Genomic DNA, 57,671 nt, shown 5'->3' on the forward strand with positions numbered 1-57,671 from the left:
ATAAAAAAGCGACACCACAGACTAATAAGAATAAATTATAGTTTTCGATCATAAGAGTCACGCACGAGAGTCAGTTGATTGTTATTTTTTTATAAAAGAAAGCCCACTATCGAGCCATACTGAGGATCGATGACTAATGACTTGTCGGTCTGTCTTTTATCATGACAACAAAACATGATGGTTTCCGCAAAAAATAGTTATCAAACGACGGTCTACGTTGTTTTTTAGTGAAAAAAAGCCTGCACAATATAGGCAGGCTTTTTATAATTTCAATATTTGTGACTCTTAAAACAAACAGAGTTTTAAAGTCTGAGCTGTTTCTGTACTTAGTGTTTAGCGCTCTACTTGGCTTACGTCACGTATTGCACCAGTATCGGCACTGGTAGTCATGGCTGCATAAGCACGTAATGCAGGAGTAACGTAACGCTCACGGCTTACAGGTTTCCAAGCATCACGACCACGAGCTTCCATAGCTTCACGGCGTTCTGCCAAAGCTTCATCGCTCACTTGGATGTTGATAGTACGGTTAGGAATGTCAATATGAATGGTATCACCTTCTTCTACCAGACCAATCGCACCACCTTCAGCAGCTTCAGGGCTGGCATGACCAATAGATAGGCCAGATGTACCGCCAGAGAAACGCCCATCAGTCAGTAGCGCACATTTTTTACCCAAACCTTTTGACTTCAGGTAAGTTGTTGGATAAAGCATCTCTTGCATACCTGGGCCACCTTTAGGGCCTTCGTAACGAATGATTACTACATCACCGGCAACGATTTGGTCATCCAAGATAGCTGCAACGGCATCATCTTGCGATTCAAATAGACGCGCGCGGCCAGTAAATACCAAAATACTGTCATCAACGCCAGCTGTTTTTACCACACAGCCACGCTCAGCAATGTTGCCATACAGTACTGCTAAGCCGCCATCTTGTGAATAAGCATGAGTAACGCTACGGATACAGCCTGATTCGCGATTAACATCGAGATTAGACCATTCTTTGGATTGTGAAAAGGCTTGTGTCGTACGAATACCACCAGGTGCAGCAACATATAGTGCTCGCGCTTCAGCATTGTCTGGATTCATGATATCCCATGTGTCGATGGCTTCTTTCATCGTTGCACTATGGATAGTTGGGAGGTCAGTGGTTAGTAAGCCTGCACGGTCAAGCTCAGCAAGCAATGCCATTACGCCACCAGCTCGGTGCACATCTTCCATATGATATTTCTGTGAAGCAGGTGCGACTTTAGAGAGGCAAGGCACGCCGCGGCTTAGACGATCGATATCGGCCATTTTAAAATCAACTTCCGCTTCATTGGCCGCTGCTAGCAAATGCAAGATAGTATTGGTTGATCCACCCATCGCGATATCTAAGCTCATGGCATTTTCAAAAGCCGCTTTGGTCGCGATAGAGCGTGGTAGCACTGAGTCATCATCTTGCTCATAACGGCGTTTGGCCAAAGAGACAATCGTACGACCAGCCTTTAAGAACAATTCACGGCGCATCGCATGAGTTGCTAGTAATGAGCCATTACCTGGCAATGATAGCCCTAATGCTTCGGTCAAACAGTTCATTGAGTTGGCAGTAAACATACCAGAGCAAGAGCCACAAGTGGGGCAGGCTGAGCTTTCGATGGCCAAGACATCTTCGTCACTGATATTATCGTCAGCAGCATCCATCATCGCATCGACTAAATCAAGCTTACGAATCGCATTACCTTTATTGTCAGTGGTATGTGTACCGTTGCCACCATCGTTATTGTGGCTTTGTGCGACAGTACTGGCAATGACTTTACCGGCTTCCATAGGTCCGCCAGAGACGAACACAACAGGAATGTTTAAGCGCATCGCTGCCATTAACATGCCTGGGGTGATTTTATCGCAGTTAGAAATACAGACTAAAGCATCTGCGCAGTGAGCATTGACCATGTACTCGACAGAATCGGCAATTAAGTCACGACTTGGTAGCGAATACAGCATACCGCTATGGCCCATCGCAATACCATCATCGACAGCAATAGTATTGAATTCTTTGGCCACGCCACCTGCCTGCTCAATCTCACGTGCGACCAGTTGACCTAAGTCTTTTAAATGCACGTGACCTGGTACGAACTGGGTAAATGAGTTGGCAATAGCAATAATAGGTTTGCCAAAGTCGCCATCAGTCATGCCAGTTGCACGCCATAGTGCGCGTGCACCTGCCATATTACGACCACCGGTAGAGGTTTTTGAGCGATAATCCATGTGATATTCCTTACAAATAGGCTAGGTTCGTTAAAATGTGCAGCATCAGCCGTGATGTCAATAGTGTGCTTTTTATACGGTTTGAGGACTAGTGAATAATACTAGGTCGCTACCATACCATTAGCTATGAATAGCTGAAAATAATTCGCTGCTTGTGATAAAAAATAGGACGGATAAGTACTACTCCAAACGTTCTAATATGGCTGTTTCAAACCAAGGTAGCTCGGCTTTATCTTTGTCCAGTTTGGCGATAATCGCTAAAGCATGAGTGGCCGGTAAAAGCTGATAGTCTGTACTGGTCTCAATCGTTAATATCGATTCCGTGCCATTGTGTTGTTCGTCGATACTAATTAAGGGTTGACGGTTGTTTTTATAGAGTACATCTATACGGCCAAAAAACTGCCAATCTTTAAATGCGGTAGTGAGCGCGTCTGTTGCCTCTTTAGTATAAATTTGCTGTGCGTCTTTGCCCGTATTGGTCCAATGCAGCCGTACAGCCAATTGCAATGTTTCACTGAATACGACCAGTGAGCCGACGACCTTTACCTGCCAAGGGTTAGCAAGCAGTGTGGCATCAATCCCGATGAGCTTAGCAGCTGCTTGAGCCGTCATCGGTGTGTTAAATTGCGCTAATAGAGCAGGTGTCAGTGGATGTGTTTGTTTGATACTGTCTTCTAAGCTGTCATAATGATACAGAAAAGGTAGCGGTAAATCTTGAGTGACGGTTTTTTTGCTGATTTTACAGTTATGAATTCGCCATGCAATGGTTTTGTCAGTCAGTACGTCTGCTAAAATAATACTGTTTGGCGCAAGCATTTGAGTCGCATTCTGCGTGCTTGTTTGTTCAGTATTACTAGCAGATATCATATCATCGGATGTGGTCGTTGATAGTGTGGTATCAAGATGTACATTAGCGTAATTGTTATTTGATTGAGAGGTCAAAGTAGGCGAGTCCATAAACATGGTGTTATTAAAATAGAGGGTTAATATAACATTTTAAGGGCATGGCTCGCCAATAAATTGCTTAATTGTTAACGTAATTTACTGGTATTATTTTTTATAGTGAGCATGGTAGTAACTTGTGCTTAGCCTATATTTCGTCCACTATATTACGCACGCTTCAATCTGTTTTAAACAATAAACAGGGCGTGTTGAACATTCAAATGTGGTGCTGGCAGTGACTATTTTTTAGACAATATGCAGTGAAATTTTTGATACCTAGTCATTCTAGGTTAAACAATTTCGCCATGTATTGGCAAAAAAGAGTACTGCCCTCCACTCGAGCATAGCTCTCGCCTTGCAAACGGGCAAAGCAGTGCTTTGCTGGATCCGTTCTCAAGGCTGATGCTAAAATCACCCCAAACGTCGTTACAAGCCTAGTTAAGGTCTCGACATTATCGTCGGCTTGCGCCTAGTTTGGTGCAATTTTAGCGATCAGCAGCCCTAATATTTGAATGTTCAACACGCCCTAGTAACGACAACATTACATTGAAAGGAATAATAATGACTGATATTAATCAACAAGCCACAGCGTACGATGACAACAATATTTTTGCCAAAATGCTAACCAGTGATATTCCGTGTCATAAAGTGTATGAGGATGATAAAACCCTAGCCTTTATGGATATCATGCCGCAAGCGGAAGGTCATGTATTGGTAATACCGAAACAAAAAGCTGTTGATTTGGCCGACCTTGAACCAGAGTATGCAGCTGCTGTTTTGATGACATCTCAAAAAGTCATGCAGGCGCAGCGCCAAGTGTTTGCGCGTGAAGGAATTATTCAAATGCAGCTAAATGGTGCGCAAGCAGGGCAAACAGTGTTCCATTATCATGTACATCTTATTCCTACCAATATCCATGAGCTAGGTCATCATGCTGCTGTAATGGCCGATCATGAGCAGTTGGCCAAACTTGCCCAACAACTAGCTTCTGCTATTACTGGTTAGTATTTAATACACCATATTCGTTATTAGTTGCTTTTAATAGCGATTATCAGCCCGGTATGAAAAAGGTCGCCTGCAAGCGGCCTTTTTTGTTATTTGGTAATAGTCAGGTAACAAATGTTAAAATAATGTTACATCTTAGGTCGAATATTAGGGTCATCACGATAAATATGCTACATATAACCGCATGTTGTTCCATTGTTATTTTAATAAACGTCAAAAATATTTTTTATACCTATATTGCAGGCGTTGTTTATTAATAAGCCATTATTTGCGTATTTGCTATTTATGATAATAAGCAGTTTTTTCTAGTTTTAGTGATTCTATTTGATGACTCGCTTTAACGGCTATCTTTAACGATTGTTATCTTAATAACGGAAACTCCTATCGTCTTAGGTCTCTTGTTAGAGACTGATTTTAAATAATAATTGAAAACCTATTTTGTGAGATCACTTTTATGAAAGATAAAACTGCTCGATCCACTATTTTACTGCCCGTATTTTTGCCAGCTGCTATCGTCATGATTTTATTGGTTGTTGGTACTGCCATTAACCCAGAAGCTGCAGGTGAGTTATTTAGTTCTGTACTAACCTTTACGACCGAGACTTTTGGTTGGTTTTACATGTTGGCGGTTGCCATATTTTTACTGTTTATCATTGTGTTGGCATTTTCATCATATGGCAATATCAAGCTTGGACCAGACCATGGAGAGGCTGAATATAAGTTTCTAGAATGGTTTGCCATGCTGTTTTCAGCAGGTTACGGTATTGCTTTACTATTTTATGGGGTAGCAGAACCGGTTATTCATTTTGCCAGCCCACCTTTATCTACGCCCGAAACCATTCATGCAGCGAAAGAGGCGATGCAAATTGCTTATTTTCATTGGGGCTTTCACATTTGGGCTATTTATGGTGTGGTAGGGTTGTCGCTTGCGTATTTCGCGTTTCGTCATGGACTACCCTTGTCTATGCGTTCCACATTGTATCCATTAATTGGTGAAAAAATTCATGGGCCGATTGGTCATACGGTTGATGTATTCGCTATTTTGGGTACGTTGTTTGGTATCGCCACCAGCTTAGGTTTGTCAGTATCGCAAATTAATGCCGGTCTTAACTATCTGCTACCCGATATTGTTCCAGTTAATACCACAGTACAGGTGATAGCCATTGCTGTCATTACAGCGGCTGCCTTAGTATCGGTGCTAGCAGGTATGGATAAAGGTGTTAAGCGGCTGTCGATACTCAATATGGTACTGGCCACATCACTGATGGTCTTTGTATTTATTGTTGGCCCTACCATTTTTATTTTAAATGCCTTTATGGAAAATACGGGCAGTTATCTGGGCAATATTGTTGAGCGTACCTTTAGTTTACAAGCTTACGAGAGTAGTGACTGGATCGGTAGTTGGACGCTGTTTATCTTTGCATGGACGATTGCTTGGGCTCCGTTTGTTGGGCTATTTATTGCCAAAATCAGCCGTGGTCGTACTATTCGTGAGTTTGTGCTAGGCGTTATGCTGGTACCTACCTTTTTCACATTCTTTTGGTTTGCTGTGTTCGGTGATACGGCTCTACATATGATTATGATGGATGGCTATACTTCGCTTATTAGTGAGGTACAAAACAACCAAGCCATCGCTTTGTTTAAATTATTTGAAAACTTGCCATTTACTCAGTTTGTGTCGTCGCTGACGATATTGCTCATCATCACGTTTTTTGTGACTTCATCAGATTCAGGATCATTGGTTATTGATTCACTCGCTGCTGGTGGCCGTAGCGATACACCATGGTGGCAGCGTACTTTTTGGGTAGTGACAGAAGGTGCTGTAGCGGCAGTGTTACTATTGGCAGGCGGTCTGACAGCATTGCAAACTGCTGCTATTGTCAGTGCGTTGCCTTTCGCTGTTATCATATTGATTTCTATCTTTGGTATGTGGCGTGCGTTACGGATTGAAGGTCATCGCGATCAAAGCTTAGATAACGACAACCGATTACCACCACATCTACTTAAGCCGTCAGCATGGCGTGACCGTATTGATTATATTACTGAGCAGCCAACTCGTGACAAGGTATTGATGTATATCAAAAATGTGGTTATGCCGTCGATGGTAGAAGTATCAGAAAAGTTTGCAGAAACGGGTTGGATTACTGATGTTAACTATGATGCGATAAACAACCGTGCCGTACTAGAATTACATCGTGGCGATGATGTCGAGTTTTGGTATGAGGTACGTCTATCTGAGCACGAAGCGCCTGATTATACCGAAGCGACTGCAGGAGAATTGCCACAAGAGCATCATCACCGTGCTGAGGTATATTTACGCCGCGGGGGTCAAACCTATGATTTGTATGGTTATAAAACAGAATCGGTTATCAATGACATCATAGATCAGTTTGAAAAGTATCTGCATTTCTTAAATGTATCGCCTGACAGTTTACCGTGGCGCATGCAAGAACACGATGAAGATATTACTTTAGAGCAGGGTAGTGTGTTTGATAAGTAATACGCTCAATGATGATAAATTAGTGTTTATTGATGCAAGTTATTCACGTGAATAGCTTGCAATACGCGTACGAACCCTTAGAATAACGGCTTGTTTTCCTCGTAAATCAAGCCGTTTTTTATGTCTATAGATTTTCCTATTCCACTCTCGTCTTTGCCAGTATCTGAGCATCCATTATTACAGCCGTTAAATATTGGTGGTCTTACGATTGAAAACCGTTTGATGGTTGCCCCTATGGCAGGCGTGACTGACAACCCATTTCGTAAATTGTGCAAATCATTTGGCGCAGGTCATGCGGTGAGCGAGATGATCATCGCCGATACCGCGCTATACGCTCGCAAAAAATCATTATACCGTGCCAATTTTGATGGTGAGATTGCCCCTATTTCAGCGCAAATAGCAGGAGCCGAGCCAGATAAGTTGGCGGAAGCGGCGCGTTATCAGATTGATAATGGCGCGCAAATAATCGATATCAATATGGGCTGCCCTGCCAAAAAAGTATGCCGCAAGCTGGCAGGATCTGCATTATTACAAGATGAAGACTTAGTCGCCTGTCTGTTAGATGCTGCTGTGAATGCGGTGGATGCACCAGTCACTCTGAAGACGCGACTGGGTTATGAAAATGGCCGCGAAAATATTTTACGAGTGGCCAAGCGGGCAGAGCAAGCCGGTATTGCTGCTATCGCTATACACGGGCGTACGCGAGAGGATATGTATACCGGAGAGGCGCGCTACGATCTGATACGTGAAGTCAAAGAAAGCATCAGTATCCCAGTCATTGCTAACGGTGATATCCATAGCCCGACAAAAGCACAGCGTGTGTACGAGCTGACTGGCTGTGATGCCGTTATGATTGGCCGCGCCGCTCAAGGTCAGCCATGGTTATTTCGTGATATCGGACATTTCTTACGGACTGGTGAGCATCTTGATGCGCCCGGTATCAGTGAAATAAAAGAAATTGTATTAACACATTTGCAAGAGTTATATGCCTTTTATGGTGAATACTCTGGCTGCCGCATCGCGCGCAAACATATCGCTTGGTATACGACAGGTATTCCAAAATCCAACGCTTTTAGGCAAGCCATGTATAGCGAAGAAAGTACTGCAGGGCAGTTTCAGGCCGTTGAAGATTTTTTAAAAGCCCATGAATGAATCACCAAAATTTTAAATCAGACAACCATGCCTTTATTGGCTTTTGAAATTCTAAAGCCCTCACCCTATCTGAATAAGACCGTAGTTTTATTATTCACTTTACCTTAATTCACTTTATCTTATGTTTTCTTGTTATTCTATAATCGAACGATCATAGGAATGGGACAAACAAAAAGGAATTTTTATGGCCAATCCATCAAAGACAGCAATCACTAGCGTTGTTAAAGACAAAATCATTATTATTACTGGTGCCTCAAGTGGTATCGGTGAGCGTACCGCCTTTTTGCTTAGTGAGTGCGGTGCACATGTTATTTTATTGGCACGTACCGAAGACAAGCTAAAAATGGTCAAAGATAAAATAGAAAGATTGGGGGGTAAGGCAAACTACTATGCGTGTGACCTCACTGATATGGTTGCCATTGAGGCTACAAGTCAAAAAATCCTAGCTGACTTTAAGCATATCGACATATTGGTAAATAATGCAGGTCGTTCGATTCGACGTTCAGTCCATGAGTCAGTCAATCGTTTTCATGATTTTGAGCGTACCATGGAAATCAATTATTTTGGGGCCGTCAAAATTATTTTAGGGTTTTTACCAACGATGATTGGACGTCAAACGGGTCAAATTGTCAATATTTCATCGATTGGTGTGTTGGCCAATAGCCCAAGATTTGCCGCTTATGTGGCTTCCAAATCTGCATTGGATGCTTTTAGCCGTTGTTTAGCAGCGGAAGTGAAAGGTGACAATATTAAAGTCACCAATATCTTTATGCCATTGGTTCGTACACCTATGATTGCTCCAACCAAGCTATATCGCTATATGCCAGCGTTGATGCCTGATGAAGCAGCAATGATGGTTGCAAGAGCTATCGTCGACAAGCCCAATAGTATTGCCAGTAACATGGGCAAGTTTGCCTCGGCCAGTTATTCTTTGATGCCTTCATTTAATGTGAGTATTCAGTCCATTGGTTATCGTATATTTCCTAGCTCGACTGCTGCTCGAACGAGGGATAGAAAACCCAACCTGGCACAGCGTATTTTTGCAAAAATACTCCCTGGTGAGCATCACTGACGTTGAGAGATATATGCTTTGAAATGAAGTAAAAATAGTTGGTAGGGTGCTTTTTTGATGTTTTAAAAAGTATGAGTGCTAAAGTGTGTATACCTGAGAAGCATTAACAATCACACAAATATAAATTGATGATTGACTCTCAAAGGGTCAAAAAAACCAAATAATATAATTTGAAGAGGTAAGGATGTTAGTTAAATTACTACGAGAAGGTCTAGGGCGAATTATCGCTGGTATAAGTGTCATGACGCAAGGTAAAGCCATGACTCGCACTGAGGAAGAGCAAGCTTTAGTTAATCAGGCTGGTGAAGGATTGTCTTTATATCAATTTCAATCTTGTCCTTTTTGCGTCAAAGTCCGCCGTCAAATTCACAAGTTGAATGTGCCTGTTGAGCTACGAGATGCAAAAAATAATGAGCAATTTCGCAATGAGCTTGCTGAAAACGGTGGACGGATAAAAGTGCCTTGTTTACGTATTCAAGAAAACGATGATGTCCAATGGATGTATGAATCTAATGATATCAATGCTTATTTGCAACAGCGTTTTGGCTAGGGCGTTCCTCCATTTTAAAAATGAGGACAGACCCTAGATTCTGTTAAAAGTTAGCACAACTTATACGATGAAACGGCTTCATTAAGACCTAAAGTATGGGCACTGAAAACATGAATATCGAAAACACGGGCTCCGAAAGTGATATCGTCAATCAAATAGAAATCATCTATGAAGATGAGCATCTGGTGGCGATTAATAAAGAAGCTGGGCTACTGGTGCATCGCAGCTGGCTGGATAGAGGCGAGACGCGCTTTGCCCTACAACTCACTCGTGATGCGGTGGGTTGTCATGTGTTTCCGGTGCATAGGTTGGATAGGCCTACATCGGGCGTGTTGTTGTTTGCCAAGAGCTCAGCTGTGGCACGTAGTCTGACCGAGGCGTTTACTGCACACCAAGTGACCAAGCAGTATTTAGCTGTGGTGCGCGGCTTTATGTCAGAGCAGGGTAGCGTTGATTATGCGTTGAGCTTTAAGCCCGATGCCATCGCTGATAAGTTTGCCAACTTGGACAAACCTGCTCAAGAAGCGGTTACCCACTGGCAGAGTTTGGCACAAATTGAGCTACCATTTGCGGTATCAAAAAAACACGCCACTAGCCGCTATAGTCTTATGCGTTTGACTCCTGAGACTGGACGTAAGCATCAGCTGCGTCGACATATGAGGCATTTATTCCATCACATTGTGGGTGATACCAGTCACGGTGATATACGTCATACGCGGTTTTTTCGTACTCAATATGACTGTACGCGCATGCTGCTACATGCTCAGACTTTAGCGCTCAGCCATCCGGTCACTGGCGAGCCGTTATTGCTAAAAGCGGGATTAGACGATCAATGGATGCGTATCCTGGAAGAGTTTGGTTGGGTCAATAGTATTGAGGATTGAGCAGCATAAAGTTGAGAGGTTATTTTCAATAACCTCTTTATCTTTTTTTCTGAAAAGCTCTAAGGCTTTCTATTTTGCATTTAATTGTTGAAACTTATTACAACCAACTTGAAGACCGTTATTACAAGATTTACCAAACCATTCTTTAGCAGTAGCATTATTCTGACGAACACCTTCGCCTTGATCGTACATCAGCCCAAGCATATATTGAGCATCAGCATCAGCATCAGCATCAGCATCAGCATCAGCATCGCCTTGGTTGGCTACTTTTTGATACCACTTAGCCGCTTTACTGTAATCTTGACGCACGCCTTGGCCGTTGTAATAAGCCAAGCCAAGGCTATATTGAGCCTTAGCATCAGCTTGATCAGCCAAATATTGGGTTTGGTTAAAATCAGCAGCCAGTGCCGACACGGATAATATCGCTGCTGTTAAAAAGAGGGTTGTCTTGCTGGTGAGCGAGGTATGCAGAAGGATCATGGTGAGTCTCAAGAAAGTTTCTTTAGAATATACATTTGTACGTTATCGCTATAATAGCAGATATATCGTCGAGCGTTCGGGCTGGCATCTTTTTAGGGTGTGTTCTCAATTTACATGAGGTTTATCTGATTGGGCCAAAAAAGTAGCAAACCGTCACAGTGGTATGATTAGGTAATTAAAATACTAAAGTAGTATCATGTGGGGATTATTTGCATAATGGATGGTAAAAAAGGGGAGTCATACCTTTTTATATGAATGTTTTTTATTAGGAAAGATCATGCTTCTTCGGTTTATTGCGCGTCATGGCACATTAATTATGCCCGTTTGCGCAATTTTTGGCTTTGTTTTTCCAGACGTATCCAATGTGGTATTGATATATTTACCTCAAATGCTGTTTTTCTTAATGTTTTTTACTTTACTCGGCATCGATCAATATGCACTGTTAAAGCGTATAGCGACAAGCTATGTGTGGGTTTTTGCTTTGTTACAAAGCGGAGGTATAAGTCTGGCTTTAATACTAATTGCCTATGCGCTTGGTGTGCGTGGCGATTGGCTGTTGGCGATTGCAGGGCTTGGTGCTACTGCCCCGTTATTTGGTAGTGGTGCATTGGTCAATGCGGTGGGGTTTGATGCACAGCTGGCGACGGCAAAAACTATCGCTGCTACGCTCATCATGCCATGTACATTATTAGGCGTATTGTGGCTATTGGGCGATAAAAATGCGCACATAGACATTGGCACTTATGTCAATCGTTTGTTGATTTATATTGTTATGCCAATAGTATTAGCTTTTGGGGTGCGTCGGTTCGTTTCACCTGCTGTTTTGTCGCGTTACTATCCCAAAATTGGGCAGTTTAATATTTTACTGCTGATGTTGTTTCCACTTGGACTGATGGCAGGGTTTCGTACCACCTTTGATCATAATCCGTGGCAAGCATTGTTGTTACTGGTGCTAAGTTTTGTATTGGCATTGGTGTTTTATTTTACGGCTTACATAATATATCGGCGTTTTGGCTATGAAAACGCCATCATCGCTGCGTTGGTGTGCGGTGGACGCAATGTATTGCTTGCTTACACCATAACGGCACCTTTTATGGGTGCGGTGTTTTTACCGTTACTGGGTGCTTTTCAATTACCAGCATTTTGCTTACCCTTACTGGGTAAATATATGGCAAAACGCCATACAACTCGATCTATAGGTTTAAAGTCAAGTTCATGAATCGCTTCGACTATTAACAGATGAGTTATCGTTTAGAGGATTTATATTTTGGGCATACCTATGGCGAACCAATCAAGTGCTTTTACTGGTTTGACACTCTAGTGAGGACTCGAACTGTAGGCTGTAGGTTAGTAGTATCAATAGGTTGAATTGTTCTGATAATCGTAGTGTACTTCAAGTGATACTTGTCGTGTAGATTGATGATGTATAATTATTGAATACTAAAGTGTTCTAGGGCGTGTCATCAATTAGCAGAGATATTTTAAAATAAGCTATACTAATTCTATATATAGCAAACTGAGCTCAACTATTATGACAAGACGACATGCCCTACGTGATGACCAATGGGAGAGAATTAAAGACATTCTACCTGGTAAACCAAGTGACGTTGGTGTTACTGCAAAGGATAACCGCTTGTTCGTAGAAGCGGTTCTGTACCGTTACAAGACCGGCATACCTTGGCGTGACCTACCTGAACGCTTTGGCGACTTCAGAGTGATTCATACTCGTTTTAGTCGCTGGTCAAAAAAAGGCGTATGGGAGCAGGTTTTTAATCAACTCTCTGAACAATCCGATGACGAATATGCCATGCTAGATGCCACGATTGTTAAAGCCCACCAGCACAGTGCTGGAAAAAAAGGGATCAAGCCATTGGACGCAGCAAAGGTGGACTGACCACTAAAATACATACTCGTACAGATGCATTAGGCAATCCTACTGGCTTTTATCTGACGGGTGGCGCAGCTCATGACCTGTGTGGCTCAGATGAACTGCTTGATGTCAGTATTAGCCAAACTTGGCTTGCCGATAGAGCTTACGATGCTGATGCCCGTGTTATTGAACCGATTAAAGCAGTACAAGGCCATGCAGTCATACCTTCAAAGTGTCATCGGCTGCAGCCAAGAGACTTGGACGAAGAGCTCTATAAAGCAAGGCATCTAATTGAAAACTTCTTTGCCAAGATCAAACAGTACCGTGCGATTGCCACTCGTTATGATAAGTTAGCCAGTCATTTCCTTAGTGCCATTCATCTGGTCTCTTGCGTGGTTTGGCTTAATTGATGACACGCCCTAATACCAAATAGCCTCCTTAGGTAAATATTTATAAAACTGTATTCTAGAATACAGATACTGACCTGCTATTTCTGTATTGCCAATCTGACTTCTATGATCGTTAGCAATGACACTAAACCCAGTTTTTTTATGCGCCATGATGACCTCTATTCGTCTATAACCTGCAAATCTTGAAGTAGTTACTCCAACATTAGGAAATTGGATGAATTTTTGAGTAGTCTGGCTATTACCTAGACCTAAACCATCTTTGTAATCTGTTGAGGACTGCGGAGTCAATAAGATATGACAGTCATCAGGGCGGTTTTTAATGAGTAATAGGCATCGTTCTTGAATGAAATCAAAAAGTAATTTATAAGCATCATGTTCACTGTGTTTGAGTAAAGTAGCTAGATGGACGAAAGTGTACCCTTTACCTTGGTAAGTTTCTGAATATACCCCTGACCATGTTAATCCTCTTGTGTCTTCGTAGAAGTTCATCAGCATTTTAACCATGCTATTTACCCATTCTAAGCAAGTATCACTTTGATGCTCGGTGTAAATCTCTATATAGGTATCTGGCATTTAAAACCCTTATGAAGTTATAGTTAGCGTAGAGTATACCCTAAGGGAGCCAGCTATTTCGCCCCTCAAATGGATTAGCAGACCACTTAAAACAGACCGCCATAATGGAACTACTTAAATTAGCTCTGGTTACTCGGTACGGAATTCTAACCAAACACTTGCCACAGTATCCAAAACAGTCCTGCCATAATGACAGCAATAACCAACAACCGTTTTGTCCAATAAGGTAGTAGTGGTTTTTTACATCCTAAATCATTTAGTTTGCCGTCTACGCCATCCTGTAGGTTTTTGAATGATTTACCTTTTTTATTGGCTTTGAGACGGTTTTTCACCAATTTATCAGATTCATCTTCGGTTTCGGGCTCTCTATCAAAGCTGATAGCTTGATGAGGTATGCCTTGCTTACTGGCGATAGTATTGAGTTTTTGCTGCTGTTTTACCTTTAGCTGCGTCTCATAGGCATCAATCCGTACCTTGGCTTCATCCATACTGATGTTTTCATCTTCAGCCAGTGTTTTGATGGCCATGACTATATTGTTTTTTTCGATCATCATAATGACCGCTTTTGGCAGTTTTGAGTTGACTGACTTTGCGCTAGGGTCGGGGTTAAACATGATTGTCCTTATTGCAACGTAAAAATTTAAAGATGATGTCTTGTTTATTATAACGGCTTTATAAACAGGGTCTGTTGAACATTTAAATATTCAAGCAAAAAAATACCGCAATCAAAATGATGATTGCGGTATTTTAGTATCTATCTGTATCAGCATTTCTGCCAATCTTTGATAAATTATAGATCTTTCCAGCGTTGGATAGACTTTTTAATCACTTCTTTCGCTTCTGCAACATCGTCCCAAGATTCAACCACAGTGCTACCTGGTTTTTTCAGGTCTTTGTAATGGCTGAAGTGGTACTCTAACTGGTTGATTAGCTGTTTTGGTAAATCAGCTAGGCTGTTGTAAGCGTTGCCTGTGTCACGGTCGTCAGCAGGTACGACGACGATTTTGTCATCTACTTCACCATCATCGACGAACTTCATCACACCGATTACTTTGGCTTTTAAGAAAATGCCAGTTGGTAATGGTTGCTCAGTAAGCAATAACACATCTAGCTCATCGCCATCTTCGTCAAGTGTTTGTGGGATAAAGCCATAGTTACAAGGCTTGGCAAAAATCTGTGGATCAATACGATCAAGCTCAAATACTGCTAGCTCGCGATTCCATTCGATTTTGTGACTGCTACCAGCTGGAATTTCTACTACTACGTTGATGATGCCGTTATCTACGTCGCCTGCGTCTAGAATTTTATTAAAATCAGCCATAAACTGCTCCAGTTTTCTTTTGTTTTGAATCTTTGAATAATATATAAGGGTTTGACTGCGCTATTATCATATAATCGCTGCGCCAATTGTACCGACAGCGATTATAGCAAGTTTGCTACAAATTTTCTCAAAATGCTTAAGTCTAAGCGGGCAAGATATTATGCAAAAAAAGATTATGCAAAAATGGACTCAAAGCATTTATTTTGGTGCGATCGCTCGTAACTCAATAATACCGGCATGACGCTTAGCAATATTATCAATCAATTTTTGTGTGACCTGTTCGTAGCTAAGTGATGGTGCAGCGTTTTCAGTCATATTGACGAAATCTGATAAGCGCAGCATTTGCATGCCAGCATAACCGCAAGGGTTAATCGCATTAAACGCCGCCAAGTCGCAATTGACGTTTAACGCGATACCATGATAACTAAAACCGTGCTTAATCTTAAAACCGAGTGATGCTATTTTCCCGAGCATGATTTTATCATCAACAGGTGTATCGTTGGTTTGCGTATCGGTATTACTATCTGGTGCAGAAGTATCCGCATATAAATAAACCCCAGGGGCGTCACGGCGTGCATGAGCGCTGATATTTTCACTCTTCGAGGCATCAGACTCTTGTAAGCACTCATTGATCACATCTTCGATGGCTTGTTCGGCATGAGACACTAAATGGCGCACACTCCAGCCCAAGCTGTGCAAATCAAACAACCAATAAACAACCAATTGTCCATGACCGTGCCAAGTGACTTGACCGCCACGATCTGTCTTGATGATAGGGGTGTCAGTACGTTGCAGTATGTGCTCTTCTTTACCTGCCTGCCCAAGAGTATAAACATCATTATGATCGACAATCCATAGCTCGTCAGGCGTCCGTAAGTCTTGTTCTTTTTTTAACGCAATGCGCTCAAGCGTGCGTTGTAACATCGCATCATGAGTCGGGTTATAGTCGGCTGTTGATAGGTATTTAGTGACAAGCGTTTCGTTGAGCGGTTGTGTGGTGTTTTCCATGAGAGTGGCAGTCTTATTGTTGTCTGATCTTTAGATATACATTATTAAGGTTTTGCAGGTGTTAATTTCTGGCATTAAGTGTAGCAGTTTTTGAGATTGGCACCCAAAGTTATATTTTGTGTCTGTGTAAACGATGCTTGTGTAAGTAATGTCTGTGCAAGCTGCCTCTCTATAAGTTGAGGCTTTATAATTTAGGTTTCTATAAATTGGGATTCTCTAACTTGAAAATCTATAAATTGTACCTGTGTAGAGTTTATAAATAACTGTGACGAGTAAAGGAGAGACATAAGCTAGGATGTGTCATATTACTTTTTTACGAACGTAGGAGTTACTGGAATCTGCTGTTCATTCGCTGTTCACTACGCTACATTAAAAGATAGTGAATTAGGGCGTGTCCTCATTTTAAAAATGGTGATAAAAATGAGATAAATTGCAGTCAAACAAGGAAAATAGCGCAGATAATATCGAGATATTAGTCAGCTATTTGACGCCGTTTGGCAAGATTTAGCCATTTTTAACCCATTTAGATAACTATCGATTGAATTGAGGACATGCCCTAGAATGATGCCAATACATATAACAAGGAAGAACAATGACAGGTAATAATAAAAAGGCTAGCGAGCCGACCTCAGTAGATATCAGTCCAGTAACACAAGACGCGTCTGAAGTGCTCAGTACTGCTCACACTATCGATGAGATGCAATCGCAGTTTGCACACTTGCAAGCACTTAGCCGGACGCAGCCAATAAATGATTGGGCAACACGCGAGACTCAGTTAGACAACTTAGAGGTCATGCTTAGCGATAACCAAATTGGTTTTACGGAAGCGATTAACGCAGACTTCGGCTATCGTAGCGAATCTGAGACGCAGTTTGCCGAGTTGTTCCCGAGCTTTACGGGTATTAGCCATGCCAAAAAACATGGCAAAAAATGGATGAAAACGCAGCGTGCGCCTATCTCAGCCTTGTATATGCCTGCACATAATGAGATCCAGCCGCAGCCATTAGGCGTGGTCGGTATCATGGTGCCTTGGAATTACCCGCTATTTTTGGCAGTAGGGCCGTTGATTGATGCATTAACGGCAGGTAATCGGGTGATGATTAAGATGAGTGAGGCAGCACCGCAATTTGCTCAAGCGTTTGCTGATGCAATCGCTCGCTATTTTTCGCCAGATATGGTTTGTGTGGTACTCGGCAAAGTTGATATTGCCGCGGCATTCAGCTCGCTACCCTTTGATCACCTGCTATATACTGGTTCTACAACAGTCGGCAAAAAAGTCATGGCAGCCGCTGCGCCTAACTTGACACCAGTCACGCTTGAGCTTGGTGGTAAGTCACCAGTAATGGTATTAGACGGTGCCAATTTAGAGACAGTGGTGAATCGTGTGATGATGGGTAAGACCTTAAACGCTGGTCAAACTTGTATTGCCCCTGATTATGTACTGATTCAGCGCAAGTATCATGAGCAGTTTATCAGTCTGGCAAAAGAGTGGATGGAAAAGCATTATCCTAATATCGAAAACAACCCAGATTATTCACGTATGATTAATGTCCAGCAGTTTAAACGCGTTAAAGACTACCTAGATGCATTATCAGGTGATGAGATACGTCAGCTGACTGCTGTTGAAGCCAATATCGAAACGCGTTTAATGCCGCCAATCATTGTGAGTGAACCTGCTCCTGATAGTGCAGTCATGCAAAATGAAATTTTTGCACCGATTTTGCCATTGATGCATTATGAGACGCTTGACGAGGCGATTCATTTTGTTAACGCGCGTCCACGTCCTTTGGCGCTGTATGTCTTTGGTGATAACCATAGAGGCATAGAAAAAGTACGTAATAATACGGTTTCAGGTGGTCTGTGTATTAATGAGGTTTTGATACACGTGGCTCAGCATGATTTACCGTTTGGTGGTGTTGGCGATTCTGGTACAGGTGCTTACCATGGCAAAGCAGGATTTGAGCGTTTAAGCCACATGAAGCCGGTGTTTGTACAATCTAAGTTGAATGGTCTGAATCTGTTGTTGCCGCCTTATGGTGGATTGTTTAAGAAGGCTATGGCAGTGTTTTTAAAGTAGCATTTTAAAGTAGCGTTCGTTAAGCTCTATAGATATAACACCGTATCAATTATTAATAGGACACCCCATGCGCCAATGGATTGCGTTAAGCCTACTCTGTATGAGTGCACTATTACTGCCTATATCGGCGTCAGCAGCTTGCGAGTCACCGATAAAATTTGGCGCGATTACATGGGAGAGCGGTCAGTTCACCTCTGGAGTGCTCAAGTATATTGCTGAAGAGGGTTATGGTTGTACCATCGAAGAAGTGCCAGGAGCAGGCCCCGCGCTTGAAACGGCGCTGTCACAGAATGACATTCAAGTCATTGGAGAGCAGTGGGTTGGACGATCTCCAATCATGGAACAAGCCATCGAACAAAATAAGGTGGCGGTCATCGGCGATACGCTCAAGGGCGGCGCAACCCAAGGTTGGTATGTCCCTAGCTACGTATTAGAAGAAAACCCAGGCCTACGCAGCTATCAAGATTTGCCTAAATACACTGAGCTGTTTACAGATCCTGAAAACCCTAGTAAGTCGCGTTTTATGAATTGTCCTTCTGGTTGGACGTGCGAAATCTTCAATACCCGTTTACTTAAGAACACGGGTTTAGACAATACCTTTAACAACGCCCACCCCGGAACAGGAGCCGCGCTTGATGCTGAGATTTCTTCTGCTTTTGAGCAGCATAAACCACTGTTATTCTACTATTGGCAGCCTACGGGGCTGATGGCAAAATACGACTTTGCGCCATTGGCGTTTCCTGCTCATAATGACGCCTGTTGGCAAGACTTGTTACGAGCAGATGGTACGATGGATTGTGTCACTGGGTTCCCTGTTTCTCCTTTAGGTATCGCGGTATCTACACCTTTTATTGAGTCTAATCCTGAACTGGCAGATGTCTTCAAAAAAATACAGTTTACCTCTGATGAGCTCAATGGCGCTATCTTAGAGATGAGCGAAAGTAAACGTAGCGGAGATGAGCAAGCATTGGTATTTTTGCGTGAGAACCCAAAGGTTTGGCAAGCGTGGCTATCTGATAAAGCTGCCACCAATCTTGCGGCCAAGTTAGGTATCAGCTTAACAGGTGCTCCTATCGACAGTACGGCTGTTACTAATAACATCACCAATGGTAATCAACATGGTCTCGCATCAAGTTTCCCCTCATGGTCACTGGAGACGCCGCTCAATAATACACTAGCAAGTGTGGTTCAAAATTACGGTGACGTCTTTCGCAGCATCAGTACGATGGCATTAACCTATTTATTGCTACCGATTGAGCGTCTATTAACGGTCATTCCACCATGGCTGATTATTGCACTTGTTACGGTGTTGGGCTGGTTTGGTGTGCGTAAGGTTTGGTTTGCGCTGGCATGTGGCGCAGGGTTGTTTCTCATTGGTGCTTTTGGACTATGGGGCGCGTTGATTGATACTTTTGCCTTGCTCATCGTATCAGTATTGGTCACAGTAGTGATTGGAATTCCTATTGGTATTGCGATGGCAGGCAGTCAGCTGCTGCGTAAGGTGGTTACACCGATACTAGATGTGATGCAGACCATGCCAAGCTTTGTCTACCTCATACCAGTGCTCATGCTATTTGGCATTGGTAAAGTGCCTGCATTGTTTGCCACCATTATTTATGCATTGCCGCCATTGATTCGTCTGACGACATTAGGCATTACGCAGGTCAAGCATGAGATGGTCGAGGCGGGACGCTCATTTGGTAGCACGCACTTGCAGCTACTCATTTGGATTAAGTTACCACAAGCACTGCCTAGTATCATGGCGGGTGTCAACCAAGCAGTCATGATGTCGCTATCCATGGTGGTGCTCGCTTCTATGATCGGCGCGCCGGGTCTTGGCGAAGATGTGTTGCAATCTATTCAAACCCTTAATATTGGTCAAGGCCTACAAGCAGGTATGGCTATTGTCATTGTTGCTATTATTATTGACCGTATTACTCAGGCATTTGGTCAAGGCAAGCGCGCCCGTCAAAAAACGATTGACGCGAGCAGACGCTCGATTGGTTAATGACTTGGTCGACTATAAAAAACTAAGCTGAAAAAGAAAGTAAGCTGACATTTGAATATGAATATTTGAATGGACTAACAATGAAGACACGCCTTAATAAAAAATACAAATAGCGAGAACGGCAATGAATCACATCCAGCTAGAAAATATCAGCAAAATCTATAATGCTAATACAACGCAAGCAAAGTCTGTGATGGCATTATTGGCTAAAGGTATGGACAGTGTTGCGGTTAAGGAGCAGACGGGCTATTCGGTTGGGCTGTATGATATTAATTTAAGCGTTAAAGCGGGCGAGCTGCATTGTATTATGGGGCTGTCAGGATCTGGTAAGTCAACATTGATACGACATATCAATCGCTTGATTGACCCAACCAGTGGCAAGATATGGGTTGATACGAGTATTGATGCGCAGACTACTATCACAGATGATGTGATCGCAGCTACTCCAAAGTCATCGGCTGCTATCAATGTATTAGCGCTGAATGATAAGGAGCTACAACATTATCGTCAGCAAACCGTTAGTATGGTCTTTCAGCACTTTGGCCTAGTGCCACACATGACAGTCATGCAAAACGTCGCGTATGGTTTACGTGTGCGAAAAATGAGCACCAAAGAGCGCCACGAAGTTGCACGATATTGGCTAAATGAAGTAGGACTTCCTAATCTAGAGCATAGCTATCCGGATGAGTTGTCAGGAGGGATGCAGCAGCGTGTGGGTCTAGCACGTGCTCTGGCAACTGACAATCCAATCTTACTGATGGATGAGGCGTTCTCTGCGCTTGATCCACTCATCCGTGCTCAATTGCAAGACCAGCTGCTTGAATTACAAGAGCGGCTGCATAAGACCATTGTCTTTATCACTCATGACATAGATGAAGCGGTCAAGGTGGGACAGCGTATCAGCATATTGAATGGTGGACGTTTAGTGCAAACAGGCACACCCAGTGATTTACGCAACAACCCAGCGGATGATTATGTTGCACAGTTCATGCACGCGAACGCATAAAGCGTGTTGAATAGTTACTGATAGATGGGCGTGATATTTTTATAGAAGATATGAGTAGGGCGTGTTGAACATTCAAATGTGGTGCTGGCAGTGACTATTTTTTAGACAATATGTAGTGAAATTTTTGATGCCTAGTCATTCTAGGTTAAACAATTTCGCTATATATTGGCAAAAAAGAGTACTGCCCCGAAGGGCTGATGCTAAAATCACCCCAAACGTTGTTGCAAACCTAGCTAAGGTCTCGACATTATCGGCGGCTTACGCCTAGTTTAGTGCAATTTTAGCGATCAGCAGCCCTAATATTTGAATGTTCAACACGCCCTAATCGTAGTAATTATGCTGCCATTAATCGTGAACTCTGAAATAAACCGTAAACTTCGTTATACTTAACGGCTTATTGAAGACTCCTCGTAAATGAGAACCTCTAAATCATGAATGAGAGTCTCTAATTTACTGTCCGCATATGATGTCGCTTTGCTGATTAGGTGACGTTTATTTCTTATTTTTGCGTTTTTTAAGGCCATAGCATGACCGTTACCTATGCACCTATTATTACTTCATTACTTGATAATGACTTATATAAATTTACGATGTTACAAGCCATGCTGCATCAGTTTCCACAAACGCATGGTGTCTATCGTTTTCGCTGTCGTAATAATGAAGATACTGTCTACCCACTGGCTGATATCAAAGAGCAATTAGAAAAACAGTTAGACAGTCTGTGCGAGCTGCGTTTTTTAGAAGATGAGTTAGAGTACTTACGCAGCTTACGCTTTATGCGTTCTGATTTCGTCGATTATCTGGAGCTGTTTAAGCTAAAACGTCGCTTTATCACTGTCAGTACCGATGATGAAGGACGCTTGTTTATCGATATTGAAGGGCCGATGATTCAGGCGATGTTTTTTGAAGTATTTGTCTTAGCTATTGTCAATGAGCTGTATTTTGATGCGTTATCAGATACCACTATCATCGAAGAAGGGCAGCGTAGGCTGGATGAAAAAGTCGAGTTATTACACCAATATGCCCTAGAACAGACAAAAGAAAGTGAAGATACGCCGCCGTTCATTGTCGCAGATTTTGGTACTCGTAGACGATTTAGTAAAAGTTGGCAAGCGCATGTGGTACAGACGTTACATCACGCGCAACCAAAAATTATCAGTGGTACATCCAACGTATATTTGGCTAAAACGTTAGGTATGACGCCAATTGGTACCATGGCACACGAGTTTATGCAGGCATTTCAAGCATTGGACGTGCGTTTGCGTGATTCACAAAAAGCCGCGCTTGAAGCGTGGGTGCATGAGTATCGTGGTGATTTGGGCATTGCGCTGACCGATGTCGTTGGCATGGATGCCTTCTTACGTGATTTTGATTTGTATTTTGCTAAGCTGTTTGATGGTCTGCGTCATGATAGTGGCGATCCTTATATCTGGGGTGATAAAGCGATTGCTCATTATGATAAGTTGAAGATAGACCCCAAGGCTAAGATACTTACTTTTAGTGATGGTTTGAATCTTGACAAAGCTTGGGAGCTGCATCAATACTTTAAGCATCGCATTAGAACCAGTTTTGGTATTGGTACCAATCTTACCAATGATATGGGTATTACACCGATTAATATTGTGCTGAAATTGGTTGAGTGTAACGGTCAGCCAGTCGCCAAATTGTCTGACAGCCCAGGCAAGACCATGATCAATAACGACACGTATCTTGCCTATCTACGCCAAGTCTTTGAAGTTGACGAACCGGAGTAAGTATTGCTTAGCTGTCTACTTCATCAGATTTAACGTCTTCAGCAAAGGCGGCATCTAATGCTTGTTGTACGGCATTGATGCGTGTCTCGCAGACGCGATACGCCGCAATCGACTCTTCAACCGTGGTCATCAGGTTGTCGATATCGGGCTCGTCTTGTTGCTGTAATTCAGCGGCATTGGTTTTTAGAATGTCATAAGCCGCCTTAAAGGTTTTTGGGGTGGCTTTTTTGCGTCGGCGAGTAGGGGTTGCCATGAGGTTTCCTAATTTTTAGAAGTAAGTATAGTTAAAGAAACATAAAACCGATACGATTGTATTATGGTGCTATTGGTACAAATTTTACTTGCTTGCTATATTCACAGAGGCTGCGAAAAATTTATCCCAGCAGCACTGTAGCGATTTAAACATACTTTGACTATAGATGGATAATCGTAAGGTGTTATTGTGTGGTTAAGTGGTGGTGTTTGATATTTCAGTCGCTTTTTGATCTGTATGGATATCAATAATCTGCGCTTTTGCTTTGCCATCTTTTAGGACAATATGCACAGTTTGTTCAGGGTACAGCTGGTTACTACTGGTTAGTATTTGTTTGTCTTTATTATCAGTCAGCATGGTATAGCCTTGTTTCAGCACGCGAGATGGTCGATGTAACAGCACAATGTCACGTAGATGCTCACTGTTGCGTTGTGCTTGTATTAAGGTCTGCTGAGCACTTTTTATAATGGCTTTTTGATAGTCTTGACTATAAGTCGATGCGATTACTAGTTGCTGATGCGCCGCGTCTTTGATTTTTTCTCGCAGATCATTTGTCAATCTGACGGCTTGCTTTACTTGGCGTTGGGCGCTTTGCTGAATATTGCGCCATGCATAATCGCTGTCTTTTCGCAGTGACGTGAGCTGTCCAATCGTTTGTGACTGTACTTGGCTTAACTGGCGTGCGGTTTGTTGCTCAGCGATGTTTAATTGCCGCTGTGCTGCTTGCTTGATTTGCGCTTGATACTGTAGCGTCTGAGAGACCAGTTGCGCCAAATGACTGCCAATCGCAGCGATGACTTTAGAGGGTGTGTCAAAGCTTGTGTGCGCGACCTCATCTAAGATAGTTTTGTCACGTTCATGCCCAATGCCTACCCAAACAGGAATAGGCTGCTCAGCCACTAAAGCAGCCAGCTCATAGTCGTTTAGATAAGCCAAGTCACCAACGGCACCGCCACCACGAATAATCACTAATAAATCTGGCAGGCGCTGATACGTGTCGTAAAACTGCTGCTGAGCATTGACGATGGCTTGGCGAATTTCGGCAGGCGCATGATTGCCTTGAAAAGTAGCGTTATGGTAATGGAAATGACAGGCATCTGTACTGGCTAGACGATCTGCATCTGCTTGAAAATCTCCCAATCCGGCAGCCTTTTCAGGCGCAATTACAAGCACGTGCTCGATATCGAATGGGACGGGAAGTTGCTGATTGAGGTGCAATAACCCTTCACCTGTTAAGCGATCGACCATTTCCGCATATTGCCGTGCCAAGTCGCCTAACGTGTAGCTAGGGTCAATGTCCTCAATGGTGAGCGAAAAACCATATTGCGCATGAAAACCTGCCGATACTTTTAGTAATACTGTCAAATCACGGTCAAGCGGCATGCCTGTTGCGCGCTCAAATTTCGCCAATACACGCGCCGCTTTAAAGCGCCAAAGGTTGCCACGGCAGCTGGCGATTACTTTGCCGTCTTCATCTTTTTCTGCGAGTTCAAAATAATAATGTCCGCCTTTGCTAGACAGGTTACGAATTTCTGCTTTTACCCATACTCGGTGATTAAAGGTTTGTTTGATTACCATATCAACCGCTGATAAATAATCGCTCAGACGCAAGACGGTATCTTCCAAATTACCTTCAAGGTCATTTTCTTGTTCAGCCAGTTCGGCTTCTAAAGTTGCCAAATCTTTAGCAGGCGTTATTACCTTAGATTGTTTAGAATGTGAGAGATTAGGTTTACGCATAATTAGAGGACCAAAGGTGATGAAAGCTGCAAGACTGACTGCCTATATTGCTTCGAATACAGTATTAAACCGAATACAGTTTAATTATATAGTCAGAGAACTACTAAATTTCTTTGACTATTTGATGATAGGTATAAAAAATTCGATATCGTAGTTTACCCCAAAAGCGCACATACAAAAAGAGAAGCCAGCAGTTCTGCGATAAGAATAATATATCAACTTTATCGCAGAACTGCTGGTTAAATGCTAACTGGTCATTATTTTTTGATCGATGCTAGGGCGTGTCCTAGTTTTATTGGCAACGGAAGTTAATCATGTATTCATAATCATCATCACGTGATAAATCTGGTGTGCCAGTGCCAAGTACTGAACCAACGACCGCACCAACTTGTCCAACCATGCGACCTGTACGTTCATTTAAGATACCATTATATGTTACCGTATCATCAACGATAATCACTTGCTTGCTTCGGCAAGTTTTTTGCGCATTGTCTAGCGCAATCTGCTGTGCATTCACTTTAGTATCGGCAATACCCGTGGTTTCATAAATAGAATCAGCACGCTGTATGACAGGTGCAGAAGGTGTGGTGCTTTGACAAGCGCTCAAGGCGATGACAGCGGCCATCGTTGCAGTTAAGGTTGCCGTTTTATTGAAAGTATTCATAAGTGGTTTTCAATCCCTGTCAGTCGAACATAAGTATCAATTTTAAGTAGACATTGTATGAGCATCACATCAAGCTAATGTACTACTCAATAACTAGTATGCTACTCAACAACTGTCATAAATTTAACCTATTCATCGTTTGTCTGTCTAGGCAGTTCTTGTTTGCTATATTACAGTGATATTACATACACCCCTTATCTTTTGATACGACAGATATCAAAACCTACTGAGATTACTGATACTTATAGGATGGCATTCATTTATCAATCGCTAGAATTTCAAAAAATCTATGTTTGTACACAGCAAATCACTTGAAATAAAAACCATATCTAGGATAATTGATCTATTCATTCTCAATTATTAAGTAATGTTATGCAATTGATTCCCGCTCCTGCTGGCGTGCTCGAAGTTGATGCACTATGGCAACAAGGCAACCCTAACGATCCGAATACTGATACAGTGGCTCTGCTTTGCCATCCCAATCCGCTATTTGACGGAACGATGAATAATAAAGTAGTCACGACCATGTACCGTTTTGCCCGTGACAATGGTATGCATGTGGTACGTTTCAACTTTCGCGGTGTAGGACAGTCAACGGGTGAGCATGATTATGCTGAAGGCGAGATAGTTGATGCAATGACCGTGCTACAATGGATCGCGGAACAGACCAACGTCCGAAAATTATGGCTTGGTGGTTTTTCTTTTGGCGGTTATGTGACAGCACGTGTGGCTGAGCAAGTGATCGAAGCCTCTCATGTATGGGGACTAAGCGATTTTGAAGTATCGAGAATCGCACTTATCGCGCCATCGATCGAAAAAAATGACAGCAGTGACCTGAGTTTACCAACTGACAAAACTTTTGAGATTTATGGCAATGCAGATGAAGTCATCGACCCTGACAATATGCAGGCATTCGCTGAACGATTGGGTATAGCTGTTAGCGTTGTAGATGGCGCTGGTCACTTTTTTCATGGACGTTTGTCAGAATTGAAAGGTTTGTTAGAAAAGCATAGCATTTAAGAATTTTACTTTACAGCATGTAAGGATTTTACTTGAATGTAGTCCTGTAAAATTTATCTATTATTTTAATATTTATTTAGGGTGTGTCATCAATTAGATCGTGAGGCTTAAAATGAGAAAAATTGTAGATAAACAAGGCAGAAATTGCCGTTAATATGAACATATTGACAAAATTTCTAACGATGTTTAGCAAAATTTAGCCATTTTAAGACCACTAAATGTATTCATGTGCTAATTGATGATACGCTCTAGCCTAATGATGAGTCGTATTATGAGTTTATCTCCATTACAACGTTACGAGCAAGCCGTCAGTACCGATGATTTTACTCGAGATGAGCAACAATTTCAGGCCATGAGTTATCTGGATGAGATGTATCATCAGCTCGTCAATACTGCGCCACCAAAGAAAGGGTTTTTTAGCTTTTTAAAGTCCAAGCCTACAGCACCAAAAGGCTTGTATATGTGGGGCGGGGTAGGTCGAGGTAAAACATGGATGATGGACATGTTTTATGATTCATTGACTCTTGATCGCAAGATGCGCCTGCATTTCCACCATTTTATGCAGCGCGTACATCAAGAGCTACACAAGCTAAAAGGTGAGAGCGACCCTTTAGAAAAAGTGGCAGATATTATCTATGAAGAGGCGACCATCATTTGTTTTGATGAATTTTTTGTGTCTAACGTTTCTGACGCCATGATTTTGGGTGATTTGTTCACCATGCTTTTCAACCGTGGTATTACGCTAGTCGCGACCTCGAATATCGAGCCGGCAGGACTGTATAAAGATGGCATACACCGCGACCGTTTTTTACCAGCGATTGCTGAAGTTGAAAGCCATACGGTGGTGATGAACATCGACTCTGGTATTGATTATCGTTTGCGTGTATTACAGCAGGCGGAGCTATACAAATCGCCGAGGACCAAAGCCAATCACCATTGGTTAGCTAACCGTTTTGCCAGTTTGTCTAATAACCAAAAAATCAGTAATGAGCCAATTACTATTAATGGACGAGAAATAAAAATCAATGCTCGTACCGAAGATATTCTATTTTGTGATTTCCGTCACTTGTGCATGGAGCCACGTTCAGCATCTGACTTTATCGAAATCGCTAAACAGTTCAGCACCGTATTGGTTAATGCTGTGCCTGCATTAGAGGATGATACTTACCGTGATCCAACGCGTCGCTTTATTTATCTAGTCGATGAATTTTATGATCGCCGCGTAAAACTCTTGGTACGCGCAGAGCAATCCATTTTGGAGTTGTATCAAGGACAGAAGCTGGCATTTGAGATTGAGCGTACACGTTCGCGCTTGCTTGAAATGCAGTCAGAAGATTATTTGCGAATGGAGCATCGTGTCGAAGTTGATCCAACATAAAAATAGCAGTTTTTGAATAAAAAATAATAACAAATAACCCCACTCTCAACTTCGAAAGTGATTGAAAAAAGAAGAGCACCTCACTAATCTATTGTTTTCGACCAAGAATACAATGGAGTTGTGAGATGCCCATAGACGAATTTATCATCAATATCTATTTAATGGTAGAGCAATATTACAAAATAGTCGTCACCAAACCCTTGCGAAGTGCAGGTTACGCGCCAAAGTTGAGTGATCCTGAGATCATTTGCATGGAGATGGTCGGTGAATTTTTACACCTTGATCAAGACAAACAGATTTGGCAATACTTTACCCAGCATTGGCAAGACTGGTTTCCAGCCATCGGCTCATACCCTAACTTCGCAAAGCACTGCGCCAATCTGTGGCAAGTCAAACAGCAGATACAAGATAAAGTCAGTCAAATTGAAGGCCGTGACAACATTCATTTTATGGATGGCTTTCCGATACCCGTCTGTCATTATGGACGCGCTTATCGGCATAAAAACTATCAAGACTTAGCGGCTTTTAGCTACTGTGCGGCTAAGCAAGAGAGATACTATGGCTTTGAGGGACATTTGCTTGTTAACTTATCGGGCATGATTAAAGGCTTTACCGTTGCCCCTGCCAATGTTGATGAAAGAGCGGTTGCGCCTGATATTACTGACCATATCCATGGTTTGCTCGGCGCTGATAAAGGGTATATCAGCCCTAGTCTGACATCGTACTACGACGCTCAAGGAGTGGATTTACAAACGCCACTCAGAGCCAACATGAAAGAGGATAGACCCAAACCTGTGGTAAGACGGCTAATGAAAGCTCGCCGTATCGTTGAAACAGTCATTGGTCAGCTATCAGAACGATTTAATATACAAAAGGTACGAGCAAGAGATTTATGGCATTTGTCTCATCGATTGATTCGTAAAATTCTGTCACATAATCTATGCTTTGTACTCAACAAAAAACTTGGTAATCCGCCTCTTCAGTTTGATTTGCTTATTTCAAGTTGAGAGTGGGGTAACAAATAAGGAGTAGCAATGACTACATCAGACAACAATGATAAAAAACTGTCTATCAAAGACGTGACCACTGACAGTATGCCGATTACTAGTGAAGAAATGATTGGCTGGATCAACTCAAGACGCAGTATGGGTAATCTGGATGCACCAGCACCCACTTATGCACAAGTTAAAACAGCGATTGAATGTGCGACCACAGCACCAGATCATAAGAAGCTACAGCCCTGGCGTTTTGTTGTGACACAAGGTGATGCGCGTCATGAATTGGGTCGTGTATTGGCTCGAGCGGCCCAAGAAAAAGCGATACAAGAAGGAGAGGTGTTGTCTGAAAAAGACATTGAAAAAACTGTTAATATACCGTTGCGTGCGCCAATGATTATTACAGTAGTCACTAAAATGCAAGCGCACCAAAAAGTTCCGCCTTTTGAGCAAATACTCAGTACTGGTGCTGCTGTACAAAATCTTATTTTGGCTCTTAAAGCGCAAGGATATAGTACCGTATGGCGTACTGGTCTATTGTGTAACGAACCAGCGGTGAAAGCCTATTTTGATGTTGGCTCAAATGATTATGTAACGGCCTTTGTTTATACTGGTACCAGTCCTGCAGATGAAGCCACACGTAAAGCAACTGATATTGAGCCATTAGTAAGGTTTGAGTCATAATGCCTTTGAGTACTTTTTGTTTAATAACGTTATCATTTAAATAGACAGTCAGTCTCAGCAGCTAAAAATACCCAAGCCATGACAAGTTCTATTAATGATCGGCCAGTCAACACGGATACAAGAATATGACCAGTTCTAATGATAGCAATAAAAAAACCACTAACGATAACAGCGCCACCGATAACCATACGCCTGAAAAGCAAAACAGTCTGTTGGCAGGTATTATCGAGCGTGCGGCCAAATCAGGTATTGGCCGTAAGAAGCTAAATCCTAGTGCAGTAGAGGCAGCAGTCGCAAAAAATATGGCAGAGATTCATAGCAATCCTACCAAGCTGCGTTTGGCATTTTTGGGCGGTGGTAGTTTTGGTACGGCAATGGCAAACTTAGCCGCACGAAACGGTTGTGATACCACGCTATGGGTGCGTAATAAGCGCACCGTAAAAGCAATGGCAAAAACTCAGACCAATAAAAAATACTTGCCAGGTTATAAGCTGGATGATCGCTTAAAGTATAGTCATGATTTGGCAGCATCGGTCAAAGACAAAGACATTATCTTTATTGCAGTGCCAGGTTTGGCATTCCGAGAGACCTTAAAAAATATCGCGCCATTTATCAGTGGACAGTCGATTGTGTCATTAACCAAAGGGATGGAAAAAGACACCTTTGCAATGATGAGTGACATTATTAAAGATGTATTGCCAGAAGTGAATTTCGGTGTCATGTCAGGGCCGAACCTAGCGATAGAAATCATGAAAAACATGCCGTCGGCGACAGTTATCGCTAGTGAATCTGAGCCTTTGCGCCATGCTGTTCAGGCTGCACTACACAGTGCGTTCTTTCGAGTGTTTGCCAGTGATGATGTCAAAGGCGTAGAGCTAGGCGGTGCACTCAAAAACATCTATGCAATTGCGATGGGTATGGCAGCGGCGTACGATGTCGGCGAAAACACCAAGGCCATGATATTGACCCGTGGTTTGGCAGAAATGAGTCGTTTTGGTGTGGAAGCAGGTGCCAATCCACTCACGTTTTTAGGATTGTCAGGCGTCGGCGATCTGTATGCCACTTGTAGCTCAGAGCTGAGTCGCAACTACCGCGTGGGCAATATGCTCGGTCGGGGTATGAGTATTGATGCAGCAGTCAAAAAACTGGGCCAGACAGCCGAAGGGGTTAATACCATTCAGCAAGTGCATGAGAAAGCCACTAAGCAAGGTATTTATATGCCTATTACTCATGCGCTTTACGCCGTCATCTACGAAGACAAAGCAGCATTAGGTGTAGCGTTACATCTCATGGAAGCAGGGTTCCGAAGTGACGTTGAGTTTGTGATGGCGCATGATCATAGCAATGCAGCATTGACTGAACAAATGAAGACGTCGAGCGATGAAGATATAAGTGGTAATACTGATGGTCAGTAAAGCACTGTATATTAAATTAAGGCACTGTTTTTAGGTGGGTTATTCTGAGCATAACATCATAATGATAGTGCAGTAAGGAAGCGTATGAAAATTATATTAGTACGTCATGGTCAAGCAGAAGATGAGTCACGTCCTGATAGTGCTCGCCAGTTGACTGATTTTGGTCGACAGCAAGTGGCACAGACGGCAGAGTATGTGACGACTTATTACAGCCCTGATTATTTCGTTGTCAGTCCTTATGACAGAGCACAACAAACATTAGCGGAGTTTCAGTTACGCGCGCAAACCGTGTCGTCGGTTGTGCAGGACAATATCACGCCTGCTGATGATGCGCGACAGGCACTGATAGATATTGGCAATATTGATGCTGAATGTTTGGTTGTTGTGTGTCACATGTCTATCGTTGCTTATATTGCTGGCTTGCTAACGGGTGATTATCCCGAGTCGTTTTCTTTAGCAGAAGCAAGGGTATTTGAGATGGATTTTGTGATGGCTGGTATGGCAAAGGAGGTTGACCGTTTTGTACCAGATCAACCTTATTAGGGTCTGTTGAACATTCAAATATTAGGACTGCTGATCGCTAAAATTGCACCAAACTAGGCGCAAGTCGACGATAATGTCGAGACCTTGGCTAGGATTGCAACAACGTTTGGGGTGATTTTAGCCTCAGCCTTTCAGGGCAGTGCTATTTTTTGCCAATATATGGCGAAATTGTTTAACCTAGAATGACTAGGTCTCAAAAATTTCACTGCATATTGTCTAAAAAATAGTCACTGCCAGTACCACATTTGAATGTTCAACAGACCCTAATCGTTGCTTAGGACTATCGCTCATACTTTAAAATATATATTGTATTGGATTTAAGTATATTCTATCGCTTGTTTGCTGTACCTGCTGGAGATAACCTTATTGAAAAACGGTCGGTTTGGCACAATTAAGTAATTATTAGCCACTGCCACATATAGGGTTTTACAATGAATGACTTTCCTAATCACAACAGGGATGAGCGGCTTCGTACACAGACGAATACTGCTGATAATGATAATTATGAACCTCTACCGCAAAGACATCATAATATGACGAGTAACAATGTGAATGATAATATGAGCGCTGATAAGCGCAGTTCTCTCACCACTTATAACCACATTACTTATTTTTTATATGTGGTCAGCTATTTTACAGCAGGGCTGCTTTGGATTTTGCCAATTGTGATGAACTATGCCAAGCGTCATGACGCTGATGGCACTTGGTTGGCGACGCATTTTGATTGGCAGATTAAGACTTTTTGGTACAGTGTCGTTTGGTTTGTAATCGGTATAGTCATCATAACATTTGCCTTGGGTGGCTTTGGTGTCAGTATTTTAGCTGATAGTAGCCATACCGCTATTGGTTCATTGCTATTGGCTGGATTTGGTTTGCTGATTATGACATTTACTTTTATTTGGCATCTATATCGTATTGTTCGTGGCTGGATAGCATTGACTGATAGTCGTCCTGTGCCTTAATAACCCTTGTTTTGCCATTCATCTATAGATGCTACCGTTTCATGAAATTTTCCGCATGAAACTTTGCTCTTATTTCTGTTAAGCTGATATAATCGCAGCGCTCGATTTTATTCGCACTTTCCACTCACTATTTCTTTTTAGCAGGGTCTGTCATTACTATGTCTTATGCCTTACTTCGTCCTTTTTTGTTTAAGATGGATCCCGAACACGCCCACGAGATGACCTTGTCTTTACTGGATAAAGCTCATACAGCACGTGTTTTAGGTTTGGTGTATGGCCAGTCGATGCAGCCAACAGACTGCATGGGGTTGCAGTTTGCCAACCCAGTTGGTTTAGCTGCGGGACTGGACAAAAATGGCGACTATATTGATGCGTTGGCTGAGCTGGGTTTTGGTTTTATAGAAGTGGGTACGGTTACCCCAAGGCCTCAGATAGGTAACGATAAGCCAAGATTGTTTAGAATAAAACAGGCAGATGCCATTATTAACCGTATGGGTTTTAATAATCAAGGTGTCGATTACCTGATCGAAAATGTTAAACGTTGCAAGTATAAAGGTAATATCGGTATTAATATTGGTAAGAATGCTGATACGCCAGTAGAGCAGGCAGCTGATGACTACGTTTATTGCTTAGAGCGTGCCTATCCGCATGCCTCCTATATTACTGTTAACATCTCTTCGCCAAATACTAAAAATTTACGTGACTTACAGAGTGGCGAAGCATTGACTCAGCTTTTAGATACCATCAAAAATCGTCATAGCCAATTGGCGACTGAGTATGGTTTTTATGTACCATTGGTACTGAAAGTTGCTCCTGATTTAGAGCCGTTACAAGTAGACTATATCTCACAGCAGCTGATAGATTTTGAGATTGATGGTTTGATTGCGACAAATACGACTTTGGGTCGCGTTGGTGTAGAGGATTTACGCGATGGAGATCAAGCGGGTGGCCTATCTGGTCGTCCTGTGAGCCATATTAGTACGCAGATTTTACAACAGTTTTCTGATCAGTTAGATGGTAAAGTTGCGTTGATAGGTGTTGGTGGTATTGATAGTGGTGTCAAAGCGGTTAAGAAAATTGAAGCAGGTGCAGACTTGGTACAGCTTTATACAGGTCTAATTTATCGAGGACCTGGCTTGGTACAGTCTTGTATTCAGGCAATCGGCGGCTATTACGATGCTATGGAGAGCTAAGCGACTCGCTAAGGCATTATCGTTTGAATAACCAAAATTATTTGAATAACCAAAAAATTACCTTGTCATACGATTTAAGTAAACACTTGATAAAAATAAATAGGGTATGAGGCACAAAACATGAGTGGTCTAGATATTGTGATTGCTATTGTTGTCTTAGTTGGCTTATGGCGCGGCTTTCAGGCGGGATTGATTAAGACGGCGATAGGTTTAGTTGGTTGGTTGGTTGCGCTTATCGCTGCGACACGTTTGGCAGGCGTGTTTTCACCTCAGCTATCTGGTATTGTACAAAGCCCCGTTTTACAAATGGCCATGGCGTTTGTATTGGTAGTGATTGTTATATTAGCAATCATGCACTTAGTCGCGTTTGTATTTTCGGGCGTACTCAAAACGTTACGTCTAGAAATCATTGATAAGATGGCAGGTGGTGTTCTTGGTGCCGCCAAAAACGTATTGATGGTCTTAGTTGTTTTGAGTGTGAGTGCACCGTTATTGGTACAGATGCCGCAATGGCAAACCTCAATATTGGCGCCCGAACTAATGCCTTACGCACCGATGGGTAAGGCATTGGTTTCAGATGTGCTTGGTATGGCTTGGGATCAAGTTAATCAGTCATAAGATAGTTCTTGAAAAAATAATTTTTGGTCGCAGTTAAGCTCCATAAATCATTCACTATGATTTATGGATACTTGTTTTTTGACAGCCAAAAAGATAAGTAGTTGTTAAATATTTAGTAAATTTTATCAGGTCGGCGGCAAGTGATAGCGCACATTTTTGACAGTGTGTTGCTAAAAACCTTGCCACTATGTAGTACTAATACTAATGTATGGGTAAAAATAGGATATAACTATGTGTGGAGTCGTTGGGGTTGCAGCTCATGAGCCAGTCAATCAGATTCTTTATGATGGCTTAACGATGTTGCAGCATCGTGGACAAGATGCGGCAGGTATCGTAACTTTGCAGGATGGACGACTCTATCTACGTAAAGAAAATGGTATGGTTCGTGACGTTTTCTTGAATCACCATATGATAAAACTGGTCGGTAAGTTCGGTATTGGTCACGTGCGTTATCCAACGGCGGGTACTTCTAGCAGTGCTGAAGCTCAGCCATTTTATGTTAACTCACCTTATGGTATTACGCTTGCACATAATGGTAACTTGACCAATGCTGAAAGCTTGGCCAAATCTTTATACATCGAAGATCGCCGTCATCTGAATACTGACTCAGATTCTGAAGTATTGCTAAATGTCCTTGCTCATGAAATGCAAAATCTAGGCAAAACCAAAGCAACGCCTGCCGATATCTTTGAAGCTGTAACCGCAGTTTATGGTCGCGTTGAAGGTGCTTATGGTGTTGTTGCACTCATTACTGGTCATGGTTTACTTGCTTTTCGTGATCCAAACGGTATCCGCCCGCTCATTTTTGGTAAACGTATGGCACCAAATGGTGGCACCGAATATATGGTTGCTTCAGAGTCAGTGGCATTGACAGGTTCTGGGTTCAGCATCATTCGTGATGTCAAACCTGGCGAAGCTATCTTTATTGATTTGGATCATAAACTACATACTCATCAGTGTGTAGCGCCAAAAGAGTACACTCCTTGTATTTTTGAATATGTCTATTTTGCTCGTCCAGATTCAATCATGGATAATATTTCAGTTTATAAAGCTCGCTTGCGTATGGGTGAAAAGCTAGCAGATAAAATCATGACAGAGTGGGGTGACAATCACGATATTGATGTGGTAATTCCTATCCCAGATACCTCACGTACATCAGCGATGGAATTAGCACTCAAGATGAATGTTAAATACCGTGAAGGGTTTATGAAAAACCGCTATATCGGTCGTACGTTTATCATGCCAGGTCAGCAGCAACGCAAAAAGTCTGTCCGCCAAAAACTCAGTGCGGTACCGTTAGAATTTAGAGGTAAAAACGTACTGTTGGTTGATGACTCTATTGTTCGTGGTACGACCTGTCATGAAATTATCCAGATGGCTCGAGATGCTGGTGCTAATAAAGTATTTTTTGCTAGTGCTGCGCCGCCAGTTAAGTATCCAAACGTTTATGGTATTGATATGCCAGTCCGCAGTGAGCTGATTGCATCAGGCCATACTGTGGAAGAGGTGCGTGAAATAATTGGTGCTGATAGACTGATTTTCCAAGATTTAGATGATTTGATTGATGCGGTAAAAGACACCAAGCATAGTAGAGTTGAAGGTTTTGACTGTGCTGTATTTAATGGTTGTTATATCACCGGCCAGATCAATGAAGCCTATCTTGACCACCTACAAGAGCAACGAAACGATACAGCCAAGACAGGTAAAAGAAGAGTTCAAATAGTTGCTGATACTCCAGTCGATATGATGGGTGTCGAAGAGCAGTAAGTAATAATTGTTCTAAAAAATGGAAGTTAGAAAGCATTCTCAGAAAATAAAAGGCCAGATTCTTACTAGAATCTGGCCTTTTTTATCGTTAAATATAGCGATACTGGCTACATTTTGCGTAGTCTCTATCTGCGTAAGCGTTACACATGGTAGGCTTGTGATTTTGACACAGCCAATCATACCTTTTAGGTTTGATATAATTTAGCCCCATAAGATAACCCCAGTTCGGGATAAGCCACATTGTAACTCATTGATACTATTTACAATGTGGCTACCTGTCCCTGCTGAGGCATATTTTTGATGGTGGGTTTATAGGGAAACCAGCAATAAGCAATTAAACCTGACAGCAAGTTTGTGATAAACCCCGTGACACTACGATGGCGTGAGTGTTCGATTTGGCACAAGTTTTTAAGCTCTCCAAACACCGTTTCAACCAAAGAGCGATGATTGAGTAGTGCCTCATCCATAGGCTCAAGTAATTGGGGTTTCATATTACGCCGAAGTTTGGTTATCAACGTGGTATCATTGTGTTTTGTGAGCCACTCGTTTAGGGCTTTACTGATATAGCCTCTATCCCCAAACACCTTGCCAAACACAGGCGTTGCCATATCCTTAACAGGCACTCTGTCATCCGTATTACCCGCAGTGACTTTAACAGATACAAGCTCGCCCTTATGATTCTTAGATTAACACACCAAGTGCAATGCTAATTAATATTATAGAACGCCTGCATAGGCGTCTTAAACCCTAATCGTTTTCTTGGTCTGTTGTTTAGTTTGTTCTCAATGTCCTGTATTTCATTATCAGAGACTTGTCTAAAGTCACAACCCTTAGGCAAGTACTCTCTGATAAGGCCATTGGTATTCTCGTTGGTTCCTCGCTGCCATGACGCATAAGCATCGGCAAAGAAGAAAGGGCTAAAGAGCTTTTGTTTCACCTTCTTATGCTGAGCAAACTCTTTACCATTGTCAGAGGTAATGGTCTTAACCTGCAACCTCACTGGCGCTAAGAGTTCTATCATTGCCTCTGATACTTGCTGTGCTGTTTTATGACCCACACGCTTCATCTTCAATAGCCCCGTTTTACGTTCAACGAGCGTGACAATCGCTTGCTTGTGATGCTGACCGATAACGGTATCCGCTTCCCAATCTCCAATACGTGAGCGTTCTTCAACAATACAAGGGCGCTCATGAATCGAGACTCTGTCATTGATACGACCACGGGTCTCAGCGGTTAGGCGTTTACGGTATGGTTTTCCTTTACGTCTGAGACACTGCCACAATGTACCGCCCTGCCTCTTATCACGCCAAATATAGCGATAAATGCTCATATGACTGATACCAGCATGAACGCCAGATATTTGCTCAGGACTCCAGTTCTCTTTAAGCTTGTCTGTCGCCCATGCCCAGAGGTCAGCCACAATAGTTGTGGCGTTGTTAGCCCGTCTGTCACAAGCCTTGTTATTAGCATGCTTTGCTCGGTAACCTCGTAGGCTTTTATTGCGTCTAAGCTCTCTTGATATGGTACTGGGACTTCTGTTTAACGCCCTCGCTATAAAATTAATACTATGTTTTGCCCCTTTAAGGGCATAAATCTGGTATCGTTCACCTAGGCTTAGATGTGTATAGCTCATGGTTGCAATCTCACTTTGGTCGGTGGATAAAAACTTTGATGCTAGCGCATCTAGGTCTTTTTTTCACCTTGCATTTGGTATTGCACTTCATGTGTTAATCTAAGATTGATAATGGCATGCAGCTTAAAGCCATAGAACCAGCCCATGCTGCTTTTGCCTCGGGTTGCAAGTCCCTTAAAGACTTTATGACGGTAGATACGCTTGTTATGACAAACTGCTATCTTGGTTGAATCAATATAGCTGATACCCGTACAGTCGCCCATCATGCTTTGCAAGTAGCTGCACAGTGGCATGATACTGCGCGGCACAAGCTCTATAAATCGCGAGTAGCTCGGCAGATTTGGAAACGCCCGTTTCATCATGCCAAGCATGTGATGGTAGTAAAACGCCTTAAACTGTCGATACCGCAGTTGATGAAACAGTACCAAGATGGTCATAATCTCTGCTACACTTATCTGGCATGCTCTTAACCTTTGGTGTCCCGTTGCGATTAAATGAGCGTCAAACTCAGGTTTGAATTGCTGATAAAAGTCGTCAATATGGCAGTATAGTTCGGTTAGGTTGTCCATGTAAGAAGTCCTTTTTACTTAAGTGGTCTTGGTAAACTTACTTTAGCAACTTTGGACTTCTTTTTTTATCTTTTTTTGAGCCCTTATCCCGAACTGGGGTTAAGATAGTAAATAACCACAGAAATCCATTAATGGCTGCGATACCGACAATCATACTGACTAATAATTGACGGCTAATATGATAAACAAATAATACCAATATTAGCGCACCAACTTGAGCCATTAGTAAATGTAGCTTTGCACTGTCTAATCCTGTAGTTGCAGATAGATCGTTATAAGATAAGCTGGTTAAAATGAGTAACACCATGACTGATAACGGCAAACTTTCATTCAATCGGTGTAGCCAAGGTGTGTCTAATATTTTTTTTGGTATCAATGTGGGAAGAGCGCGAGTCATGAAAGTAACAGCAGCCATAGCAAACGTTGCAATAATAAGATAGCTACTGCTCATCAATATCTCCTTCCATATTGCTTTTTTCTTTTATGTCTCGCTGTACCCAAAATCCACGCACTAAAATCAGCATCATACAAATACTGATGGCGACCAATAACAACCAATTACTGGTAAACAAAGACGCTACTACTAATGATATTACGGCAATACCTATTGGGAAGTAGCGTTTGATGCTTTGAAATTGTTCATAGGCCAAAATAGCAAACAAACAAACCAAAGCAAAATCCAAGTGAGGTACCAAGTCGCTGAGAGTGCTACCAATCATAACACCGATAGCACCTGCTAAAACCCACCAGCTTTGGTTAAAGAGACTGATTGGCAGTATTAAAGACGGACGTACGGCTTTAGGTAAGCTCGTCATCACTGAAAACGTCTCATCAGTTAGTGCAAATAAGCAATAGGTTTTGGCCAGTTTGTTTTTGGGCAGGTATTGTAATAATGGCATACCATAAAATACGTGGCGTAAATTGATCGCGGCGATATTGGTTGCGATATTGCCAATTGGTAATCCAGCACTTAGCATAGGCAAACATGCATATTGAGCTGCACCAGCATATAATACGATACTGAGCATAATCGTTGCCCATATAGGAATGCCAGCCACTTGAGCCAGTACTCCAAAAGCAATACCCGCAGGTAAGTAACCCATTGCGACAGGCAAGCTTTTTTTAAACCCTTCAACCCAGTCATAGTTGGTTTTATATGTGTTAAGCAATTCGTCTGAATGAGTTGTCACATCAGATCCTAAAAGTAATTTATAGAAAAGGTAGGTAATCTAATTTGTCTTTATAAGAGACAGCTATTTATAAGAGGTAGTCTTCAGTGAAAGACAAGCTTAACTCTCTGGTTGTAGTTTTTCATAGCTGCCACTTTGATGAGCACGGTATAAAAAAATCCCTAAAATGGCCAGTCTGAGGAGTAATAGAGCCCAAATGCTTAGCCAAATACCTGTAATATCCCACTGTTGATAAAGCAGCTCACTCAGTGGGAAGAAAATAGTTGCTAGTATCAATGCGGCATTACGAATGACATTGCCTGCTGTTAAACCAAAAAATATACCATCTAACCAATAAGCGCCAACGCCGACGAGAGGTAGCAATACAGCATAAATATGATACTCATAAGCCAATGTAAAGACAGAATCAATATTGGTCATAAACTGCAAGTAAAAGGGCATGACTAGCCACCATATCGCGCTCAACGTAAGGGCAAGACCATAGCTAACAATACCTGTGCGCTTGACGATAGTACGAAAACCCGTCCAATCACGTCGACCAGCTGCTTGGCCACTTAGTGTCTCGGCAGAGACAGCCACACCATCGAGAGCAAAGGCTGAAATACTCAATACTTGAAGTAAAATAGCATTGGCGGCTAGTATGACATCACCACTTTGTGCAGATAATCGAGTAATCCAAGCAAGGCTCAAAGTTAGGATTAAGGTGCGAATAAAAATATCTTTATTTAATGAAAATAGCCTAAGCATTTTATCTTTTGTGAAATACCGATAGTCTGTAACAAACATAGCCTGCCAAGATATTCGCAAATGCTGACGACTTAACGCTAGTGCCAATATTACACCACACCAAAAAGCAATAGTGGTGCCCAAAGCCACACCCGCCAAACCCATCTGCATCGTAAAAACAAAAAACAACGTCAGAACAATATTAAGTACGGCGATAAATCCTTGTTGGTAGAGCATATAGCGTGTTTTACCTTGACCAGCAAACCACCCTATAAAAGCAAAGTTCATCAACTCAGCGATAACGCCCCAAAACCTTACATCCAAATAAGAGTGTGCAGCACTGCCGCTGTCTGGGTTGGCTGACAAAGCCTGTAAGCCAAAATCAATCAACCAAGGTTTTGCCAACAGTAAAACAACCCCGATAATAAATGCCAGCAATAAAGCACGTTGTAAGATCGACAGTAGGGGGGATGGGCTTAAATTCGCTGTTATATTCCTATTAGAATTATCAGGAAGACTTGCCATCTGCCCTAAGGCTTGTGCTGATAGTCCAGATGAGGCGTACTGTAAAAAGTTAAAACTGACAAGCAATAAAGACAGTAATTGTATCGCCAAACCCATACCAGCAAGCTTTGCCGTATCATTCATATTGCCGACGATCGCGGTATCAATAACGCTCTGTAATGGCATGGCCAGATTGGCCAGTAATACAGGCAGTGCAATAGCAATAATATGCCTATAGCGGGTATCTATGGAGGACAAAGGGTTAGATGGCGTCATCGTCATTTTTGGCTCGTTTATACTAAAAGTACAAAATATTGAGGATAAGGTAATGTGTTTTTTAGAGCAAATACCACTACAAAGATAAAAGCACCTAGACTCACTATTGATGAGTCAGGTGCTTCTATTCAAACGTTATTACTATTATTTATAACGAATTTTACATTTGTTCTAACACTTTAGTCAGCTACTCGTATGATTGAATGATATGAAATCCTGTCTTATTCAAACATTTTTGGATCATCAAAAGTGACGATTTCTTCTTCAAACTCTGGTTTTACTTTTACGATAAAGTCATCACGCGATAGACCCATACGCAAAGGAATTGAACTTGCGATATAAGTGGATGAGTAAGTACCAGCAAGTAGACCAATGAAGAGTGCAACTGAGAACCAGTATAGACCATCACCGCCTAAGAACAGCATGGCTAATACGACTAACAAGACCGTTGAGATGGTCATAATCGTACGGCGCAAGGTTTCGGTCAATGACAAATCGATCGTCTGTTCTGGCGTAATGCCACGAACACGGCGGAAGTTTTCGCGGATACGATCATAGACCACAATCGTGTCGTTCAATGAGTAACCAATCAATGCCAAAATAGCAGCTAAAACAGTTAAGTCGAATGGAAAGCCAAACAAAGCAAATACACCGATGGTGACAATCGCATCATGAAATAGCGATAGCACTGCACCAAGTGATAGTTTGAATTGGAAACGTAGGGCAACATAGCCAAGCATACAGGCCAATGCTAATGCTAATGACATAACGGAGTTTAAATAGACTTCGTTACCCACTTGGCTACCAATAATATTAATATTGCTAATTTCAGCATTGTTATTAGGCAGTGCTAATGCGTTATCAAGGCTATCGTTGAGTCCATCCACACTGTCTGACTGAGGCGGTAAGCGTATTAGTAGCTCTTGAGATGTCCCTAGATACTGTACGACGGCATCATCAAAACCATTGTCAGCTAGGGCATTAACCACGTCAACCTGCTCAACAGATTGCTCATAACGCACATCTGCAGAGACACCACCAGTGAAATCAAGCCCTAAGTTCAACCCATTTACGGCGATAGCAATAATACTACCAATGACCATCAATAAAGACAGAAGCGCCATAGGTTTTTCTATCTTCATAAAAGGAATAATGCGTTGGTTGCCAATGGCTTTGATACCGCCTTCAGCTTGTGCGGCCGCATCATCTTCAGCATCATTGGTTTCTAAGTTAGAAACCGTGGCCTGAGTGTTAGCCAATGCTTGGCTGTCTTTATCAGTGCCTTTTTTACCACTGCGACGAGTTTTACTTTTACTCGATGCCGCTGTGGTAGGGTTATTGGTCTTTGTATTGCTTCCCTTGCCATCACGGCGTGGTTTTTTGCGGCGGCGCGTGTTTGTGCTATTTGCATCACTATTTGAGCCGCCTGAACCATTTCGATCTGGATTGTTCTGTTGTTCTAAAGGGTTATTCTTATCGATCGCCATAGTATTCTCCTAACCGATGCTCAAACGTTTGATAGATTTACGTTTACCGTAAGCAATTTGTACCAGCGCGCGTGTTACTAAAATGGCTGTAAACAGCGAGCTGACAATACCAATAGCTAGCGTAACCGCAAAGCCTTTAATCGGACCAGTACCAATCGCAAATAAGATAAATGCAACCAGTAAAGTGGTGATGTTGGCATCGAAAATACTACTAAAAGCACGGTCAAAACCTGCCACGATTGCTGACTTCGGTCGTACCCCGTTTGCAATCTCTTCACGTATTCGTTCGAAGATCAGTACGTTTGCATCAACTGCCATACCGATGGTCAAGACAATACCAGCAATGCCGGGTAGGGTAAGTGATGAGCCTAAAATAGACATAACAGAGATAATGATAATAACGTTCACTGCCAACGCTATATTAGCGATGACACCAAACAGACGATAGAAGACAATCATAAACGCAAAGACTAGCAAGTAGCCGACTTGCGTAGAAAATAAGCCTTTTTCAATATTGTCTTGACCCAGTGATGGGCCAATAGTGCGCTCTTCTACAAAGTACATAGGTGCAGCAAGCGCACCTGAACGTAGCAATAAAGCAAGCTCAGCGGCTTCAGCACTACTGTCTAATCCAGTAATACGGAAAGATGAGCCTAGGACTGCTTGAATGTTGGCACGGTTAATTATTTTAGTCTCAGCATAAGGCGTTCTGACTTCTGTAGTCTCGCCAGTCTCTGGGTCTTCTTCGTACGTAATTCTTTGCTTGTTTTCGATAAACAGTACCGCCATCTGTTTACCTACAGCGGTACGTGTAGCGTTCTGCATCAGCTTACCACCAGCACTATCTAAGGTGATGCTGACTTCAGGAGATCCACTTTCATCAATACCTGTTTGTGCATTGGTGACTTTGTCACCAGCGACAATCGCCTGACGTTCGAGTAATACAGGAGGGCCATCTAACGTTTCAAATGGGAATGCCTCAGTACCAGCTGGTGGAATACCGCCTGTATAGTTGTCAGCATCGTCAGCGACCATACGGAATTCAAGGTTTGCTGTACGTCCAAGAACACGTTTTGCTTCGGCAGTGTCCTGTACCCCTGGCAATTCTACGACGATGCGGTTAGCGCCTTGAGATTGTACCAAAGCTTCAGTAACGCCAAGCTCAGCAATACGGTTGCGTAGCGTCGTCAAGTTTTGATTGACCGCATAGCTGTTTATCTCGTCTAATGTCGCATCATTATACGCTAAGATTAATGTCGGACCTTGACTGTCAATAGAAGACTGCAAGCTAAACGTGGTGCCCATCGACCCTTGTAAAACGTTTTGTGCACGGTTGCGAGTATCTGTATCAGCGAAATGTATTACCACGCTTTGACCTTCGGTCTTAATGCCTTTGACCGCAACTTTTTCAGCACGCAGCTCGCGCCTCATGTCGCTACTCGCACCAGTTAAACGCTGTTCGAGCGCTTTGTCCATATCGACTTCTAGTACAAAACGTACACCGCCACGTAAATCGAGACCAAGTTTCATCGGTTTTGCACCGATATCACGTAGCCACTGAGGTGTTGTCTGTGCTAGGTTAAGTGCGACTACATAGTTCTCACCTAAGTTCTGACGCAGTACATCTCGGGCTTTTACTTGATCAACAGAGTTGTCAAGACGCACCAGCGCACTGTTGCCCTCAAACGTACCATCGTGGGTATTTAAACCCGCTTCTTCGAGCAAGGTTTGCGACTGTGTTAGTATCTCTTCAGACAGCTGTGTACCTGCTGCTGCACTAGTAATCTGCACAGCAGGTTCGTCAGGGTAGAGGTTAGGAGCAGCATATAGGCCGCAAACCATTAGTACGACGGCAATAATTAGGTATTTCCAAGCGGGATATTGCATAATCACTTCTTTAAGTTGATAAACGACTGGCAACGTAGGCCACAAGTTAGCAGATGGGAAGTTAGCGAACGCAATGATTTAATGCTGTATTTAGTAGCAAACATCATGTGCCATTGCGATCATCCGCGGTGATAGTAAAGCAAATAATACAGAAATGTTTTTATGTAATTATCGGAAGTATCCTTGATAAAAATGCATAAGAACAGCAAACCCAAAAGAGCAAATAAAGACTATTTATAAGTTTATAAAACTGCTTTGCCTCACTACTTTATAGCGAAAAATGACCGTAAATAATATACGGTCATTTTTTAGTCATTACATCACATTTATTGATGATATGACCATCAAACAATCATTAAGAAAAAACGATTAAACGCTTTCGATAGTGCCAGCAGGCAATACTGAAATAACAGATGCACGCTGTACTTTGATATCAGTATTGTTATTTAAGCTAACAACCGCATAATCACCTTCTAAGGCTTTGATACGACCCATTAAACCGCCCGCAAAAATAATTTCGCTGCCAACAGTCAACGCATTGACCATCGCACGATGCTCTTTAGTACGTTTAGATTGTGGACGAATCACCAAGAAGTAAAAAATGGCAAAAAATGCGATTGGTAATAAAAGTTGACCGAACTGTTCCATATCTCTCTCAATAAAATTATAGATAAAAATAAAATTAGACGCATAGTAACAAAAAATCCCAGACTTGGTAACTGTTAATCATAAGCTGAGTGTGTTTTTCTTAAGGTAGGTAGGACCTCGCTAGGTACTATTGCCATTTGTGGTTTAGGATGTGTTGAACCTAGTCTAGTCAATATGAGGTCATAGTAGCGTAATAAAAGGTATCAAAAAATAAAGACTTAAAAATAGTGACTTATTGTGAAAACTTAGCATCAATGCTACTATCAAATGGCAATATTTGGCTGCATTCAGCCCACTGTTTATTGGGATATAATAAATATTATTATTCCTTTTCCTCTTTTCTGTTTAGGTTACCCAATTTGTTCACCACTTTTATGTTTGCACCTCATTTATGTCGTCCACGCGCTTGTCGCAAAGACGAATCTGCAGAACCTCCTCCGACACGCTATTTAAGGCGTATTGGTCGTACTCAGTCAGTATTTGGATTATCGGTACTGATGGCCATACTCATGATGCTATTGCCATATCCTGCTTTTGCAGCTGAGGCATCAGCAGAGCCGACAGCCTTTAATATCTTACTATTGATATTTTTTGTGGTTATTGCTATTGGTATCTCATTTGTCTGTTCCTTAGCTGAATCTTCATTACTCAGTATGACACCGTCTTATATTGCTGACGTTCAAGAAAATAATCCTAAAAAAGCAAATATGCTAAGACAGTTAAAGGTTGATAATATCGACCAGTCATTGGCAGCTATTTTGACATTGAATACAGTGGCCCATACACTGGGTTCTATCGGTGCAGGTGCACAGGCGACGATCGTCTTTGGTAGTGCTTGGTTTGGTCTGTTTTCTGCCATTATGACATTGGCGATTTTATTTTTATCTGAGATTATTCCAAAAACGCTTGGTACGGTTTATTGGCGTCAGTTAAGCGGCATCGTTGCCTATTTCGTCCGTGGCATTATCTTATTGTTGTACCCACTTATTTGGATCTCAGAACGTTTGACAAAACTACTGGTACGCGGCAAAGAACCACAAGCGTTCAGTCGCCGTGAGTTTGCAGCTCTTGCCAGTATTGGTGAAGAATCAGGACAAATTGATCCTTTAGAGTCGCGAATTATCCGTAATTTACTAGCATTTGGTGCTATTAAAGTCGAAGATATCATGACACCACGTTCGGTGATGCTTGCATTTGAAGAAAATAAAACTGTCGCTGAGTTGTTGGTTGATCGTCCAAAGCTAACGTTTTCACGGTTACCTATTTATGATGGTGACTTGGATAATATCACTGGTTTTGTATTAAAAACAGATATGTTATTGGCGAAAGTGAATCATGCTGTAGATAAGCCATTGACCCAGTTTAAGCGTGATATTACTTTTGTATTTTCAAAAATGAAACTATTTGACTTATTAGAATTGATGCTCAAAAATCGTGTACATATTGCGATTACAGTCGGTGAGTATGGTGAAGTCAAAGGCTTGGTTACTTTAGAAGATGTGTTCGAGACATTACTGGGTTTAGAGATTGTGGATGAAATAGATCGCGTCGAAGACATGCAGGCATTGGCACGACAAATGATGGACAGACGAGTAGAGCGTTTGGGTATGAAGCTCAGTGATGATGAACAAGATGAAAACAATAGTTCAGACAGTAAGTTGTAGAATGGACTAGAGTGTGTTTCTATTTTAAAAATGCTGATAAAAATGAGAACATAGAATGAAGCTTAATTGTATCTAGCTGTTTGGATCTTATTTAGATGGGTTGTGGTTAATGTTAAGCTGCTCGCTAGTAAACATAGCCTATCGAGTATTCGCAATAATTACACAGGGTGTCACATAGCTGTGAGATTTGAATGATAGGCTCATCCTATGGTGTAACAACGCTGTCGCTACTACTGAAAAAATAGTAGGGATATATGCAGTAATGACAATGATTGTTGTAAAAAATGGTTGTTGTAAAAACAGTTACATGTATCTTATTAAAGGTAAGCGTGTGAGCAATAGAGCTCGCTTAGTTTGTTTTTTATATAAATATGCATGTGTTTAATGAAATGATAGAAACAGGTTAAGCATCGATATACGACAACAACGAAATAGTATCGCTAAGGATTATCATGAAACGATTATGGGGAAAGAGGCTTTTGGTGCTATTGATGAAAAGTACCAGTGTGGCCGCTGTAGTTGCTGTCGCAAGTTCTGTGAGCATCAGTGCGCAGGCGGCGACCATGACCGAAGCTTTGGTACAGAACTATGCATCAGCGATGAAGTCATCAGCGAACAGCCAAAACGTCACTCAGGTGTCTCGTCTCGTCTCTGATGATGCGCTGATTTCATTGTCTAGAAAGGGTAAGTCTACCAGCTTGGATAAAGATGCCTATTTGAAATTGTTACAAGACAGTTGGAATGACACTTCTAATTATCGCTATGACATCTCTGTAGATAATATTGTCATTACAGGTGATAAAGCCAAAGCAAATGTAACAACCAATGAGAGCTGGGTAAAGGATGGTCGAACAGTCTCTTTTGTCACCACATCAAGAGTGACATTAACGTTATCAACTGGTAACGCGGTACTGCTACGTGCGGTATCACAGATTACGATTAACTAGACTAGTCATTAGGCTGTGTTTTCAAAATGAGGACACACCCTAGCAGTTGAGCCCTGCTTTACGATTGTGTGAATGATTTAGCCATTGAAAATCAAGGCACTGAAAAAGCCACTGAAAATATATCGATATTCAATAAATATACTCAAAATGACCGTCATCATTTATTGATATTCAATGATGGCTGATAATGTGGACGTCTTAATGAGTGATTGGTCAGTTATTTTAGTTGAGAAATTTGGACACGACTAAACTCAACTTATGACTATTATCTTTTTATATTAGCTGGTCTTTACGCTATATTGCATACTATACTATCAAACAATTCTATCTCATCACTTCTTGTCGTTAGGAAACTTTCAATATCATGTCTACTGTACCATCAACCTCTCGTTCATTTATCGCGTTACCATTGACGCTTGCCGTATCAACGTTACTGATTAGTGCTTGTAGCAGTACGTCAACAGTAACAAATAATGGTACAACCAATAGCTCGTCTGTCATTACTAAACCTGCTACCAATCAATCTAGTGCGACGAGTGATGATTATTCGACCGAATTTTTGGATGCAGAAAGTTTGGATGAATTGGCTGACTTATTAGAAGCCACTGATATGACTATGGTAGAAGGTAATAAGCTTGCTATTCAACAATATGGTGATTTATGGAATCGCCTACGTGCTGGTTATCGCATGAATGGTGGTCAACCTATCTATAATCAGCGTATTGAAGGACAAAAGAGCTGGTTTACCAGTAGACAGGATTATCTTAATCGTTTGACGGCACGTGCCAGTCGCTATATTTATCATACCGTACGAGAGGCTGAGCGTCGCAATATTCCGACAGAGCTCGCTTTGTTACCCGTGATTGAGAGTTCGTATGATCCAAGTGGTACTAGTAGCGCCGCCGCCGCAGGTTTATGGCAGTTTATCCCAAGTACTGGTCGTATTTATGGCTTGAATCAAAGCAGTACCTACGATGGTCGCCGTGATGTGATTGAATCAACGCGTGCAGCTTATGATTTCTTGACTGCATTACACAATCAGTTCGGCAGTTGGGAGTTGGCATTAGCTGCTTATAATGCAGGTCCTGGCCGCGTACAAAAGGCTATTGAGGCGAATGAAGCTCAAGGATTACCGACCGATTACTGGTCGCTCAGACTACCTACTGAAACGATGAACTATGTACCACGCTTCTTGGCCGTTGCTGAGATCGTTGCCGATCCTGAACAGTATGGTGTTTATCTACCCGCTATTGCCAACCGTCAGCATTTCCGTAGTGTGCCGGTTAATTATGGCGTTAGCTTGTCTGAAGTAGCGCAATTGACAGGTGTGAGTTATGATGAGTTAGAAAGATTAAATACAGCGCTAACATCTGGAAGAGTGGACACTTCAGGCCCGCAGCGCATTATCATCCCTAATGATGTGAGTCTGAATGTTGATGCGAAATTAAGTGAATTGAGAGGTAATGGCACAGGTAATGTGCTTGCAGCAGCAACGCCAAGCACGACAGAAACCACACCAAGTTATAATAACAAGCCATATTCTGTTTCTTCATTACCATCTACTGGTAATGAATTGGCTGATTATGCTGCAAGTGCCAGCGTACCTCAGCAGACAACGAGTTATATCTCACCATCGACCAGCAGTTCTTCATATGGCAATAGCTCAGCGTCGTCTGAGCCTCCATTGACGACTGAAGAGACCAATAAAATCAATGCTGAGCTCAAAAGTAGTAATAGCCTACCAACCACTTCGGCACAGATCACACCAAACAATACTATTGTACAAGAGCCACCACTAAGCAAAGCAGAGCGTGACTTTATTGCCAATCAAATTCGTAGTAACTCATCTGAAACTGATGTGATTAATGCAGATGGCAATATCAATCTATCCGCTGTACAAACACAGCAGTCTGTTCTAGAAGCTCGTGGTGAAGAGAAGAAGCTAAGTTTTGCCCAGACGCCAGTTAGTAAACCAAAACCAGAAGGCACACGTACAACCTATACAGTCAAGAGTGGTGACACGTTATCTAATATTGCTAGCCGTGCTGGTGTGAGCTGGCGAGATATCGCAGAATGGAACCAAATAGATGCCAATGCCAATCTATTATCGGGTAGTACTTTGTATTTATACAATGCTAAAACCATTGAGCCGCTGAGCAGTGCGAGTAGTAATGTCAAGGAATCAGTAGCGACGACACCTGCTGAGCCTTCTACTAAAACCACTCAATCAAGTACAGCCACTAAAAACTATACAGTAAAATCGGGTGATGGTTTGATTGCCCTTGCGCGTCAGTTCAATATACCAACCACTACGTTAGCCAGTCTTAATGGTATCAGTACGACAGATACTCTGTATGTTGGTCAGACACTTAAAGTACCTGAGAGCGTTGACTTTAAAGCTACGACAAACACTACCAGTAGCTCTAATAACCAAAGCAGCGCAAGTTCAGTCGCGACGACTAACTATAAAGTGAAATCGGGCGAGACTTTGATTGGTATTGCTAATAGTCTTGGTATTACTGCAACAGAGCTTGCTGCGGTGAATAGTAGCTTTGATGCCAACGCTCGGTTGCAGCGTGGTCAAACTATTAAAGTACCAGCTTCCAAAGAGCTTGTAGATCGTCAGCTGAATGATAAGTCAGTCAGCTATAAAGTCAAATCTGGTGATACCTTAACGGGTGTGGCCAAACGTTATAATATTGGTTTGAGTGATTTGGCATCAGCGAACAACCTACAAACCAACTCTAACCTGATACTTGGTCGTACGATTACCATTCCTGCCAGTGGTAGTGTGACTGCTAGTAAAAGCAGTGCTACTAGTAGCAGCAATAATAATACCACGAGTAGTAATGGTCAGAAGCTGAGTAATACCGAAAATTATACCGTCAAATCGGGTGATGGTTTGATTGCCTTAGCACGTAAATTTGGGGTCTCAGTAGCAGACCTAGCAGCAACCAATGGCTTGGCAACTAATGCACAGCTGCAACGTGGGCAAACATTGAAAGTGCCAAAAATGACGGTTAGCTATACGGTTAAGTCAGGAGACAGTTTGATTGGCTTAGCACGTAAATATGATGTATCCACCAAAGAGTTGGCCGATATGAATGATATTGCTGCAGATACTATGCTACAGCGTGGTCAGCGTCTGACAGTGCCGAATCGTTGAGAATAGATTTGCGATGATAGTAATGATCAATCTTGTGAGAACTGCAAAAAAAATCTGCTCTTTATAAGAGCAGATTTTTTATTTTTAAGCCTACCAAGTGTCTTAATATAGTCAAAGAAACATAAAACCGATACGATTGTATTATGGTGCTACTGGTATAAATTTTACTTGCTTGCTGTATTCATAGAGGCTGCGAAAAACTTATCCCAGCAGCACTGTAGCGATTTAAAAGTACTTTGACTATATACGAATTAATGACAGGTTCTCACTCAAATTTATTATGATTAGACCGTTTGAGTTTTAATAGTCTCTAGATAACTTCTGATGTTACTCACATAATGCATCGCTTGACCATAGCGGCTATTAGACGCTCTGTTTTCGGCCAGATATGCATAAACGTTAGCCCAACTTTTATCATCAATTTCTTCGGCTCTTAGCTTGCGCTGAATGCTTTTGATGGCATTGGGGCCCATGTTATAACCTGCTAGTGCAAACCAAATCCGGTCAGATTTTGGTACATCAGAAAACTCATCTTTCATCTGCTCTAAATAACGCGCACCGCCACCGATACTTTGATAAGGATCAACGCGATCCGACACGCCCATTGCTTTGGCAGTGTTATTGGTCAGCATCATTAGACCACGTACACCTGTTGGTGAGACAGCATTGGCATCAAGGTGTGACTCTTGATAGCCCATGGCAACCAATAATTCCCAATCATGATTGTAGTTACGTGCTTGTTCTTCAAAAGAAGACTGGTAGTCGGGCAGCTTTTCTGTCAGGGTTTTTTTGAAATGATCCTGACTATAGGCATCTTTTAGCAAGTTTTGGTTATAAAAAGCTGCCAGCTTTTGTGTGTTTTGTAGTTTAACGCTATCACACAAGAAGTAACTGGCTTTTTCTGACAATGGGTCGGTTGATGAGTTGAATGTCCAACTGACCTTTGGATGCAAGCCATTCTTAGTCAGGCTAGCATCGTAGCCACAACTGACATTGACAGAAGATAAATTATATTTGCTCTTTAGCTGAGTACTGGCTGTTGTTAATGCCATATCCGCAGCTCCTGATCGTAAGGCTTTTAGTGCCGCTTCCTCACTAGCATAGGCCTTTAGATTGACATTTACACCTAGCTCATCGGCATAGCTACGCACCAAATCAAAGCCAAAACCATGTTGAAAGCCATCAGTGGCAAAGTAGGTACTGTCGCCTGGTACAGCAGCGACTGTTAATGTGCGCTCCAACATGACATGGTCATAGGCTGGTACAGGTGCACGCATTATCGTTAAACTCTCAGCAGGTAGTGAGAGAAGGGCGATACTAGAGACTTGTGCCAACTTTTTGGTTCTGGCCAAGCGGGTAGATATGGTAGGGGTAACGGATGAAACGATGTTACTTTCAGTGTTCAGCAGGCGTTTAGATGGACGCAGTAAATAAGAAATACGGCGTTTGGCCCCTTGCGCAGATACTTTTACACGATAAGTAATACGCTGCATGGATGTCTCCTAATTTTAGCCGTCCTACTTACCCAAAAACATGAAGCAAATGCTTGCTAATAGAGGCGCAAGCACCGAAATCATATTTAGACAATGTCATACTTTTTAATTATATAAGTACGATATTGCTTGTTTAATGCTACTGTCGAACTTTAGATACGTTATTTGCATCATTGTCATTGCTTTTGAACCAGTCCGTTATCTGTTTGCGTCAATTTCTAAAAATATAAACGCATATAAAACACCGCAAAGGACGTAAATCGTATGATTCCTTCATGGGTGTTTAGATAAGGCTAACAGCAAAACAGTAGGGTATTAAACATATAGCCAAAGCAGCTCCAAACTGCCTCAACTATAGGTAAGGTCATGAAATAAGCTATTGAAACAAAGCATAGAAGTGAATCAGGAATCTATACGTCTGATTTCTCTACGCCAATATAGGTAGACCATCTACTCTTAAAATAATAAGTGGCAGAGTGAACGGTATCTATATTTTTTGTTCAGCAACAAGGGTCAGCGAATTAACCTAATCGATAGTCAATAGAATACCTATTAACACAGACCATCAATCAGATATCACTAAGCTCTTGTTGCGACACTAAAATAAAGAGACATTATGCAACTAAAATACAATGTTCAATAGACCCTAGACATTGTGAAAACATAATGTACTCTTTGGTCAGTCATTCACTGCTTCGTTGACCGTAATAAGTAGCGAAGTTGTAAAGACTTACCTCATTTAAGCGCCATAACCGGAAGCTATAGTAAATGGGACGCCTCATGACAAGACGCTCTTTGCTCGGGTAGTAATATGAAGATATTTTCTAGATTATTCAAGTGTGGTTAAGGAAATAGCGAGAAAACTTAACAATCAAACGACAGATAATCAAAATACGGCTCTTTTTTGGTGCATTTATTAGCATAAAAATACCGATAAGTCGTTGATTGTAAGAATAATAATCATTATTGTTTTTGGTCTTAACTTAAAAAGCTTAATGTCAAGCAAGCTGTCATGACTGCGATGTTATGCAGGGTTATCAATATCAATAAAGGTCACAGGCACATCAAATTCTTGAGATATGATATGTCCCAATGCTTGAATACCACCACGTTCTGTCGCGTGATGACCACAGGCAAAATAATCAATCCCAAGCTCACGTGCGATATGTGTGGTGCGCTCTGATATCTCACCAGAGATAAAGGCATCGCAGCCCATCAATGCCGCTTGTTCAATCATGTCTTGGGCGCCACCAGTACAGATACCTATCCGTTCTATTAACCTATTACTGGTCTTAGTAGAAGAGTCTGCATGATAATCAGCTGCGATATGTAACGGCGAGCGACCCAATGCTTGAGTGATTTTTGCAATGAGATCGCCAGTGCTTTGGGGCGTGCAAGTAGTAATATTGCCAACTGGATGTGACTCATTGGGATAAAGCGCACCAGTGACAGTCAGCTGCAACGCTTCAGACAACTTGGCATTGTTGCCGATGATAGGGTGTGCGTCAAGCGGTAGGTGATAACCAATCATAGAAATGCCATGTTGCATCAATTTTCGAATGCGTCGACCTTTCATACCAGTGATCGTAGCAGGTTCACCTTTCCAAAAATACCCATGATGTACCATAATAGCATCGGCATTCTCTGCAATGGCCGCATCAATCAAGGCTTCACAGGCAGTCACACCAGTGACGATACGCTTAATAGACTGTCCACCATCTACTTGCAAGCCATTAGGCGCATAATCTTTGAATGCATGGGCTGATAAGTAATCATTGCAAAACTGTGTCAGTGCTTCTGCTGTAATGGACGTATTGGATGTTGGTGTTGAAGTGTCGATAGCTGTCATAGTGAGCCCTTATCATTGTTGCAGTTGTTTGAACAATTGCAACTCATCAATAGTTTTGTATAATGACCATTTTAACATGGTGGTGTAAAAGAGTAGACAAACTGACTAACTGAAATGGTACACGATACGTTACTATTTGGTATTGTTGGCGGTTATAATTTGTGTGTATGAGCTGGCTTGATTGACTAGGCTCTCAGGGCAATGGTCTCTCTTTATCTATTATCGTCTGTTTGCATAAAATTTATAGAGGTTTTATATGTCGTCATCCCGAAGCACCAAAAATAAAGCATCTCTATTAAGGTGGTTACCTTGGGTTTTATTGTTGCTGGTTTTAGCAGCATTTATCTGGTTGTTCACGAGTATGAAAACAACGTCAGAGGCGACGTGGGAGCCACCGAGAAGTACACCAACTGAACAACAAGCATCAGAACCCGTTTCGGATACGCCAGCTCCGATTTCTTCTTATCATGATGCAGTGGCCCGTGCATCACAGTCGGTGGTCAATATCTATACCACGCAAACGGTAGCCGAGCATCCTTATATGAATGATCCAGTGTTGCGCCGTTTTTTTGAGTTCCATAGTGGTCCTTCACAAGAGCAAGGCAATACCAATTTGGGCTCAGGTGTGATTGTATCAGAAGATGGCTATATCGTGACTAATGCCCATGTCATCGAAAAAGCAGATGAGATTACCGTTGCTTTCACCGATGGTCGTAAAAGTCGCGCTAGAATCGTTGGAACCGATCCAGACAGTGATTTGGCGGTTATTAAAGTTGATCTAGATGGGCTGACACCGTTAGGATTCCGCGAAGACCCCATTCGTGTCGGTGATTTGGCACTTGCTATTGGTAATCCATTCGGTGTGGGGCAGACGGTGACCCAAGGTATTATCTCAGCGACTGGTCGTACTGGACTAGGGGTGAATAAGTTTGAAGACTTTATTCAGACTGATGCTGCTATCAACCCCGGTAATTCGGGCGGAGCATTGGTTGATGCTCATGGTGAGCTAGTCGGTATCAATACCGTAATTTTCTCACAGTCTGGTGGCTCTCTAGGTATCGGTTTTGCCATTCCTACCTCTATCGTAGAGCAGGTCATGAATGCCTTAATTAAAGATGGCAAGGTGAGTCGAGGTTGGTTGGGTATTGAGGTGCAGTCGCAGCTTCGTGATCCGACTCAGTTAGAGACATCAACAGGTGTAGAAGTCCTGAATGTCATCGCTCAAGGTCCAGCGGCCAAAAGTGGTCTTAAAGTTGGTGATGTGATTTTGACCATTGATGGAATTGAGATGACTGATGCCAATACGCTCATTCAATATGTGGCTCGAAAGTCGCCTGATACGGCACTTAATGTTCAGGTACTGCGTGATGGTAGTAACAAACAGGTCACGATTAAGCTAGAGCAACGTCCAGAACAAGAGACGCTTGAGCTACCTGTGGTGGCAGAAGGTGAGAGTCTGGGACAACCTTATTTACAACAGGAACAGCCAAACGCACCAATGATGTCAGAAGCAGAGCGTGACCGTATGCGTGAAGAGCTGCTGAAGTTGTTTGAAAACAACGGTGCTCCTCAATAGCAGCATGTTTTTAGAATAGACAAGGTATAGAGTAATACTCAAAAAAGCGCGCTATCGTTTGAGATAGCGCGCTTTTTTGGTTGTAGATAGATAAGGTTGTGAATATCAAACACGCCCTACTTTACGATTGGCTCATGGTTAATATGAATCACCCCTTGCACGCGGCAACAGCAGGGCAGGATTTCGTCTTCGTCAATCATGGCGAGTGGCTCAAACGGATAATCAATGCTGTGTGAGCTGGCAATGCATTTAACGCGGCAACTGCCACAATAGCCTTCGCGGCATTGATAATTGACATCATGCCCAGTACGCAATAGCCCATCGAGCAGACTTTCATTATCATGCAAATAGAACTTTTGCTTACTGGTCATTACCCACGTCATAATTTATCCTATTGGCGTTAATACGAACCTACTCAAAGCGTAGGTTAGCATTCACGCGCTACAGTACTGTTAAAACGTTAAAATAAAGCGTCTAGCGCTTATAGCTCAAAGTCATCAAAATCGCTGTCTGACAAGTCGGAGTCAATCTGACCGACTAAGTATGAGCTGATTTCTGTCTCTTGCGGCGCGACCTGTACGTTGTCAGATGATAGCCAAGTATTGATCCATGGAATTGGGTTTGATTTGGAGTTCGGGAACGCGGCTGGCAAGCCAACGGCTTCCATGCGCAAATTGGTAATATATTCGATATATTGGCACAGAATGTCTTTGTTTAGACCAATCATTGAGCCATCTTGGAATAGATAACCTGCCCATTCTTTTTCTTGCTCAGCAGCCTTACGGAATATTTCAATACTTTCTTCATAACACTCTGCGGCAATCTCGACCATCTCAGGATCGTCACGACCATTACGCATGAGATTAAGCATGTGCTGCGTACCAGTTAGATGCAGGGCTTCGTCACGAGCGATGAGCTTGATAATCTTGGCGTTACCTTCCATCAATTTACGTTCAGCAAAGGCGAATGAGCAGGCAAATGATACGTAAAAGCGGATGGCTTCTAGGACGTTGACGGCAACGATACACAGATACATCTGCTTTTTCAGTGATTTTAGATCGACGGTGATTTGCTCGCCATTGATGTTGTGCGTGCCAGCACCGTACAAGCTATAGAGCTGCGAGTTGCGATATAGCTCATCATAGTATTGGGCAATATCAGAGGCACGCTCTAAAATGTGCTCATTTTGCATGATGTCATCAAAGACAATGTTGGGATCGTTGACGATGTTACGAATGATATGGGTATAGCTGCGAGAGTGAATGGTCTCAGAAAACGACCATGTCTCAATCCATGTTTCTAGTTCAGGGATAGACACCAGCGGCAATAGCACCACGTTTGGACTACGACCTTGAATAGAGTCGAGTAGGGTTTGGTATTTGAGGTTGCTCAAAAATATGTGCTGTTCATGTGAGGACAGATTACTAAAATCGATACGGTCTTTTGATACATCAACTTCTTCTGGACGCCAAAAAAACGACAGCTGTTTTTCGATTAACTGTTCAAAGATAGGGTGCTTTTGTTGATCATAGCGTGCCACGTTGACTGGCTGACCAAAAAACATCGGTTCTTTTAGGGCATTGTTTGGCGTTTGAGAAAAAATTGAGTAGGTCATAAGACTGCCTTTATAATGGATACGGTGATAAATCTGTATGTAAAAATATTAGGTTATAGGGATGGATAGTAGAGTGTTATACACTCTAGTTATAAGTTCTCTAGCGATATTTGTTCTGGTGTCTGTCCATCATTCATATACGCTTTGAATATCTCACTCAGCTCACTATCATCGAGTGCTTCTAATTCATCTAGCGCACTCTTGCGTAGGGTGTCTGCATCAGCGTCTTCTGCTAAATTTTTTATACTTTTTTTGGCTCTCGACGCGGGTTTTTTGGCTGTTTTTGTTGTGCCTTTTTTGGCGACGGCTGCTGTTGGTGCTTCACTGATATCTAACTGCTGACGCACCGCTGC

The 57,671-nt window shown here is 42.2% G+C and carries 47 protein-coding genes and 3 pseudogenes (1 of these 50 running past the window's edge); 26 read left to right on the forward strand and 24 right to left on the reverse strand.

Features of this window, described 5'->3' with window-relative positions; all coding sequences use genetic code 11:
* Positions 1–333: 333 nt before the first annotated feature.
* Positions 334–2,244 (reverse strand): dihydroxy-acid dehydratase, encoded by a 1,911-nt coding sequence (ilvD, locus tag ACT3RN_RS01765; RefSeq protein WP_192992595.1) that lies wholly within the window; start codon positions 2,242–2,244, stop codon positions 334–336.
* Positions 2,245–2,424: 180 nt separating this feature from the next.
* Positions 2,425–3,186 carry a hypothetical protein gene (locus tag ACT3RN_RS01770; RefSeq protein ID WP_226945175.1) on the reverse strand — a complete coding sequence of 254 codons (762 nt, stop codon included), beginning with the start codon at positions 3,184–3,186 and terminating at the stop codon, positions 2,425–2,427.
* Positions 3,187–3,747: 561 nt separating this feature from the next.
* Here ACT3RN_RS01770 and ACT3RN_RS01775 point away from each other — a divergent pair.
* The 6 genes from ACT3RN_RS01775 (at position 3,748) to truC (ending at position 10,349) form a co-directional block, all read left to right on the forward strand.
* Complete coding sequence (locus ACT3RN_RS01775) at positions 3,748–4,191, forward strand: HIT family protein (RefSeq protein WP_192518772.1); 444 nt, start codon at positions 3,748–3,750, stop codon at positions 4,189–4,191.
* A 454-nt stretch (positions 4,192–4,645) separates the two neighbouring features.
* Positions 4,646–6,691: a BCCT family transporter gene (locus tag ACT3RN_RS01780; protein ID WP_192520468.1), complete on the forward strand. Its 2,046-nt coding sequence runs from the start codon at positions 4,646–4,648 to the stop codon at positions 6,689–6,691.
* Positions 6,692–6,811: 120 nt separating this feature from the next.
* A complete protein-coding gene (gene dusB, locus ACT3RN_RS01785) occupies positions 6,812–7,843 on the forward strand; it encodes a tRNA dihydrouridine synthase DusB (RefSeq protein ID WP_192520469.1) in 1,032 nt (343 codons plus the stop codon).
* Between the two features lie 184 nt (positions 7,844–8,027).
* Positions 8,028–8,915, forward strand: a complete 888-nt coding sequence (locus tag ACT3RN_RS01790) for an SDR family NAD(P)-dependent oxidoreductase (RefSeq protein WP_192520470.1) — start codon at positions 8,028–8,030, stop codon at positions 8,913–8,915.
* A gap of 184 nt (positions 8,916–9,099) precedes the next feature.
* Positions 9,100–9,465 carry a glutaredoxin domain-containing protein gene (locus tag ACT3RN_RS01795; RefSeq protein ID WP_192520471.1) on the forward strand — a complete coding sequence of 122 codons (366 nt, stop codon included), beginning with the start codon at positions 9,100–9,102 and terminating at the stop codon, positions 9,463–9,465.
* Positions 9,466–9,560: 95 nt separating this feature from the next.
* Positions 9,561–10,349, forward strand: a complete 789-nt coding sequence (truC, locus tag ACT3RN_RS01800; protein ID WP_225739302.1) for a tRNA pseudouridine(65) synthase TruC — start codon at positions 9,561–9,563, stop codon at positions 10,347–10,349.
* A 69-nt stretch (positions 10,350–10,418) separates the two neighbouring features.
* On the opposite strand, the gene ACT3RN_RS01805 is transcribed toward truC, so the two are convergent.
* The gene (locus ACT3RN_RS01805; RefSeq protein WP_442074763.1) at positions 10,419–10,841 is read right to left on the reverse strand and encodes a tetratricopeptide repeat protein; all 423 of its coding nucleotides are present in this window, start codon (positions 10,839–10,841) and stop codon (positions 10,419–10,421) included.
* A gap of 265 nt (positions 10,842–11,106) precedes the next feature.
* On the opposite strand from ACT3RN_RS01805, the gene ACT3RN_RS01810 reads away from it, so the two are divergent.
* Positions 11,107–12,048: a lantibiotic ABC transporter permease gene (locus tag ACT3RN_RS01810; RefSeq protein ID WP_192992666.1), complete on the forward strand. Its 942-nt coding sequence runs from the start codon at positions 11,107–11,109 to the stop codon at positions 12,046–12,048.
* A 312-nt stretch (positions 12,049–12,360) separates the two neighbouring features.
* A pseudogene (locus tag ACT3RN_RS01815) lies at positions 12,361–13,109 on the forward strand (IS5 family transposase).
* Between the two features lie 9 nt (positions 13,110–13,118).
* Here ACT3RN_RS01815 and ACT3RN_RS01820 read toward each other — a convergent pair.
* The 4 genes from ACT3RN_RS01820 to lipB form a co-directional block, all read right to left on the reverse strand.
* Positions 13,119–13,682: a peptide chain release factor family protein gene (locus ACT3RN_RS01820; protein ID WP_192992501.1), complete on the reverse strand. Its 564-nt coding sequence runs from the start codon at positions 13,680–13,682 to the stop codon at positions 13,119–13,121.
* A gap of 146 nt (positions 13,683–13,828) precedes the next feature.
* Positions 13,829–14,296: a hypothetical protein gene (locus ACT3RN_RS01825; RefSeq protein WP_192992502.1), complete on the reverse strand. Its 468-nt coding sequence runs from the start codon at positions 14,294–14,296 to the stop codon at positions 13,829–13,831.
* Positions 14,297–14,472: 176 nt separating this feature from the next.
* Positions 14,473–15,003: an inorganic diphosphatase gene (locus ACT3RN_RS01830; RefSeq protein ID WP_192518741.1), complete on the reverse strand. Its 531-nt coding sequence runs from the start codon at positions 15,001–15,003 to the stop codon at positions 14,473–14,475.
* Positions 15,004–15,201: 198 nt separating this feature from the next.
* A complete protein-coding gene (gene lipB, locus ACT3RN_RS01835; RefSeq protein WP_192518740.1) occupies positions 15,202–16,011 on the reverse strand; it encodes a lipoyl(octanoyl) transferase LipB in 810 nt (269 codons plus the stop codon).
* A gap of 592 nt (positions 16,012–16,603) precedes the next feature.
* Between lipB and ACT3RN_RS01840 the strand changes: the two genes are divergently transcribed.
* The 4 genes from ACT3RN_RS01840 (at position 16,604) to pncB (ending at position 22,856) form a co-directional block, all read left to right on the forward strand.
* Positions 16,604–18,088: a coniferyl aldehyde dehydrogenase gene (locus ACT3RN_RS01840; protein WP_192518739.1), complete on the forward strand. Its 1,485-nt coding sequence runs from the start codon at positions 16,604–16,606 to the stop codon at positions 18,086–18,088.
* Between the two features lie 67 nt (positions 18,089–18,155).
* Positions 18,156–20,096 (forward strand): glycine betaine ABC transporter substrate-binding protein, encoded by a 1,941-nt coding sequence (locus ACT3RN_RS01845; protein ID WP_192518738.1) that lies wholly within the window; start codon positions 18,156–18,158, stop codon positions 20,094–20,096.
* A gap of 124 nt (positions 20,097–20,220) precedes the next feature.
* A complete protein-coding gene (locus ACT3RN_RS01850; protein WP_192518737.1) occupies positions 20,221–21,102 on the forward strand; it encodes an ATP-binding cassette domain-containing protein in 882 nt (293 codons plus the stop codon).
* A 527-nt stretch (positions 21,103–21,629) separates the two neighbouring features.
* Positions 21,630–22,856 (forward strand): nicotinate phosphoribosyltransferase, encoded by a 1,227-nt coding sequence (gene pncB / locus ACT3RN_RS01855; RefSeq protein WP_192518736.1) that lies wholly within the window; start codon positions 21,630–21,632, stop codon positions 22,854–22,856.
* A 7-nt stretch (positions 22,857–22,863) separates the two neighbouring features.
* Here the strand turns inward: pncB and xseB are convergent, their stop codons facing one another.
* From xseB to ACT3RN_RS01870, 3 genes are all read right to left on the reverse strand, one after another.
* Positions 22,864–23,109, reverse strand: a complete 246-nt coding sequence (gene xseB / locus ACT3RN_RS01860) for an exodeoxyribonuclease VII small subunit (protein WP_192518735.1) — start codon at positions 23,107–23,109, stop codon at positions 22,864–22,866.
* Positions 23,110–23,304: 195 nt separating this feature from the next.
* Positions 23,305–24,849 (reverse strand): exodeoxyribonuclease VII large subunit, encoded by a 1,545-nt coding sequence (xseA, locus tag ACT3RN_RS01865; RefSeq protein ID WP_192518734.1) that lies wholly within the window; start codon positions 24,847–24,849, stop codon positions 23,305–23,307.
* Positions 24,850–25,141: 292 nt separating this feature from the next.
* Entirely contained in the window at positions 25,142–25,513 is a 372-nt protein-coding gene (locus tag ACT3RN_RS01870) for a hypothetical protein (protein ID WP_192518733.1), read from the reverse strand.
* A gap of 372 nt (positions 25,514–25,885) precedes the next feature.
* On the opposite strand from ACT3RN_RS01870, the gene ACT3RN_RS01875 reads away from it, so the two are divergent.
* From ACT3RN_RS01875 to purF, 10 genes are all read left to right on the forward strand, one after another.
* Entirely contained in the window at positions 25,886–26,533 is a 648-nt protein-coding gene (locus ACT3RN_RS01875) for an alpha/beta hydrolase (protein WP_444518443.1), read from the forward strand.
* Positions 26,534–26,804: 271 nt separating this feature from the next.
* On the forward strand, positions 26,805–27,911 hold the full coding sequence (zapE, locus tag ACT3RN_RS01880; RefSeq protein ID WP_444518444.1) for a cell division protein ZapE: 1,107 nt from the start codon (positions 26,805–26,807) through the stop codon (positions 27,909–27,911).
* 125 nt (positions 27,912–28,036) lie between these two features.
* Positions 28,037–28,918 (forward strand): IS982 family transposase, encoded by an 882-nt coding sequence (locus ACT3RN_RS01885; RefSeq protein ID WP_443514959.1) that lies wholly within the window; start codon positions 28,037–28,039, stop codon positions 28,916–28,918.
* An 87-nt stretch (positions 28,919–29,005) separates the two neighbouring features.
* A complete protein-coding gene (locus tag ACT3RN_RS01890; RefSeq protein ID WP_413038436.1) occupies positions 29,006–29,590 on the forward strand; it encodes a nitroreductase family protein in 585 nt (194 codons plus the stop codon).
* Between the two features lie 125 nt (positions 29,591–29,715).
* Positions 29,716–31,005 carry an NAD(P)H-dependent glycerol-3-phosphate dehydrogenase gene (locus tag ACT3RN_RS01895; RefSeq protein WP_192518729.1) on the forward strand — a complete coding sequence of 430 codons (1,290 nt, stop codon included), beginning with the start codon at positions 29,716–29,718 and terminating at the stop codon, positions 31,003–31,005.
* A gap of 84 nt (positions 31,006–31,089) precedes the next feature.
* Positions 31,090–31,548 (forward strand): SixA phosphatase family protein, encoded by a 459-nt coding sequence (locus tag ACT3RN_RS01900; RefSeq protein WP_192518728.1) that lies wholly within the window; start codon positions 31,090–31,092, stop codon positions 31,546–31,548.
* A gap of 533 nt (positions 31,549–32,081) precedes the next feature.
* Positions 32,082–32,510 carry a DUF4870 family protein gene (locus ACT3RN_RS01905; protein ID WP_442069654.1) on the forward strand — a complete coding sequence of 143 codons (429 nt, stop codon included), beginning with the start codon at positions 32,082–32,084 and terminating at the stop codon, positions 32,508–32,510.
* A 158-nt stretch (positions 32,511–32,668) separates the two neighbouring features.
* Entirely contained in the window at positions 32,669–33,703 is a 1,035-nt protein-coding gene (locus ACT3RN_RS01910; protein WP_192518726.1) for a quinone-dependent dihydroorotate dehydrogenase, read from the forward strand.
* A gap of 120 nt (positions 33,704–33,823) precedes the next feature.
* Entirely contained in the window at positions 33,824–34,321 is a 498-nt protein-coding gene (locus ACT3RN_RS01915; protein WP_192518725.1) for a CvpA family protein, read from the forward strand.
* A 231-nt stretch (positions 34,322–34,552) separates the two neighbouring features.
* Positions 34,553–36,088: an amidophosphoribosyltransferase gene (purF, locus tag ACT3RN_RS01920; protein ID WP_192518724.1), complete on the forward strand. Its 1,536-nt coding sequence runs from the start codon at positions 34,553–34,555 to the stop codon at positions 36,086–36,088.
* A gap of 260 nt (positions 36,089–36,348) precedes the next feature.
* Here purF and ACT3RN_RS01925 read toward each other — a convergent pair.
* From ACT3RN_RS01925 to yajC, 9 genes and pseudogenes are all read right to left on the reverse strand, one after another.
* Positions 36,349–36,768 (reverse strand): annotated as a pseudogene (locus ACT3RN_RS01925) (IS982 family transposase); the annotation flags it as partial.
* A 26-nt stretch (positions 36,769–36,794) separates the two neighbouring features.
* Entirely contained in the window at positions 36,795–37,721 is a 927-nt protein-coding gene (locus ACT3RN_RS01930; RefSeq protein ID WP_339726923.1) for an IS30 family transposase, read from the reverse strand.
* 104 nt (positions 37,722–37,825) lie between these two features.
* Positions 37,826–38,290: pseudogene (locus ACT3RN_RS01935) on the reverse strand (IS982 family transposase); the annotation flags it as partial.
* Between the two features lie 37 nt (positions 38,291–38,327).
* Entirely contained in the window at positions 38,328–38,741 is a 414-nt protein-coding gene (locus tag ACT3RN_RS01940) for an AzlD domain-containing protein (RefSeq protein ID WP_444518445.1), read from the reverse strand.
* The gene (locus ACT3RN_RS01945; RefSeq protein WP_192518745.1) at positions 38,731–39,393 is read right to left on the reverse strand and encodes an AzlC family ABC transporter permease; all 663 of its coding nucleotides are present in this window, start codon (positions 39,391–39,393) and stop codon (positions 38,731–38,733) included. Before ACT3RN_RS01945 ends, ACT3RN_RS01940 begins: the two co-directional genes overlap by 11 nt.
* Positions 39,394–39,579: 186 nt before the next feature.
* Positions 39,580–40,992, reverse strand: a complete 1,413-nt coding sequence (locus tag ACT3RN_RS01950; protein WP_192518722.1) for an MATE family efflux transporter — start codon at positions 40,990–40,992, stop codon at positions 39,580–39,582.
* Between the two features lie 215 nt (positions 40,993–41,207).
* Entirely contained in the window at positions 41,208–42,473 is a 1,266-nt protein-coding gene (gene secF / locus ACT3RN_RS01955; protein ID WP_192518721.1) for a protein translocase subunit SecF, read from the reverse strand.
* Positions 42,474–42,482: 9 nt separating this feature from the next.
* Positions 42,483–44,360 (reverse strand): protein translocase subunit SecD, encoded by a 1,878-nt coding sequence (gene secD / locus ACT3RN_RS01960; protein ID WP_192518720.1) that lies wholly within the window; start codon positions 44,358–44,360, stop codon positions 42,483–42,485.
* 369 nt (positions 44,361–44,729) lie between these two features.
* Positions 44,730–45,008 carry a preprotein translocase subunit YajC gene (yajC, locus tag ACT3RN_RS01965; RefSeq protein ID WP_192518719.1) on the reverse strand — a complete coding sequence of 93 codons (279 nt, stop codon included), beginning with the start codon at positions 45,006–45,008 and terminating at the stop codon, positions 44,730–44,732.
* A 497-nt stretch (positions 45,009–45,505) separates the two neighbouring features.
* On the opposite strand from yajC, the gene ACT3RN_RS01970 reads away from it, so the two are divergent.
* From ACT3RN_RS01970 to ACT3RN_RS01980, 3 genes are all read left to right on the forward strand, one after another.
* Positions 45,506–46,672, forward strand: coding sequence for a CNNM domain-containing protein (locus tag ACT3RN_RS01970; RefSeq protein WP_413038435.1), 1,167 nt, complete (start codon positions 45,506–45,508; stop codon positions 46,670–46,672).
* Between the two features lie 491 nt (positions 46,673–47,163).
* Positions 47,164–47,619, forward strand: coding sequence for a nuclear transport factor 2 family protein (locus ACT3RN_RS01975; protein ID WP_225739100.1), 456 nt, complete (start codon positions 47,164–47,166; stop codon positions 47,617–47,619).
* 364 nt (positions 47,620–47,983) lie between these two features.
* Positions 47,984–50,785, forward strand: coding sequence for a LysM peptidoglycan-binding domain-containing protein (locus ACT3RN_RS01980; protein WP_192518717.1), 2,802 nt, complete (start codon positions 47,984–47,986; stop codon positions 50,783–50,785).
* Positions 50,786–51,069: 284 nt separating this feature from the next.
* Here ACT3RN_RS01980 and ACT3RN_RS01985 read toward each other — a convergent pair whose 3' ends face one another.
* Positions 51,070–52,278: a transglycosylase SLT domain-containing protein gene (locus ACT3RN_RS01985; RefSeq protein ID WP_192518716.1), complete on the reverse strand. Its 1,209-nt coding sequence runs from the start codon at positions 52,276–52,278 to the stop codon at positions 51,070–51,072.
* A 1,024-nt stretch (positions 52,279–53,302) separates the two neighbouring features.
* Positions 53,303–54,127 carry a Nif3-like dinuclear metal center hexameric protein gene (locus ACT3RN_RS01990; protein WP_192518715.1) on the reverse strand — a complete coding sequence of 275 codons (825 nt, stop codon included), beginning with the start codon at positions 54,125–54,127 and terminating at the stop codon, positions 53,303–53,305.
* 256 nt (positions 54,128–54,383) lie between these two features.
* Between ACT3RN_RS01990 and ACT3RN_RS01995 the strand changes: the two genes are divergently transcribed.
* On the forward strand, positions 54,384–55,703 hold the full coding sequence (locus ACT3RN_RS01995) for a S1C family serine protease (RefSeq protein ID WP_192518714.1): 1,320 nt from the start codon (positions 54,384–54,386) through the stop codon (positions 55,701–55,703).
* A gap of 116 nt (positions 55,704–55,819) precedes the next feature.
* On the opposite strand, the gene yfaE is transcribed toward ACT3RN_RS01995, so the two are convergent.
* The 3 genes from yfaE to ACT3RN_RS02010 form a co-directional block, all read right to left on the reverse strand.
* Positions 55,820–56,086 (reverse strand): class I ribonucleotide reductase maintenance protein YfaE, encoded by a 267-nt coding sequence (gene yfaE, locus ACT3RN_RS02000; RefSeq protein ID WP_192518713.1) that lies wholly within the window; start codon positions 56,084–56,086, stop codon positions 55,820–55,822.
* A 98-nt stretch (positions 56,087–56,184) separates the two neighbouring features.
* Entirely contained in the window at positions 56,185–57,318 is a 1,134-nt protein-coding gene (nrdB, locus tag ACT3RN_RS02005; protein ID WP_192520260.1) for a class Ia ribonucleoside-diphosphate reductase subunit beta, read from the reverse strand.
* An 89-nt stretch (positions 57,319–57,407) separates the two neighbouring features.
* Positions 57,408–57,671, reverse strand: partial view of a hypothetical protein gene (locus ACT3RN_RS02010; protein ID WP_192520261.1) — the 3' portion only. It continues 105 nt past the right edge of the window; only the last 264 of its 369 coding nucleotides appear in the window; its start codon lies beyond the right edge, outside the window; it ends in the stop codon at positions 57,408–57,410.

Origin of the sequence: Psychrobacter sp. AOP5-GZ1-6 (assembly GCF_052376345.1) — a bacterium.
Classification (GTDB): Bacteria; Pseudomonadota; Gammaproteobacteria; order Pseudomonadales; family Moraxellaceae; genus Psychrobacter.

Coding starts and splice junctions, on each gene's coding strand:
- ACT3RN_RS01790 (WP_192520470.1), top strand. CDS start 8,028: ATGGCCAATCCATCAAAGACAGCAATCACTAGCGTTGTTAAAGACAAA.
- ACT3RN_RS01870 (WP_192518733.1), bottom strand. CDS start 25,513: ATGAATACTTTCAATAAAACGGCAACCTTAACTGCAACGATGGCCGCT.
- ACT3RN_RS01985 (WP_192518716.1), bottom strand. CDS start 52,278: ATGCAGCGTATTACTTATCGTGTAAAAGTATCTGCGCAAGGGGCCAAA.
- ACT3RN_RS01820 (WP_192992501.1), bottom strand. CDS start 13,682: ATGCCAGATACCTATATAGAGATTTACACCGAGCATCAAAGTGATACT.
- ACT3RN_RS01775 (WP_192518772.1), top strand. CDS start 3,748: ATGACTGATATTAATCAACAAGCCACAGCGTACGATGACAACAATATT.
- ACT3RN_RS01810 (WP_192992666.1), top strand. CDS start 11,107: ATGCTTCTTCGGTTTATTGCGCGTCATGGCACATTAATTATGCCCGTT.
- ACT3RN_RS01830 (WP_192518741.1), bottom strand. CDS start 15,003: ATGGCTGATTTTAATAAAATTCTAGACGCAGGCGACGTAGATAACGGC.
- ACT3RN_RS01975 (WP_225739100.1), top strand. CDS start 47,164: ATGAAAAGTACCAGTGTGGCCGCTGTAGTTGCTGTCGCAAGTTCTGTG.
- ACT3RN_RS01845 (WP_192518738.1), top strand. CDS start 18,156: ATGCGCCAATGGATTGCGTTAAGCCTACTCTGTATGAGTGCACTATTA.
- pncB (WP_192518736.1), top strand. CDS start 21,630: ATGACCGTTACCTATGCACCTATTATTACTTCATTACTTGATAATGAC.
- ACT3RN_RS01945 (WP_192518745.1), bottom strand. CDS start 39,393: ATGGGTTACTTACCTGCGGGTATTGCTTTTGGAGTACTGGCTCAAGTG.
- ACT3RN_RS01900 (WP_192518728.1), top strand. CDS start 31,090: ATGAAAATTATATTAGTACGTCATGGTCAAGCAGAAGATGAGTCACGT.
- ACT3RN_RS01905 (WP_442069654.1), top strand. CDS start 32,082: ATGACGAGTAACAATGTGAATGATAATATGAGCGCTGATAAGCGCAGT.
- nrdB (WP_192520260.1), bottom strand. CDS start 57,318: ATGACCTACTCAATTTTTTCTCAAACGCCAAACAATGCCCTAAAAGAA.
- secD (WP_192518720.1), bottom strand. CDS start 44,360: ATGCAATATCCCGCTTGGAAATACCTAATTATTGCCGTCGTACTAATG.
- ACT3RN_RS01780 (WP_192520468.1), top strand. CDS start 4,646: ATGAAAGATAAAACTGCTCGATCCACTATTTTACTGCCCGTATTTTTG.
- dusB (WP_192520469.1), top strand. CDS start 6,812: ATGTCTATAGATTTTCCTATTCCACTCTCGTCTTTGCCAGTATCTGAG.
- ACT3RN_RS01990 (WP_192518715.1), bottom strand. CDS start 54,127: ATGACAGCTATCGACACTTCAACACCAACATCCAATACGTCCATTACA.
- ACT3RN_RS01840 (WP_192518739.1), top strand. CDS start 16,604: ATGACAGGTAATAATAAAAAGGCTAGCGAGCCGACCTCAGTAGATATC.
- ACT3RN_RS01850 (WP_192518737.1), top strand. CDS start 20,221: ATGAATCACATCCAGCTAGAAAATATCAGCAAAATCTATAATGCTAAT.
- ACT3RN_RS01915 (WP_192518725.1), top strand. CDS start 33,824: ATGAGTGGTCTAGATATTGTGATTGCTATTGTTGTCTTAGTTGGCTTA.
- ACT3RN_RS01970 (WP_413038435.1), top strand. CDS start 45,506: ATGGCCATACTCATGATGCTATTGCCATATCCTGCTTTTGCAGCTGAG.
- xseA (WP_192518734.1), bottom strand. CDS start 24,849: ATGCGTAAACCTAATCTCTCACATTCTAAACAATCTAAGGTAATAACG.
- ACT3RN_RS01910 (WP_192518726.1), top strand. CDS start 32,669: ATGTCTTATGCCTTACTTCGTCCTTTTTTGTTTAAGATGGATCCCGAA.
- ACT3RN_RS01825 (WP_192992502.1), bottom strand. CDS start 14,296: ATGTTTAACCCCGACCCTAGCGCAAAGTCAGTCAACTCAAAACTGCCA.
- ACT3RN_RS01930 (WP_339726923.1), bottom strand. CDS start 37,721: ATGAGCTATACACATCTAAGCCTAGGTGAACGATACCAGATTTATGCC.
- ACT3RN_RS01885 (WP_443514959.1), top strand. CDS start 28,037: ATGCCCATAGACGAATTTATCATCAATATCTATTTAATGGTAGAGCAA.
- secF (WP_192518721.1), bottom strand. CDS start 42,473: ATGGCGATCGATAAGAATAACCCTTTAGAACAACAGAACAATCCAGAT.
- ACT3RN_RS01890 (WP_413038436.1), top strand. CDS start 29,006: ATGCCGATTACTAGTGAAGAAATGATTGGCTGGATCAACTCAAGACGC.
- zapE (WP_444518444.1), top strand. CDS start 26,805: ATGAGTTTATCTCCATTACAACGTTACGAGCAAGCCGTCAGTACCGAT.
- ACT3RN_RS01950 (WP_192518722.1), bottom strand. CDS start 40,992: ATGACGATGACGCCATCTAACCCTTTGTCCTCCATAGATACCCGCTAT.
- yajC (WP_192518719.1), bottom strand. CDS start 45,008: ATGGAACAGTTCGGTCAACTTTTATTACCAATCGCATTTTTTGCCATT.
- ilvD (WP_192992595.1), bottom strand. CDS start 2,244: ATGGATTATCGCTCAAAAACCTCTACCGGTGGTCGTAATATGGCAGGT.
- truC (WP_225739302.1), top strand. CDS start 9,561: ATGGGCACTGAAAACATGAATATCGAAAACACGGGCTCCGAAAGTGAT.
- ACT3RN_RS01875 (WP_444518443.1), top strand. CDS start 25,886: ATGCAATTGATTCCCGCTCCTGCTGGCGTGCTCGAAGTTGATGCACTA.
- purF (WP_192518724.1), top strand. CDS start 34,553: ATGTGTGGAGTCGTTGGGGTTGCAGCTCATGAGCCAGTCAATCAGATT.
- ACT3RN_RS01940 (WP_444518445.1), bottom strand. CDS start 38,741: ATGAGCAGTAGCTATCTTATTATTGCAACGTTTGCTATGGCTGCTGTT.
- ACT3RN_RS01795 (WP_192520471.1), top strand. CDS start 9,100: ATGTTAGTTAAATTACTACGAGAAGGTCTAGGGCGAATTATCGCTGGT.
- ACT3RN_RS01980 (WP_192518717.1), top strand. CDS start 47,984: ATGTCTACTGTACCATCAACCTCTCGTTCATTTATCGCGTTACCATTG.
- lipB (WP_192518740.1), bottom strand. CDS start 16,011: ATGGAAAACACCACACAACCGCTCAACGAAACGCTTGTCACTAAATAC.
- yfaE (WP_192518713.1), bottom strand. CDS start 56,086: ATGACGTGGGTAATGACCAGTAAGCAAAAGTTCTATTTGCATGATAAT.
- ACT3RN_RS01895 (WP_192518729.1), top strand. CDS start 29,716: ATGACCAGTTCTAATGATAGCAATAAAAAAACCACTAACGATAACAGC.
- xseB (WP_192518735.1), bottom strand. CDS start 23,109: ATGGCAACCCCTACTCGCCGACGCAAAAAAGCCACCCCAAAAACCTTT.
- ACT3RN_RS01995 (WP_192518714.1), top strand. CDS start 54,384: ATGTCGTCATCCCGAAGCACCAAAAATAAAGCATCTCTATTAAGGTGG.